At 71.4% G+C, this 55,587-nt stretch carries 55 protein-coding genes; 29 read left to right on the top strand and 26 right to left on the bottom strand.

What is annotated here, in order from left to right; translation table 11 throughout:
- Positions 1–72 precede the first annotated feature (72 nt).
- The 8 genes from Q8A52_RS35770 (at position 73) to Q8A52_RS35735 (ending at position 7,887) form a co-directional block, all read left to right on the top strand.
- On the top strand, positions 73–357 hold the full coding sequence (locus tag Q8A52_RS35770; RefSeq protein WP_316759193.1) for a type II toxin-antitoxin system Phd/YefM family antitoxin: 285 nt from the start codon (positions 73–75) through the stop codon (positions 355–357).
- 917 nt (positions 358–1,274) lie between these two features.
- Positions 1,275–1,577, top strand: a complete 303-nt coding sequence (locus tag Q8A52_RS35765; protein ID WP_263206152.1) for an urease subunit gamma — start codon at positions 1,275–1,277, stop codon at positions 1,575–1,577.
- Between the two features lie 14 nt (positions 1,578–1,591).
- Entirely contained in the window at positions 1,592–1,903 is a 312-nt protein-coding gene (locus Q8A52_RS35760) for an urease subunit beta (RefSeq protein WP_316759191.1), read from the top strand.
- Positions 1,896–3,617 carry an urease subunit alpha gene (locus Q8A52_RS35755; RefSeq protein WP_316759189.1) on the top strand — a complete coding sequence of 574 codons (1,722 nt, stop codon included), beginning with the start codon at positions 1,896–1,898 and terminating at the stop codon, positions 3,615–3,617. The genes Q8A52_RS35760 and Q8A52_RS35755 overlap by 8 nt, the downstream gene beginning before the upstream one ends.
- A complete protein-coding gene (locus Q8A52_RS35750; protein ID WP_316759186.1) occupies positions 3,617–4,291 on the top strand; it encodes an urease accessory protein UreF in 675 nt (224 codons plus the stop codon). Before Q8A52_RS35755 ends, Q8A52_RS35750 begins: the two co-directional genes overlap by 1 nt.
- A gap of 431 nt (positions 4,292–4,722) precedes the next feature.
- Positions 4,723–5,403, top strand: a complete 681-nt coding sequence (gene ureG / locus Q8A52_RS35745) for an urease accessory protein UreG (RefSeq protein WP_316759183.1) — start codon at positions 4,723–4,725, stop codon at positions 5,401–5,403.
- Entirely contained in the window at positions 5,367–6,158 is a 792-nt protein-coding gene (locus tag Q8A52_RS35740) for an urease accessory protein UreD (protein WP_316759180.1), read from the top strand. Before ureG ends, Q8A52_RS35740 begins: the two co-directional genes overlap by 37 nt.
- 133 nt (positions 6,159–6,291) lie before the next feature.
- On the top strand, positions 6,292–7,887 hold the full coding sequence (locus Q8A52_RS35735; RefSeq protein WP_316759177.1) for an alpha/beta hydrolase: 1,596 nt from the start codon (positions 6,292–6,294) through the stop codon (positions 7,885–7,887).
- Positions 7,888–7,960: 73 nt separating this feature from the next.
- Here Q8A52_RS35735 and Q8A52_RS35730 read toward each other — a convergent pair whose 3' ends face one another.
- From Q8A52_RS35730 to Q8A52_RS35720, 3 genes are all read right to left on the bottom strand, one after another.
- Positions 7,961–8,974 (bottom strand): NAD-dependent epimerase/dehydratase family protein, encoded by a 1,014-nt coding sequence (locus Q8A52_RS35730; RefSeq protein ID WP_316759353.1) that lies wholly within the window; start codon positions 8,972–8,974, stop codon positions 7,961–7,963.
- Positions 8,975–9,044: 70 nt separating this feature from the next.
- Positions 9,045–9,770, bottom strand: coding sequence for a lysophospholipid acyltransferase family protein (locus tag Q8A52_RS35725; protein ID WP_316759175.1), 726 nt, complete (start codon positions 9,768–9,770; stop codon positions 9,045–9,047).
- A 237-nt stretch (positions 9,771–10,007) separates the two neighbouring features.
- Positions 10,008–13,802: a patatin-like protein gene (locus tag Q8A52_RS35720; RefSeq protein WP_316759172.1), complete on the bottom strand. Its 3,795-nt coding sequence runs from the start codon at positions 13,800–13,802 to the stop codon at positions 10,008–10,010.
- Positions 13,803–14,028: 226 nt separating this feature from the next.
- Here Q8A52_RS35720 and Q8A52_RS35715 point away from each other — a divergent pair, with 226 nt between their 5' ends.
- Both Q8A52_RS35715 and Q8A52_RS35710 read left to right on the top strand, forming a co-directional pair.
- Entirely contained in the window at positions 14,029–14,427 is a 399-nt protein-coding gene (locus tag Q8A52_RS35715) for a DUF6153 family protein (protein ID WP_316759169.1), read from the top strand.
- A gap of 82 nt (positions 14,428–14,509) precedes the next feature.
- Positions 14,510–15,130, top strand: a complete 621-nt coding sequence (locus Q8A52_RS35710; RefSeq protein WP_316759165.1) for a DUF305 domain-containing protein — start codon at positions 14,510–14,512, stop codon at positions 15,128–15,130.
- Between the two features lie 46 nt (positions 15,131–15,176).
- Here the strand turns inward: Q8A52_RS35710 and rocD are convergent, their stop codons facing one another.
- The 3 genes from rocD to Q8A52_RS35695 all read right to left on the bottom strand — a co-directional run bounded on the left by rocD (position 15,177) and on the right by Q8A52_RS35695 (position 17,865).
- The gene (gene rocD, locus Q8A52_RS35705) at positions 15,177–16,415 is read right to left on the bottom strand and encodes an ornithine--oxo-acid transaminase (RefSeq protein ID WP_316759162.1); all 1,239 of its coding nucleotides are present in this window, start codon (positions 16,413–16,415) and stop codon (positions 15,177–15,179) included.
- Positions 16,412–17,224 carry a dimethylargininase gene (gene ddaH, locus Q8A52_RS35700; RefSeq protein WP_316759159.1) on the bottom strand — a complete coding sequence of 271 codons (813 nt, stop codon included), beginning with the start codon at positions 17,222–17,224 and terminating at the stop codon, positions 16,412–16,414. Before ddaH ends, rocD begins: the two co-directional genes overlap by 4 nt.
- Before the next feature lie 155 nt (positions 17,225–17,379).
- Entirely contained in the window at positions 17,380–17,865 is a 486-nt protein-coding gene (locus tag Q8A52_RS35695; protein WP_316759156.1) for an Lrp/AsnC family transcriptional regulator, read from the bottom strand.
- Between the two features lie 77 nt (positions 17,866–17,942).
- Between Q8A52_RS35695 and Q8A52_RS35690 the strand changes: the two genes are divergently transcribed.
- Genes Q8A52_RS35690 through Q8A52_RS35675 form a run of 4 tightly spaced genes read left to right on the top strand, consistent with a single transcriptional unit; the run spans position 17,943 to position 22,010 of the window.
- Complete coding sequence (locus Q8A52_RS35690) at positions 17,943–18,698, top strand: LytR/AlgR family response regulator transcription factor (protein ID WP_316759155.1); 756 nt, start codon at positions 17,943–17,945, stop codon at positions 18,696–18,698.
- A gap of 11 nt (positions 18,699–18,709) precedes the next feature.
- On the top strand, positions 18,710–19,099 hold the full coding sequence (locus Q8A52_RS35685) for a hypothetical protein (RefSeq protein ID WP_316759152.1): 390 nt from the start codon (positions 18,710–18,712) through the stop codon (positions 19,097–19,099).
- Complete coding sequence (locus tag Q8A52_RS35680) at positions 19,096–20,808, top strand: sodium/solute symporter (RefSeq protein WP_316759149.1); 1,713 nt, start codon at positions 19,096–19,098, stop codon at positions 20,806–20,808. Before Q8A52_RS35685 ends, Q8A52_RS35680 begins: the two co-directional genes overlap by 4 nt.
- The gene (locus Q8A52_RS35675) at positions 20,805–22,010 is read left to right on the top strand and encodes a sensor histidine kinase (protein ID WP_316759146.1); all 1,206 of its coding nucleotides are present in this window, start codon (positions 20,805–20,807) and stop codon (positions 22,008–22,010) included. The genes Q8A52_RS35680 and Q8A52_RS35675 overlap by 4 nt, the downstream gene beginning before the upstream one ends.
- A 25-nt stretch (positions 22,011–22,035) precedes the next feature.
- Here Q8A52_RS35675 and Q8A52_RS35670 read toward each other — a convergent pair whose 3' ends face one another.
- From Q8A52_RS35670 to Q8A52_RS35640, 7 genes are all read right to left on the bottom strand, one after another.
- Positions 22,036–22,206 carry a hypothetical protein gene (locus Q8A52_RS35670; protein ID WP_263206127.1) on the bottom strand — a complete coding sequence of 57 codons (171 nt, stop codon included), beginning with the start codon at positions 22,204–22,206 and terminating at the stop codon, positions 22,036–22,038.
- A gap of 13 nt (positions 22,207–22,219) precedes the next feature.
- Positions 22,220–24,166: a serine/threonine-protein kinase gene (locus Q8A52_RS35665; protein WP_316759142.1), complete on the bottom strand. Its 1,947-nt coding sequence runs from the start codon at positions 24,164–24,166 to the stop codon at positions 22,220–22,222.
- 22 nt (positions 24,167–24,188) lie between these two features.
- Positions 24,189–25,520 carry a PASTA domain-containing protein gene (locus tag Q8A52_RS35660; RefSeq protein WP_316759140.1) on the bottom strand — a complete coding sequence of 444 codons (1,332 nt, stop codon included), beginning with the start codon at positions 25,518–25,520 and terminating at the stop codon, positions 24,189–24,191.
- Between the two features lie 69 nt (positions 25,521–25,589).
- Positions 25,590–26,540: a cytochrome c oxidase assembly protein gene (locus Q8A52_RS35655; protein WP_316759137.1), complete on the bottom strand. Its 951-nt coding sequence runs from the start codon at positions 26,538–26,540 to the stop codon at positions 25,590–25,592.
- A 126-nt stretch (positions 26,541–26,666) separates the two neighbouring features.
- Entirely contained in the window at positions 26,667–27,692 is a 1,026-nt protein-coding gene (locus Q8A52_RS35650) for a 6-phosphofructokinase (RefSeq protein WP_316759135.1), read from the bottom strand.
- 266 nt (positions 27,693–27,958) lie between these two features.
- Positions 27,959–28,687: a type 1 glutamine amidotransferase gene (locus Q8A52_RS35645; protein WP_316759133.1), complete on the bottom strand. Its 729-nt coding sequence runs from the start codon at positions 28,685–28,687 to the stop codon at positions 27,959–27,961.
- A gap of 20 nt (positions 28,688–28,707) precedes the next feature.
- Positions 28,708–29,946: a MurT ligase domain-containing protein gene (locus tag Q8A52_RS35640; protein WP_316759131.1), complete on the bottom strand. Its 1,239-nt coding sequence runs from the start codon at positions 29,944–29,946 to the stop codon at positions 28,708–28,710.
- Positions 29,947–30,096: 150 nt separating this feature from the next.
- On the opposite strand from Q8A52_RS35640, the gene def reads away from it, so the two are divergent.
- Positions 30,097–30,636, top strand: coding sequence for a peptide deformylase (def, locus tag Q8A52_RS35635; protein ID WP_316759128.1), 540 nt, complete (start codon positions 30,097–30,099; stop codon positions 30,634–30,636).
- Positions 30,637–30,639: 3 nt separating this feature from the next.
- On the opposite strand, the gene Q8A52_RS35630 is transcribed toward def, so the two are convergent.
- Positions 30,640–31,284 (bottom strand): TetR family transcriptional regulator, encoded by a 645-nt coding sequence (locus tag Q8A52_RS35630; protein ID WP_316759125.1) that lies wholly within the window; start codon positions 31,282–31,284, stop codon positions 30,640–30,642.
- 170 nt (positions 31,285–31,454) lie between these two features.
- Here Q8A52_RS35630 and Q8A52_RS35625 point away from each other — a divergent pair, with 170 nt between their 5' ends.
- Positions 31,455–32,681, top strand: a complete 1,227-nt coding sequence (locus tag Q8A52_RS35625; protein WP_316759123.1) for an acyl-CoA dehydrogenase family protein — start codon at positions 31,455–31,457, stop codon at positions 32,679–32,681.
- A gap of 24 nt (positions 32,682–32,705) precedes the next feature.
- Here Q8A52_RS35625 and Q8A52_RS35620 read toward each other — a convergent pair whose 3' ends face one another.
- The 8 genes from Q8A52_RS35620 to Q8A52_RS35585 all read right to left on the bottom strand — a co-directional run bounded on the left by Q8A52_RS35620 (position 32,706) and on the right by Q8A52_RS35585 (position 40,540).
- Positions 32,706–33,227, bottom strand: coding sequence for a cupin domain-containing protein (locus Q8A52_RS35620; protein ID WP_316759348.1), 522 nt, complete (start codon positions 33,225–33,227; stop codon positions 32,706–32,708).
- Between the two features lie 75 nt (positions 33,228–33,302).
- Positions 33,303–34,517, bottom strand: a complete 1,215-nt coding sequence (locus Q8A52_RS35615) for a cytochrome P450 (protein WP_316759120.1) — start codon at positions 34,515–34,517, stop codon at positions 33,303–33,305.
- A complete protein-coding gene (locus tag Q8A52_RS35610) occupies positions 34,514–35,578 on the bottom strand; it encodes a type III polyketide synthase (RefSeq protein WP_316759116.1) in 1,065 nt (354 codons plus the stop codon). Before Q8A52_RS35610 ends, Q8A52_RS35615 begins: the two co-directional genes overlap by 4 nt.
- Before the next feature lie 228 nt (positions 35,579–35,806).
- Complete coding sequence (locus Q8A52_RS35605) at positions 35,807–36,040, bottom strand: DUF6213 family protein (protein ID WP_316759114.1); 234 nt, start codon at positions 36,038–36,040, stop codon at positions 35,807–35,809.
- A gap of 25 nt (positions 36,041–36,065) precedes the next feature.
- Positions 36,066–37,451 (bottom strand): NADP-dependent succinic semialdehyde dehydrogenase, encoded by a 1,386-nt coding sequence (locus Q8A52_RS35600; protein WP_316759112.1) that lies wholly within the window; start codon positions 37,449–37,451, stop codon positions 36,066–36,068.
- A 72-nt stretch (positions 37,452–37,523) separates the two neighbouring features.
- Complete coding sequence (locus Q8A52_RS35595) at positions 37,524–37,991, bottom strand: NUDIX domain-containing protein (RefSeq protein WP_316759110.1); 468 nt, start codon at positions 37,989–37,991, stop codon at positions 37,524–37,526.
- Between the two features lie 21 nt (positions 37,992–38,012).
- Positions 38,013–39,551 carry an ATP-dependent DNA ligase gene (locus Q8A52_RS35590; RefSeq protein ID WP_316759107.1) on the bottom strand — a complete coding sequence of 513 codons (1,539 nt, stop codon included), beginning with the start codon at positions 39,549–39,551 and terminating at the stop codon, positions 38,013–38,015.
- Between the two features lie 29 nt (positions 39,552–39,580).
- Positions 39,581–40,540 carry an NAD(P)/FAD-dependent oxidoreductase gene (locus Q8A52_RS35585; protein ID WP_316759105.1) on the bottom strand — a complete coding sequence of 320 codons (960 nt, stop codon included), beginning with the start codon at positions 40,538–40,540 and terminating at the stop codon, positions 39,581–39,583.
- A 77-nt stretch (positions 40,541–40,617) separates the two neighbouring features.
- Between Q8A52_RS35585 and Q8A52_RS35580 the strand changes: the two genes are divergently transcribed.
- From Q8A52_RS35580 to Q8A52_RS35555, 6 genes are all read left to right on the top strand, one after another.
- Complete coding sequence (locus Q8A52_RS35580; RefSeq protein WP_316759103.1) at positions 40,618–41,205, top strand: helix-turn-helix domain-containing protein; 588 nt, start codon at positions 40,618–40,620, stop codon at positions 41,203–41,205.
- 86 nt (positions 41,206–41,291) lie between these two features.
- Positions 41,292–42,269 (top strand): NADPH:quinone oxidoreductase family protein, encoded by a 978-nt coding sequence (locus Q8A52_RS35575; RefSeq protein ID WP_316759098.1) that lies wholly within the window; start codon positions 41,292–41,294, stop codon positions 42,267–42,269.
- Positions 42,266–43,483 (top strand): acyl-CoA dehydrogenase family protein, encoded by a 1,218-nt coding sequence (locus Q8A52_RS35570; RefSeq protein WP_316759096.1) that lies wholly within the window; start codon positions 42,266–42,268, stop codon positions 43,481–43,483. The genes Q8A52_RS35575 and Q8A52_RS35570 overlap by 4 nt, the downstream gene beginning before the upstream one ends.
- Positions 43,480–44,601, top strand: a complete 1,122-nt coding sequence (locus tag Q8A52_RS35565; RefSeq protein WP_316759094.1) for an acyl-CoA dehydrogenase family protein — start codon at positions 43,480–43,482, stop codon at positions 44,599–44,601. Before Q8A52_RS35570 ends, Q8A52_RS35565 begins: the two co-directional genes overlap by 4 nt.
- 160 nt (positions 44,602–44,761) lie before the next feature.
- Entirely contained in the window at positions 44,762–45,625 is an 864-nt protein-coding gene (locus Q8A52_RS35560) for a phosphatidylinositol-specific phospholipase C/glycerophosphodiester phosphodiesterase family protein (RefSeq protein ID WP_316759092.1), read from the top strand.
- Between the two features lie 134 nt (positions 45,626–45,759).
- Positions 45,760–45,954: a hypothetical protein gene (locus tag Q8A52_RS35555; protein ID WP_316759088.1), complete on the top strand. Its 195-nt coding sequence runs from the start codon at positions 45,760–45,762 to the stop codon at positions 45,952–45,954.
- Position 45,955: 1 nt separating this feature from the next.
- On the opposite strand, the gene Q8A52_RS35550 is transcribed toward Q8A52_RS35555, so the two are convergent.
- The 3 genes from Q8A52_RS35550 to Q8A52_RS35540 all read right to left on the bottom strand — a co-directional run bounded on the left by Q8A52_RS35550 (position 45,956) and on the right by Q8A52_RS35540 (position 48,054).
- The gene (locus Q8A52_RS35550) at positions 45,956–47,128 is read right to left on the bottom strand and encodes a phosphodiester glycosidase family protein (protein ID WP_408649308.1); all 1,173 of its coding nucleotides are present in this window, start codon (positions 47,126–47,128) and stop codon (positions 45,956–45,958) included.
- 141 nt (positions 47,129–47,269) lie between these two features.
- A complete protein-coding gene (locus Q8A52_RS35545; RefSeq protein WP_316759084.1) occupies positions 47,270–47,629 on the bottom strand; it encodes a DUF779 domain-containing protein in 360 nt (119 codons plus the stop codon).
- A 74-nt stretch (positions 47,630–47,703) separates the two neighbouring features.
- Positions 47,704–48,054, bottom strand: coding sequence for a VOC family protein (locus tag Q8A52_RS35540; RefSeq protein WP_316759081.1), 351 nt, complete (start codon positions 48,052–48,054; stop codon positions 47,704–47,706).
- A 165-nt stretch (positions 48,055–48,219) separates the two neighbouring features.
- Here Q8A52_RS35540 and Q8A52_RS35535 point away from each other — a divergent pair, with 165 nt between their 5' ends.
- The gene (locus tag Q8A52_RS35535; RefSeq protein WP_316759079.1) at positions 48,220–49,128 is read left to right on the top strand and encodes an S-4TM family putative pore-forming effector; all 909 of its coding nucleotides are present in this window, start codon (positions 48,220–48,222) and stop codon (positions 49,126–49,128) included.
- Positions 49,129–49,393: 265 nt separating this feature from the next.
- Entirely contained in the window at positions 49,394–49,648 is a 255-nt protein-coding gene (locus tag Q8A52_RS35530; protein ID WP_316759077.1) for a hypothetical protein, read from the top strand.
- A gap of 18 nt (positions 49,649–49,666) precedes the next feature.
- Here the strand turns inward: Q8A52_RS35530 and Q8A52_RS35525 are convergent, their stop codons facing one another.
- The gene (locus tag Q8A52_RS35525) at positions 49,667–50,143 is read right to left on the bottom strand and encodes a carboxymuconolactone decarboxylase family protein (protein ID WP_316759074.1); all 477 of its coding nucleotides are present in this window, start codon (positions 50,141–50,143) and stop codon (positions 49,667–49,669) included.
- A gap of 78 nt (positions 50,144–50,221) precedes the next feature.
- On the opposite strand from Q8A52_RS35525, the gene Q8A52_RS35520 reads away from it, so the two are divergent.
- From Q8A52_RS35520 to Q8A52_RS35500, 5 genes are all read left to right on the top strand, one after another.
- Positions 50,222–51,247, top strand: a complete 1,026-nt coding sequence (locus Q8A52_RS35520; protein ID WP_316759070.1) for a pirin family protein — start codon at positions 50,222–50,224, stop codon at positions 51,245–51,247.
- Between the two features lie 28 nt (positions 51,248–51,275).
- Complete coding sequence (locus tag Q8A52_RS35515) at positions 51,276–51,614, top strand: GNAT family N-acetyltransferase (protein WP_316759067.1); 339 nt, start codon at positions 51,276–51,278, stop codon at positions 51,612–51,614.
- A gap of 71 nt (positions 51,615–51,685) precedes the next feature.
- Positions 51,686–51,943 (top strand): hypothetical protein, encoded by a 258-nt coding sequence (locus Q8A52_RS35510; protein ID WP_316759064.1) that lies wholly within the window; start codon positions 51,686–51,688, stop codon positions 51,941–51,943.
- Positions 51,944–52,160: 217 nt separating this feature from the next.
- Positions 52,161–52,730 carry a PadR family transcriptional regulator gene (locus Q8A52_RS35505; protein WP_316759062.1) on the top strand — a complete coding sequence of 190 codons (570 nt, stop codon included), beginning with the start codon at positions 52,161–52,163 and terminating at the stop codon, positions 52,728–52,730.
- 50 nt (positions 52,731–52,780) lie between these two features.
- Complete coding sequence (locus tag Q8A52_RS35500) at positions 52,781–54,505, top strand: acyl-CoA dehydrogenase family protein (RefSeq protein ID WP_316759060.1); 1,725 nt, start codon at positions 52,781–52,783, stop codon at positions 54,503–54,505.
- Positions 54,506–55,587: the final 1,082 nt, after the last annotated feature.

The raw sequence follows: 55,587 nt of genomic DNA, 5'->3' as shown, positions 1-55,587 counted from the left end.
AGCGCCGGTGCAAGTGTCTGCTCGCGACGCAGAACCTGCGGAGCGCCGGAGGGGTCCCCGTAAGCTGGGGGTATGGCCTACGAGATTCCGGTGACGCAAGCCAGGGCTGAGCTCGCCGACCTGATCAACCGGGTGGTGTACGGCGGTGAGCGCGTCGTCGTGACGCGGCACGGAAAGCCTCTCGTCGCCCTCGTCTCCGCCGCCGACCTCGAACGGCTGGAGGAGCTCCACGAGTCCGCGGAGGACCCGGTGATCACCTCGGTCGCCGGCGTCCACGAGTCCGCGGCCGCAGCGGCGAACCATGACCGTCGGCGATTCGGCATCGCGGCGGAGCACAGGGGGGCGGGCGGCGCGTAGGACCTCCGGTCGATCTTCGCCGGGATCGGCCGGACGGGCCCCGGCCGTGCGGTGATTGGGGGCCGGGCCGGGCGGGGCCGTCGCCGGTGTGACGGCAAGGTCGAAGATCCCAATGAGCAGACCGAAATGACCGTGCGCCCCCCGTCCGCTACCGCGTCGGCGGGGATGTACGGTCGCTTGTGCGAGTGCCGGTCGGCCGATGGGTGCGAGCTCCGGCTCGGGCGCCGGTTCGCCGTTGTGGGTACGCGGCTTGAGCGCGCTGCCGAGCAGCACCGCGCCCAGGTCCAGCGCGGCCCACCGGCCCAGGGTGAGGGCGGGGACGGTCGCCGCCGTGCCGTCGAAGAACACTGCTCACGGCCGGCGTCGACAATCCGGACGCCGCCGCCTCCGTCCACCAGCCGCCCGTGATCACCCCAAGCCGGCTGCCCGCGATCCCGGCGGCGGCCACGCCCACCAGAGCGGCAGCACGCTCGCGGTCAGGGCCGCGTCGCGAGGGTCCTCGGTGGGGCGGCGCGGCTGCCGAGGGCTGCCCTGTCGCCCCAAAAGAATGATCGTTTGTTTTTTGGGCGGCGCCGCCCTCTGCTTCGCCCGCAACGGTTTGCGGTAAGGACGAGCTGATCGGGGCGATCGTCGGCGAGGTCCTCGACGCGCTCGTTAGACCCAGGAAGGGGCGTGTCTGGACGAGGGGCGCGGAGAACTACAAGTCCGCGGGACTGATCTCGGCGGACGCCGACGGAAGGAGTGCGGGCGTCGATGAACATGCGGGGCCCGCGCTCGGTCGTGTGACGATCACAGTTTGCTTAACGTGCCCGAAATCCGGTCCAACTAGCCTGCCCCTCCACGCCACCAGGCACTTTGCCCCGTGGCCGCGGCAACCGGACCCCGCACGGTCCGGAGCGAGGACTGTGAGGTGGGACGTGCAACTGACCCCGCACGAGCAAGAGAGGCTGCTGATCCATGTGGCGGCCGACGTCGCCGAGAAGCGCCGGGCCCGTGGGCTGAGGCTCAACCACCCCGAGACGGTCGCGCTCATCACGTCGCACATCCTCGAAGGCGCGCGTGACGGCCGTACCGTCGCCGAACTGATGGCCTCCGGGCGCAAGTTGCTCACCCGGGACGACGTCATGGAGGGCGTGCCCGAGATGATCCACGACGTCCAGGTGGAGGCGACCTTCCCGGACGGCACCAAACTCGTCACCGTCCACGACCCGATCGTCTGACGGGGGAGGCCGCCGTGATTCCCGGAGAGATCCTCTTCGCCGAGGACCCGATCGTCTACAACGAAGGCCGCGAGGTCACCCGCCTCACCGTCCTCAACGCCGCCGACCGGCCCGTCCAGGTCGGCTCCCACTATCACTTCGCCGAGGCCAACCCGGGCCTGGAGTTCGACCGCGCCGCCGCGCGCGGCAAGCGGTTGAACGTCGCCGCCGGCACCGCCGTCCGCTTCGAGCCCGGGATCCCCGTCGGCGTCGAACTCGTTCCGCTCGCCGGTGCCCGGGTCGTGCCCGGACTGCGCGGGGAGACCGGAGGCGCCCTCGATGCGTGAGATTTCCCGCGCCGCCTATGCGGACCTGTTCGGCCCGACCACCGGTGACCGGATCCGGCTCGCCGACACCGACCTGCTGATCGAGATCGAGGAGGACCGCTCCGGCGGCCCAGGACTCGCCGGTGACGAGGCGGTCTTCGGCGGTGGCAAGGTCATCCGTGAGTCCATGGGCCAGTCGCGTGCCACGCGTGCGGAGGGCACCCCCGACACCGTCATCACCGGTGTCGTCATCGTCGACCACTGGGGGATCGTCAAGGCCGACGTCGGTATCCGCGACGGCCGGATCACCGGGATCGGCAAGGCGGGCAACCCGGACACGATGGACGGGGTGCACCGCGATCTGGTCATCGGTCCGGAGACCGAGGTGATCGCGGGCAACGGGCGGATCCTGACGGCCGGTGCGATCGACGCGCACGTGCACTTCATCTGCCCGCAGATCGCCGACGAGGCGCTCTCCGCGGGAATCACCACCCTGGTCGGCGGCGGTACCGGGCCGGCCGAGGGCTCGAAGGCGACGACGGTGACCCCCGGGCCCTGGCACCTCGCCCGCATGCTGGAGTCGATGGAGGCCTACCCGCTCAACATCGGTCTGCTCGGCAAGGGCAACACCGTCTCGCACGAGGCGATGCTGTCGCAGATCCGTGGGGGAGCGCTCGGACTCAAGCTGCACGAGGACTGGGGGTCGACGCCCGCCGTCATCGACGCCTCCCTCACCGTCGCCGAACGGACCGGGATCCAGGTCGCCATTCACACGGACACGCTGAACGAGGCCGGGTTCGTGGGCGACACGCTCGCCGCGATCGGCGGGCGCGGCATCCACGCGTACCACACGGAGGGTGCGGGCGGCGGGCATGCGCCGGACATCATGACCGTCGTGTCCGAGCCGCACGTGCTGCCGAGTTCGACCAATCCGACGCGTCCGTTCACGGTCAACACCGCCGAGGAACACCTCGACATGCTGATGGTGTGCCACCACCTGAACCCGGCGGTGCCGGAGGATCTGGCGTTCGCCGAGTCCCGGATCCGGCCGTCGACGATCGGGGCGGAGGACATACTCCACGATCTGGGCGCGATTTCGATCATTTCCTCCGACTCGCAGGCGATGGGGCGGGTCGGCGAGGTCATCATGCGGACCTGGCAGACGGCCCATGTGATGAAGCGGCGGCGGGGTGCGCTGCCCGGTGACGGGCGGGCGGACAACCTGCGGGTACGGCGCTACGTCGCCAAGTACACGATCAACCCGGCACTCGCGCAGGGCCTCGCCCGGGAGGTCGGCTCCGTGGAGAGCGGCAAGCTGGCCGACCTCGTGCTGTGGGAGCCCGCGTTCTTCGGGGTCAAGCCGTATCTCGTCGTCAAGGGCGGGCAGATCGCATATGCGCAGATGGGCGACGCGAACGCCTCGATTCCGACACCGCAGCCGATCCTTCCGCGTCCGATGTACGGGGCGATCGGGCGGGCGCCGGCCGGCAACTCGTTCAACTTCGTGGCGCCGCTCGCCGTCGAGGACGGACTGCCGGAGCGGCTGCAGCTGGGGAAGCGGTTCGTCGCCATCGACTCGACGCGTGGGGTGACCAAGGCGGACATGCGGGAGAACGACGCGCGGCCCCGGGTGCAGGTCGATCCCGACAGCTTTGCCGTGCACATCGACGGGGAGCTGGTCGAGGCGACTCCGGCCGCCGAACTGCCCATGGCCCAGCGTTACTTCCTGTTCTGATGTCCAGGGCAACGCTACTCGTACTGGCCGACGGCCGGTTTCCCGCCGGGGGGCACGCGCACTCCGGCGGGGCGGAGGCGGCCGTCAGGGCCGGGCGGATCACCGGGGCGGCGAGCCTGGAGGAATTCTGCCGGGGGCGGTTGCACACCGTGGGGCTGGTGGCCGGTGCGCTGGCCGCGGCGGCGGTGCTCGGTGTGGATCCCCGGGAGTTGGACGCGGCGGCCGATGCGCGGACGCCTTCGGTCGCGTTGCGGGTCGCTGCGCGGCGGCTCGGGCGGCAGCTGATGCGGGCGGGGCGGGCGACGTGGCCCTCCGGGGAGCTCGATGCGCTCGCGCGGGAGTTTCCCAAGGGGGCGCATCAGCCGGTGGTGCTTGGTGTCGTGGCGCGGGCGGCCGGGCTGGGGGCGGACGATGCGGCGTACTGCGCGGCGTACGAGAGCGTGAGCGGGGCGGCTACGGCCACCGTGCGGTTGCTGAGTCTGGATCCGTTCGATGCCACGGGGGTGTTGGCCCGGCTGGCGCCGGAGCTGGACCGGGTTGTGGATGCGGCTGTTGAGGCGGGGCGGGGAGTGGTCGAGGGCGGGGTTGATGCGTTGCCTGCGGGGGCTGCGCCGTTGTTGGAGGTCGGGGCGGAGGCGCATGCCGCTTGGGCTGTGCGGTTGTTTGCGTCGTGAGCCCTGCCCACCCGCGCACCCGGCTCGGTGGGCCGAGAAGCGACCGTCCCCGGGGCTCCGCCCCGGCCCGTTCCGCCCACCTGCCCACCCGGCTCGGTGGGTCGGAAAGTGCCCCTCACCCTGGGGCTCTGCCCCAGGCCCCGGCGGGGGCTACGTCCCCTTCACCCCTTGCGGGGCTTCGCCCCGCACCCGGCCGGAGGCCTGGCCCTCTGCACACCTCGCGGAGATCCGCCCCCGCATCCCGCCCAGGGGCCCTGCCCCGGCCGCCCCCCCGCAGAGCCCTGCCCCCGGCCCCCGCAGGGCCCTGCCCATGTACCCCGGAGGCCCCCGTCCCGTACCCCCGTCAATCACCCCCCCGGCCCGAAGGGCCCCGTCCTCGAATGTCAGGCCGGCTGAACGGTGTTCGGACCGGCTGGAGTGGAGCCGCTGTCATGCATCTCGATCACACCCACCACCACGGGTCCGCCGCCGTAAGTGCCGATGCCCGACGGGCGGACGGGAGGCGGCGGGCGCTTCGGATTGGGCTCGGTGGGCCCGTTGGATCCGGGAAGACCGCTACCGTTGCCGCGCTGTGTCGGGTGTTGCGGGACGAGCTGTCGATCGCCGTCGTCACCAATGACATCTACACGCGCGAGGATGCCGAATTTCTGCTTCGTGAGGCTGTGTTGCCGCCCGAGCGGATTGCGGCCGTGGAGACGGGCGCCTGTCCGCACACGGCGATCCGGGACGACATCTCCGCCAATCTCGAAGCGGTGGAGGATCTGGAGGACGAGGTCGGGCCGTTGGACCTGATCCTTGTCGAGTCCGGTGGGGACAACCTCACCGCCACCTTCTCCAGGGGGCTCGTCGACGCGCAGATCTTTGTGATCGATGTGGCGGGTGGGGACGACATCCCTCGTAAGGGCGGGCCCGGTGTCACCACCGCCGACCTGCTCGTCGTGAACAAGACCGACCTCGCGCCCCATGTTGGTTCCGATCTCGGTCGGATGGCCGCCGACGCGAAGGTTCAGCGGGCCGAACTTCCCGTTGTGTTCCAGTCGTTGAGGAGCGAGGCGGGGGTTGCCGACGTGGCTGCATGGGTGCGCGAGCGGGTTGTGGCGTGGGCCGCGTGACCGGGAGCGGGGTGCGGGCGGTCGCGCGGATCGTCGCCCGGGAGGACGGTCGGGGTGGTACGTCCCTGCCCGTGCTGGAGGGTGAAGGGCCGCTCGCCGTGCGCCGCACTCGGGCGAGTGGGGACGAGGCGAGGGTCATGCTCGTGGGGGCGATGAGCGGGCCGCTCGGCGGTGACCGGTTCGCCGTGGAGGCCGAAGTGGAGGAAGGGGCGCGGCTGGATGTGCGCTCGGCCGCCGCCACCATCGCGCTGCCCGGGCAGGGGAAGGGCCAGGCGACGTACGACGTGCGGCTGCGCGTCGGCGACCGGGGTGAACTGTGCTGGTTGCCCGAGCCGTTGATCTGTGCCGGTGGGAGCGATCTGTGTGTCACCACCCGGGTCGAGCTCGGGGGCGAGGCGCGGCTGCTGCTGCGGGAGGAGCAGATACTCGGACGGGTCGGCGAGGAACCCGGACGGCTTGCCAGCCGTCTGACAGTGCGGGTGGCGGGGCGGACCCTGCTCGACCAGGAGTTGGCGTGCGGGCCCGGTGCGCCGGGAGGCTGGGACGGGCCCGCCGTGCTGGCGGGACATCGTGCCGTGGGTCAACTCGTCATCGTGCGGCCCGAGTTCCGGCGGGAACGGCCTGCGGCCCGGGTGCTGGGGGAGTGTGCGGCGCTGACTCCGCTCGCCGGTCCCGCCGTACTGGTGACCGCCGTGGCCGCCGATGGCCTGCGGCTACGGCAGGTGCTGGACGAGGCTCGTGGCCTCCTCGGGTAGCCCTCCGCTCAGCGGGACATGATCGTCCGGTTATCGGATTGGTAAAGAAGGTCTACGACCCCTGTTCTCAGACTTCTCACAGCGGCGAGGATCCCCCGTGTCCATTCGCAGACATGCACGGGGAGGAGCCCACTTGAGGGACATCAGACCGAAGAACCGCGCCCTGGCGCTCGGTTCGGCCGGAGCGCTCGTCACGGCGACCCTGATAACCGGCGCCCTCGCGGCGCCCGCGGCCGGTGCCGAGAACCGCCACGGCCAGGACCGCGAGGCCCGCGGCGCCGCGATCGCCGCGGAGCGGGCCGCGAAGGCGGGCATCGACTGGCAGGACTGCTCCGCCGACTGGGGGCTCGAGAAGCCGATCCAGTGCGGCTGGGTCAGCGTGCCGCTCAACTACGCCAAGCCGTACGGCAAGCAGATCAAGCTCGCCGTCGACCGCATCGGCAACACGGGGACGAAGAAGGACCGCCAGGGCGCCCTCGTCTACAACCCCGGCGGTCCGGGCGGCTCCGGCATGCGCTTCCCACGCCGGGTCACCACCAAGAACCCGCTGTGGGCCAACACCGCCAAGGCGTACGACTTCGTGGGCTTCGACCCGCGTGGCGTCGGCCACTCCGCGCCCATCTCCTGCATCGACCCGCAGGAGTTCGTCAAGGCGCCCAAGGCCGACCCGGTGCCGGACACCGAGGCCGACAAGACCGCGCAGCGGAAGCTGGCCCGCGAGTACGCGGACGGCTGCTACAAGCGCAGCGGCGAGATGCTGCCGTACATGACCACGGCGAACACCGCCCGCGACCTCGACGTCATCCGGGCCGCCCTCGGTGAGAAGAAGCTCAACTACCTCGGTGTCTCCTACGGCACCTACCTCGGCGCCGTCTACGGCACGCTGTTCCCGGGCCACCTGCGCCGGATGGTCGTCGACAGCGTTGTCGACCCCTCGCGCAAGAACATCTGGTACCAGGCCAACCTGGAGCAGGACATCGCCTTCGAGGGCCGCTGGAAGGACTGGGAGGACTGGGTCGCCGCCAACGACGCCACCTTCCACCTGGGGACGACCCGCGACGCCGTCCAGGCCAAGTGGCTCCAGCTGCGCGCCACCGCCAAGAAGAACCCGATCGGCGGGGTCGTCGGCCCGGCCGAGCTGATCTCCTTCTTCCAGAGCGCCCCGTACTACGACTCCTCGTGGGTTCCGGTCGCCACGGTCTTCAGCAAGTACGTCGCCGGTGACACCCAGGCGCTCGTCGACGCGGCCGCCCCGGACCTGTCCGACACCGCGGGCAACATCTCCGCGGAGAACGGCAACGCCGTCTACACGGCCGTCGAGTGCACTGACGCCAAGTGGCCCACCAGCTGGCAGAAGTGGGACCGGGACAACACCCGGCTCAACAAGGACTACCCGTTCATGACCTGGGCCAACGCATGGATGAACCTGCCGTGCGCCACCTGGCCGGTCAAGCAGCAGACCCCGGTGAACGTCAAGACCCACAAGGGTCTGCCGCCGGTGCTGATCGTGCAGTCCACGCGTGACGCCGCCACCCCCTACCCGGGCGCGGTCGAACTGCACCAGCGCTTCAAGGGCTCCCGTCTGATCACCGAGAAGGACGCGGGCTCGCACGGTGTGACCGGCCTGGTCAACCCGTGCATCAACCAGCGGGTGGACGACTATCTGCTCACCGGCAAGCTGGACGCCGCGGATGTGACCTGCACGCCGCACGCGACGCCCAAGCCGTAACCGCGGAGCGGGAATTCGATACGAGGGCGGGGCGGCCGGAGTTGATCCGGCCGCCCCTTCCCCCTTTCCCGTCTCACCGTGATCGCAGCCAGGCGTCCTCCGCCGCGTAGTCGAAGAGGTCGGGGTACGCCCGTGCCAGTAGCGGGAAGCGGGCCCGCCAGTCCTGGGTCGCCTCGCCGCACAGCCATTCCACCGTCTCCGGCAGGCTGCGCGCGTACGACACCGCCGGTCGGTAGCCCAACTCCCGTTCGGCGGCGGCCATGTCGCACACGAGCGGGCTGGGCACCGACCAGGGCGATCCGCCCACGGCCGGGGCAGGAGGCGGGCCGTCCACCAGTATCGTCTCCGTCCTCGCCCCCATCACCTCGTCGACCGCCGCACCGATCTCCGCCGCCGTCGGCGCCTGTGGATCACACGCGTTGAGCACACGGGATGCGGGTCGAGCCGCCGCCAGACGGATCAACTCCGCGATGTTGCGGGCGCTCGAGGTGTGGAAGCGGCTCTCGCCGCGGTGGGCCAGCACCCGGACGCCCCGGCCGTCGAGGTTGCGCTTGACAAAGTACAACTCGCGGGGCAGCGGGCTGTGTGGTCCGTGTACGGCGCTCGGCCGCAGCACGGTCGTCGGCAACCGGTCGCCCATCGCGAGAAGTTCACGCTCAAGCGCCACCTTGCGGGTGCTGTACGACGCCTCGCCGGGCGCCACCGTCGGCCGGGTCTCCGGGAGCGGCAGCGGATACTCGGGGAACCCGTCCGGCTCGCTCTGGGTGTCGAAACCCCGCCCCCTGTCGTCCACGTACACCGACACACTGGAGACGACCACGGCCGCGCCGACACGGCCGGCCAGCGCCGTCAACTGCCGTGCGTGCTGGGCTCCGTAGGCGACCACGTCGACCACCAGGTCACAGCGCTCGCCGACGACGGCGGCGAGCGCCGCGCCGTCCTCCCGGTCCAGCCGCACCGTCCGGACGTCGTCCGGCCACGCCCCGTCCCGGCCGCCGCCCCGTGAGGCGGCAGTGACCTCCCAGCCGTCCCGCACCAGCGCATCCACCGCGGGACGGCCGATCTGGCCCGTCGCCCCGATCACCACCGCACGTCTCATGGGGCGACCGTACGGGCCCGGGCACTCCCGGCCCGGGCCGCTCTGCCGACAGCAGAGGTCAACCGAGCGGTGCCCGTGGGAACTTGCGCTCCCGTTCGCCCTTCGCCGCGGCCTCGTCCGCCTTGACGACGGCCGCGTACTGGTCGACGTACTCCTGCTCGGACAGCGACAGGATGGCGTACATGATCTCGTCGGTCACGGCGCGCAGGATGGCCTTCTCGTCCTCCATACCCGCATAGCGGGAGAAGTCGAGGGGCTTGCCGAAGCGGATGACGACCGGGTGGATGTTCGGGATGACCTTGCCCGGCGGCTGTGCCTCGAAGGTGCCGATCATCGCGCACGGGACGACCGGCACGCCCGCCTTCAGCGCCATCACGGCGACCCCGACCTTGCCCTTGTAGAGGCGGCCGTCGTGGGAGCGCGTGCCCTCCGGGTAGATGCCGAGCAACTCGCCCTTGCGCAGCACGCCGAGCCCCTCGCGGATCGCGGCCTGGCCCGCGTCCTTGCCGGAGCGGTCCACCGGGATCTGGCCCGCGCTGCGGAAGAAGGCCGCGGTCAGCCGGCCCTTGATGCCCGGACCCGTGAAGTACTCGGCCTTGGCCAGGAATGTGATGCGGCGCTTCAGTATCGCGGGCATCAGGAAGTGGTCGGAGAAGGACAGGTGATTGCCGGCGACGATGGCCGGGCCCGACGCCGGTACGTTCTCCAGCCCCTCTATTCGGGGTCGGAAGACCAGTCTCAGCAAAGGCCCCAACAGTACATATTTCAGCAGGTAGTAGAACAAAGGGGGTAGCTCCTCACTCCGGCGGATCGCCTGGGTCACCGAGTTCTCGCAGGTCAACCGGCATGTGATGGGGTGCCAGTGTATGTGCAGGCGCAGTGAGCCGGAACAGTCGCGGACGCCCGCCGCCGGACCACACTGCTGGCTCGGGCGGTGGTGCGGCAACCCGATGCCGCAGCCTGGCGTGATCATTGCGGGGACTGGCAGACGCGCCGGTCTTGCCGCCGTGGCGTCCGGTGCTCATCGTGTCTCCGCCGGGGGCACCGGGCGGGCATTCGTCCTGTCCGCACGGCCCCTGATGCTCCGCCAGGCGGCTTGGACCAGGCCGCTGATCAGGACGGCCAGGACCGCGATCGCGCCCAGGGCGACGAGCGGGTGCCACCACGGTGCGCGCAGCCAGGGCAGTACGTCCCGGCCGACCACGCCGATGTCCTGGCCCCCGGTGCCGAACAGCACTCGGCGGCCGACCGGGCAGCCGAGGAGGAACACCGCCACGACGACGGTGATGGCTCCCGTGGCGACCAGCACCTTGCGCCAGTGGGAGTAGGTACCGAGGGCGACGAGATAGCCGCCGATGAGGGCGACGACCGTGCCGGTGAGGCCGAGCCAGGTGGCCCGCTGGATCATCGAGAGGACACCCACCGCCAGCGCCGCGAGGCCGGTGAGGATCAGCGTGCGGGCGCGGCCGCGGGTGAGGGAGGAGGCGCGGTAGCCGGCGAGGGTGACGGTACGGGCCGAGGCGAGGAAGGGTTTCAGCGGCGCGGGGATCCGGGGGAAACCGGACACCGCCGAGGCGGCCACGGCGGCCGCCTTTCCGGCCGTACGGGTCAGCAACGGCTGCCCCAGCTCGCCGTCGAACGTCTCGTCGGGCACGGGGCAGGTCGCGAGCAGGGCGGCGAGGGCGTCCGGGGCGGCGGCGGTGACCGCACCGTCGACCGGCCGCGCCGATCCGCCGGTCGGCGGTTTGCGGCCGTCGGTTCGCTGCACCGATACACCGGCCAGGTGCGCTCGTACACCGGCGTGCCCCACGGGTCCGTCGGCTTGCTGCGCCGGTCCACCGGGTGGCTGCGCCGGTCCACCGGGTGGCTGCTCCGGTCCACCCGTCTCCCGTTCCGGTCCGGCGGTCCGCTGCGCAGCTCCCGCCGTCCGGCGTTCGGCTTCGGCGGCCGGCTGCGTCGGTTCGGCGGCGCGGTGATCGGCCTCCGCGGCCCGCCGCTCGCTTTCGATCAGCCGGCGCTGCTCGGCCGTCCAGTTGCCGTCCATGACCGCGGCCACGGCGGCCCGGGCCGCCGCCTGGGCCCTTGCGGGGCTGCCCGCCGCGTCGAGCACCTGGGCCGCCCACGGGTGCGCGCGGGTGGACGGCGTGCTGAGCATCTCCCGTGCGAGCACCGGCAGTTCGACCTCGGTGATGCACTTCTGCCAGCTCCGCGCCACCCACATCGAGGTCAGCGGCAGGCTCGTCGGGACGCGCGCCGTGATGTCGTCCAGGAAGCGCAGCTCGGTGAAGACCGCCTGCCGGGTCAGCCGGATGTCGCTGCCGTCGGCGGCCACCCCGATGACCTCGTCCGGGTCCGCACCGCCGCCGAACAGCTCGCGCAGCCGATCGTAGAACCACGCCCGTCGGCTGCCGCCGACCTCGGCGTCCTGCACGACGGTGAGGATGCGCCGCGGGTCCAGCAGCAGGTGCACCAGCCAGCCGGCGCCGTCCAGCCGCCCCCAGGTCCAGTCGTTGGCCCGCCAGGAGGACTTGTAGAAGGCGCCGAAGTGGTGCAGCTGCAGCCCGGTGAGCTTCGATGCGGCGGTCGTGCGGCGGGGCGCGAGCGCACACCGAGTGTCCGCGCTGACCAGGACCAGCTCGATGGGCTGCTCGACCTCCGTGCCCACGGGCAGCACGGAACGCGTCGCCACGTGCAGGTCGAACAGGCCGAGAGCGATGCCGTCGGGATCCTCGGGCAGGAAGCCGAAGTAGGCGCGGAGCTCCTCGGCCGCTCGCTGCCGTCGCCCCTCGGACGTGGTGGGCGGGGGCAGCGCACCGATGGACGGCGGCGCGAGGACCGGTGCCGGGATCAGCTCCCGCAGCCCGACCACGGCGGCCGCGAGCCGGGCCCAGCCGCCCTTGAGGGAGGGATCGTCCGTGCCGCCGGGCAGCGTGGCCGGAGCCGGTTCGTTGCGCCGGTTCCAGTACGCCGTCATAGCCCCGGCCGCCACCGTGCCGAGGGCGGCATGGGTGGCCTGCCCCTTGTCCAGCGTCTTCTCGACGAGGTCCTCCACGTCCGGCGGCTCGGCCGGTTCGAACGCCTGGTGCACCTGGCGTACGACCGCGGCGAGCGCCGGGCGCTGCTCCCGGCAGCAGACGTACGCCTCCCGGAGCATGCCGAGCACCGTCGCCTTGGCGCCGTTGAACGGGGCCACACCGAATCGGGCCAGCCGTTCGTACAGCGTGTCGCCCGCGTCACCCGGTTTCGGGAAGGTCCAGTCCGCCGTCACCGCGGCCACCGCGGCGTCCCGGCAGTCCTGTTCGGTGCCGCGTCCCGGCGCCAGCGCGCTCAGCCATTCGGGGGCGAGCGCCTCGGCCGGGCGGGTGGTCAGGGCGCGCATGAGAGCGGTGATCACCGGCCGGGCCAGAAAGGCGCCCTCACGGGTGCGGAAGTCGTCGCGCATCGGCCCGGTCAGCAACGCGAACACGGCGGAGTCCGGCGCACCGTCCTCGACGGCGGACCCACCCGCCGCGGCGAGCCGCTCCCGGCAGCCGGTCAGCGCCGCGACGGCCCTGCGGCCCTGGCCGCCCAGCTCGGCCATGCGGCGCCGGGTGTCGCGGAGGGCGTCCATACGGTCGTTGTGGTCGCGCAGTTCGGTCAGCTCGGCGCTGATGGACTGGCTGAGCGCGGCGCCGAGGTCCTTCATGAGGGCCGCGCCCAGGGGCCACGGCTGCGCGAAGGTCTCCGGGGCCGGCGTGGCACGGGGGTCGGGTGCGCCGCCCGAGGTGGGGACCACGTAGAGCATGACGCGCCGCACCTGACGTTCGGCCGGGCGGTCGAAGACGGCCCGCAGCAGCGGCCTGATCGGGCGGTTCGCCAGCAGCCCGCCGTCGGCGGCCCAGTGCGGGCGGGTGATGTTGGCGTACTTCTTCATCGAGGGACGCGCCGGGGCGCCCGGCTTCCCCGCGACCGGGTTCTCGTACGGCAGGTACGAGGGTTCGAACGCGCCGGGGTAGGAGGCGCTGCTGCGCGCCGCCAGCGCCACGGCCTGTGTGCCGTCCCAGCTGCGCAGGCTGTCCTCGTCGAAGACGAACAGGCCCCGGTGGTCCTCGTCCTGGACCTGGGTGCCGTAGGAGTCGGTGAACCGTCCGGTCTCCCCGGTGAGCAGTGTGGTGGTGATGAAGACCTGCGTCTCGCCGGTGACGTCGTGGGACACGGTGCCGGGCGGCGGCGGGCCGGAGCGGGCCGCGAGGTCCAACTCGTCGATGCCGTGGACGAGTTCCTGGAACAGGACGCCGTCGCCCTGCAGCAGCGACGGCGGCTGTTTCTCCGTGGGGTCGCGCAGCAATGTCTCGAACGCGCCGGACTTCAGCCAGAAGTCGCGCAGTGGTCCGAGGTCCCAGGATCTCGCGCGGGCCAGTCCCAGCAGCGCGGCGTTGATGCCGCCCGCGCTGGTGCCGGAGAGGATGTCGATGGAGACGGTGGTGTCCAGCAGGTCGAGGAGCCGCAGGTACAGGACCTTGGCCCGCTCGTCGGCCCCTGCCGTGGCCGTCGGTGCGGGAAGGCGGGCGCTCTCGGGGAGGGCGTTGCGCCACCACGCCGCCTGCTGCAGCAGGTTCAGCTCGCGGGCCACACCGCCCATCCAGACCGCCAGGCTCACGCCACCGGTCATGGCCGTGGCGATCCTCAGCTCCTGAGTGCCGGGTCCGAGCCTGGTTCCCGCGCCGCGGGCGGAACCTGCGCCGCGGGCGGACCCTGCGCCGGGCGACGGCCCCTCGCTGTGCGAAGACGTGGCCGTCCCACGGCGCTCCTCGTCCTGTACGGACCGCTCGGCCATGGCTCTCCCAGGAAGCGAGCTCCTCGGTCCCGACGACCGGGCGTGAGCGCCGTACCCGCTCGGGCGACGAGGATGGTCGGCAAAGTGCAAGCCACTCCAAGGTGTTCCCGTGCGGCGCGCGAGGGAAGGCGTCCGACGGCGCTTATCACCCGATCGTGGTCCTCCGCTTCCCGTGCGGATGCACCCCGCCGAACGCGACGGCGTGGCTCTGCTTAGGATGAGCCCGATGAACCGAGCCGAGCAGTCCTCCGTGCGATCGCCTCTGGGGCGATGGCGGGCGCTGCTCGTGCTGGGGCTGCTGGCCGGTCTCCTCGGCATGCACGCCCTGGCCCCCGGCGGTGCCACGGGCCACGCGGAGCGGGCTCACGCCGTGCACATGACGGCCGAGGCCACCGCGGCCGACGACTGCCCCGGCGACGGCCACTGCGGCGGACACCATCTCAAGCACGCCGACGCGACCTGCGCCTCCGGCGCCGTGAGCGGGGGACCGGAGCCGCCCGCGCTCGTTCCCGACCCGGTGACCGCGCCCGTGCGGGCCGACTCCGTGTGCTTCCGTGCCGCGAAGGCGCCGGACGGCGCCCGGGCGCCACCGTCCCTGGCGGAACTCCAACTCCTGCGGATCTAGAGGCCGCGAAGACCGCACCGGCGATCGGCCGGGAGCGGTCCACGACGTGCCCTCATCCCTTTTGCACAGCAGGAGTTCACGCATGACCACTCGTACCCTCGCGCGCCGTGCCGCCCTCGTCGCGGCCACCGCCACCGCCGCGTTCGTCCTCGCCGCCTGTGGCGGTGATGGCGGCGACAGCGCCGGCCACACCGGTCACGGCGCCTCGGCGACCCCGGGCGGGCAGGCCGGCGCCAGTGCCCACAACGCCCAGGACGTCTCCTTCACGCAGGGCATGATCCCGCACCACCAGCAGGCCCTGGAGATGGCCCGCCTCGCCTCCTCTCGCGCCTCGTCCGCCCGGGTCAAGGACCTCGCGGCCCGCATCGAGAAGGCGCAGGACCCGGAGATCAGCAGCATGACCGGCTGGCTGAAGGCCTGGGGCGAGGAGATGCCCATGTCCGGGATGGACCACTCCCGTCACTCCGGCATGGCCGGGATGATGAGCACCGAGGACATGACCGCGCTGAAGAAGGCCACCGGCAAGGACTTCGACACGATGTTCCTGACCATGATGGTCGACCACCACAAGGGCGCCGTCGAGATGGCCACCACCGAGAAGACCAAGGGCGAGTACGGCCCCGCCACCGGCATGGCCGACGACATCGTCACCGCGCAGAACGCGGAGATCAAGGAGATGAACCGGCTTCTCGGCAAGAGCTGAGCCGGACGGGCAGGGGCCGGCGCCACGCCGGCCCCTGCCCCGGGGTTCAGCGGCCCTGGGTCAGGACCTTCTCCAGCGCGTCCAGCGCGGACCGCAGCTCCTCGCCGGTGATGGTCAGCGGCGGGGCCAGCCGGATGGTGGAGCCATGGGTGTCCTTGACCAGGACGCCCTCCCGCATCAGGCCCTCGCTCACCTCACGACCGGTGCCGATGGCCGGGTCGACGTCGACGCCCGCCCACAGCCCGCGCGAGCGGAAGCCGACCACGCCCTTGCCGACCAGCGTCGACAGCCCGTCCCGCAGGATCACACCCAGCTCGGCGGCCCGGCGCTGGAACTCACCCGACTCCAGCAGCTCGACCACCGCCGTGCCTACCGCGGCCGCGAGCGGGTTGCCGCCGAACGTCGAGCCGTGCTCGCCCGGCCGCAGCACGCCCAGCACGTCACGCCGGGCCACCACCGCCGACACCGGCACGATGCCGCCGCCCAGCGCCTTGCCGAGCAGCAGCACGTCCGGCACGACCTGCTCGTGCTCGACGGCGAGGGTACGGCCGGTGCGGCCCAGGCCGGACTGGATCTCGTCCGCGATGAACAGACAGCCCTTGCGGCGGGTCAGCTCGCGCACACCGGCGAGGTAGCCCTCGTCCGGGATGATCACCCCGGCCTCGCCCTGGATCGGCTCGATCAGCACCGCGGCCGTCGTCTCGTCGACGGCCGCCTCCAGCGCGGCGAGGTCGTTGTAGGGCACGACCCGGAAGCCGGGCGTGAAGGGGCCGAAGCCCGCGCGGGCCGTCTCGTCGGTGGAGAAGCTGACGATCGTCGTGGTACGGCCGTGGAAGTTCTCCGCCGCGACCACGATCGTGGCCCGGTCGGCGGGGACGCCCTTGACCTCGTACGCCCACTTGCGGGCCACCTTGATACCGCTCTCCACCGCCTCGGCGCCGGTGTTCATCGGCAGCACCATGTCGAGACCGGTCAACTCGGACAGCCGCTCGGCGAATTCGGCGAGCTGGTCGTTGTGGAAGGCACGCGAGGTGAGGGTCAGCCGGTCGAGCTGGCGGTGGGCCGCCTCCACCAGGGCCGGATGGCGGTGGCCGAAGTTGAGGGCCGAGTAGCCGGCCAGCATGTCGAGGTAGCGGCGGCCCTCGACGTCTTCCACCCAGGTGCCCTCGGCACGGGCGACGACCACCGGCAGGGGGTGGTAGTTGTGCGCGAGAACCGGCTCCTCCGCGCGGATCAGGTCGGCGGAGGTACGGGTGCGGGCGGTCGTCCCGGTGGGGGCGGTCATGAGCGGATCTCCTGGGTGCAGCACTTGATGCCGCCGCCGGCCTTGTGGAACTCCGACAGGTCGACGGGGACGGGAACATAGCCGTGGTCGGCCAGCCGCGAGGCCAGATGCTCGGCCCGCGGCGCGATGAAGACGTGACGTCCGTCGGAGACGGAGTTCAGACCGAACGTCATCGCGTCCTCGCGGGTGGCCAGCACCGCGTCGGGGTACAGGCGCGCCAGTACCTCGCGGCTGCCCGGCGAGAAGGCCTCCGGGTAGTACGCGATGTTGTCGTCGTCGAGGGCGAACAGCGCCGTGTCCAGGTGGTAGAAGTACGGGTCCACCAGCGTCAGGCTGATCACCGGCACGCCGAAGAACTCCTGCACCTCGCGGTGCGCCTCGCGGGTCGTCCGGAACCCGGTGCCGGCCAGCACGTACCGGCCGGTCGGGACCAGATCGCCCTCGCCCTCGCACACCGCTTCGGGACGGTAGACGTCGAAACCGGCCGCCTTGAACCACGTGTCGTAGTGGCTCGACTCCGGACGGCGCTCGGCCGCGTGGAAGAGGGAGCCGAAGACGCGGCCGCCGACGACGACCGCGGAGTTCGCGGCGAAGACCATGTCGGGGAGACCGGCGACCGGCTCCACGGTGTCGACGCAGTGCCCGTGTGCACGGTAGGCGCTGATCAGTGCCTGCCACTGCTCCTGGGCCAGGTCCACGTCGACCTGGGAATCGGGCTGCATCCAAGGGTTGATCGCGTACTGCACGGCGAAGTGTCTGGGTTCGCAGACGAGGAAGCGCCGGGAGCGCGGCACACGGCTTTCGGGCACAGAGGTGTTCCTCCGCTTTCCTGCGGTGTCGACTGGGGGTTGACACCAAGGTAGGAAGTGACGGGGAAGGACGACAAGAAACGACAGCTGCTTATGTGCGCAGGAATGCTGCGTTGTGTCGGGGCAGGACGCACGACTGCTGCGTGCCGTGAGGTTTATTCCGGAACCGCGTGGGTGGCGCCCGCCTCCGGGCTCTCGGGCAGCAGGTGGGAGAGGACCATCACGCTGATCGTCTTCCGGATGAACGGCTCCACCCGGATCCGTTCCAGCACCTCCTCGAAGTGCTCCACGTCCCGCGCCCGCACATGCAGCAGAGCGTCCGCGCCGCCGGTCACCGTCATCGCGGCCGTGATCTCCGGATAATTGCGGACCACCTCCGCGAGGCGCCGGGGCGGGGCCGCGCCCTCGCAGTACACCTCGACGTACGCCTCCGTGCGCCAGCCGAGCGCCGACGGCTTCACCGTCGCCGTGAACCCGGTGATCACACCCGTCTCGCGGAGCCGGTCGACCCGCCGCTTGACGGCGGTCGCCGACAGACCGACGGCCGCCCCGATCTCGGCGAAGCTCGTCCTGGCGTTCGCCATCAGCGCTGTGATGATCTTCCGGTCGAGCTCGTCGAACGCGGCGGTCGTGCTGTTCATGTCGGCACTGTATCCAGCGCGAACGTCCACGCCCGGCACATGTCCTGCCGTGCGGATTGCTCCTACACTCCACGTTCATGCTGCGCGCCCTCGCCGTCGACGACGAACGCCCCTCACTGGAGGAACTCCTCTACCTGCTGCGCGCCGACCCGCGGATCAGCAGCGTCGAGGGCGCCGGCGACGCGACCGAGGCGCTGCGCCGCATCACCCGCGCCCTGGAGTCCGGACCGCACGGCCCCGAGGCCATCGACGTCGTCTTCCTCGACATCCAGATGCCCGGCCTCGACGGCCTGGAGATGGCTCGGCTGCTCACCGGCTTCGCCCGCCCGCCGCTGGTCGTCTTCGTCACCGCGCACGAGGACTTCGCCGTACGCGCCTTCGACCTCAAGGCCGTCGACTACGTCCTCAAACCCGTACGCAAGGAACGGCTCGCGGAGGCCGTACGCCGGGCCGCCGAGCTGCGCGGTGCCGCCGCGCGGATCACCGTCCACGAACCCGACCCCGACCACATACCCGTGGAACTCGGCGGCGTGACCCGCTTCGTCGCCGTCGACGACATCACCCATGTCGAGGCCCAGGGCGACTACGCCCGTCTGCACACCGGCCGCGGCAGCCACCTCGTCCGCATCCCGCTGTCCACCCTGGAGGACCGCTGGCACTCACGCGGCTTCGTCCGCATCCACCGCCGCCATCTCGTCGCCCTGCGCCACATCGGCGAACTCCGCCTGGACGCGGGCACGGTGAGCGTGCTGGTCGGCACCGAGGAGCTCCAGGTCAGCCGTCGGCACGCGCGCGAACTGCGGGACCTGCTGATGCGCCGGACCGCGGGATAGAGGAGGCCGACGTGGAGCCCACCGAGCGCCGAGTCGTCGTCACCGGACCGCCCCGCCGCACCCTCGCCCACGCTCGGCCACGCTCGCGCGGGCGGTACCCCCATGCCTCCGGCTACTACCGGCCGCGCACCGAGATCGACGAGCAGACCACCCTCGGCCACACCTACGTCCGCTCGCTGATGCGCACTCAACTGCGCGCCGCCCTCGCGGTGTTCGCGGTCCTCGTGCTGCTCATCGGCCCGCTCCCGCTGGTCTTCGCGGCCGCCCCCGACCGGCGCCGCCTCGAATGGCTGGTGCTCGGCTTCTGCCTGTACGCCCCGCTGATCCTGCTCGCCCGCTGGTACGTGCGCCGCGCCGAACGCAACGAACGGGACCTCGTCCGCCTCGTCGAGGACCGATGAACTCGAGCTATGCGGTGCCCGCCGTCGCCCTGGTCGTCGTGGCCACCGTCCTCGTCGGCGCCTTCGGCCTGCGGGTCTCGCGCACCACCTCAGACTTCTACGTCGCCTCGCGCACCGTCGGCCCCCGCCTCAACGCGGCCGCGATCAGCGGCGAGTACCTGTCCGCCGCCTCCTTCCTGGGCATCGCGGGACTCGTCCTGGTCCAAGGCCCGGACATGCTCTGGTATCCGGTCGGCTACACCGCCGGTTATCTGGTGCTGCTTCTGTTCGTCGCCGCCCCGCTGCGCCGCTCCGGCGCCTACACCCTGCCCGACTTCGCGGAGGCCCGGCTCGCCTCGCAGGCGGTGCGGCGGCTCGCGGGAGCCTTCGTCGTCGGGGTCGGCTGGCTCTATCTGCTGCCCCAGCTCCAGGGCGCCGGGCTCACCTTGGCGGTGCTCACCGGCGCGCCCGACCCGCTCGGCGGACTCATCGTGGCCGTGGTCGTCGTGGCGACCGTCGCCGCGGGCGGCATGCGCAGCATCACCTTCGTCCAGGCCTTCCAGTACTGGCTCAAGCTCACCGCCCTCCTCGTCCCCGCACTCTTCCTGGTCCTCGCCTGGCAGAGCGACGGCGCACCCCACCACACCTTCGACGAACCCGCGGCCTTCCGCGAACAGCGCACCGTCCGCGTCCAGGACAGCCTCGAACTCGAACTCCACCGCCCGCTCACGGCCACGGTCACCGGCACGGTCGACGGCCGGCCGCAGGACGGCACCCGGCTCACCCTCCCCGAGGGCACCCACCGCATCGCCGCCGGCACCCGACTGACCTTCGCCCGGGGCACCCCGGTCCCCGTGGCCGGCCGCGGCACCAACGGCGGCATGTCCACCTCGCTCGCCGAGAGCCGCCAGGAACGCCCGCTCTACGCCACCTACGGACTCATCCTCGCCACCTTCCTCGGCACCATGGGCCTGCCCCACGTCGTCGTCCGCTTCTACACCAGCCCGCACGGCGTCGCCGCCCGCCGCACCACGGTGGCCGTGCTGGCGCTGATCGGCGGCTTCTACCTGCTCCCGCCCCTGTACGGCGCCCTGGGCAGGATCTACGCCCCCGAACTCACGATCACCGGTGACGCGGACGCCGCCGTGCTCCTGCTGCCCGACCGGATGATCGGGGGACTCGGCGGTGACCTGCTCGGCGCACTGGTGGCCGGCGGTGCCTTCGCCGCGTTCCTGTCCACCGCCTCCGGGCTGACCATGGCGGTCGCCGGAGTGCTCACCCAGGACGTCCTCCCGTCGCGCGGGGTGCGGCACTTCCGGCTCGGCACCGTGCTCGCCATGGCCGTACCGCTGGCCGCGAGCGTGCTGGTCGGCGGTCTGCCGGTCGCGGACGCGGTCGGGCTGGCCTTCGCCGTCTCGGCCTCCTCCTTCTGCCCGCTGCTCGTCCTCGGCATCTGGTGGCGGCGGCTGACCCCGCCCGGCGCGGCCGCGGGCATGCTGGCGGGCGGCGGCTCCGCGTTCCTCGCCGTGGCCGTCACCATGGCGGGCGTCCCCGGCACCGGCGCGCTGCACGCCCTGCTCGCCTGGCCCGCGCTGTGGTCGGTCCCGCTGGGCTTCCTCACCATGGTGCTGGTGTCCCTGGCCACCGCGGCACGGGTGCCGGCCGGGACGGCGGCGATCCTGGCGCGCTTCCACCTGCCCGAGGAACTGTGGGCGGAGGCAAAGGCGTGAGCGGCTTCCTCGCGGGTCTGTGTGTCGCCGTGCTCCCGCTGCTGGCCGCCGGCTTCTGGCTCGGGCGGCGCACGGCACGGCCGGAGAGCCTCGGCGGCCTCGGCACGCCCGTCGAGCACGCCACCTTCCAGACCCTGCACACCGCCTCGCTCGCCGCGCCCCCGCTGCGGGCGGGCCTCACGGAGGAGACCGCGCGCAGATCGGCCCGCAGACTGCGCTCGCTGCTCGGCACGGACGCGCTGTGCCTCACCGACCGGGAGCGGGTGCTGGTCTGGGACGGGGTGGGCGGCCATCACCGCACCGAAATCATGGAACGGCTGGCCGGACCGCTGGAGAGCGGCCGCGGCGAGGCCTTCCGGCTGACCTGCGAGACCCCCGACTGCCCGGCCCGCTGGGCCGTGGTCGCCCCGCTCACCGTCGACGACCGGGTACACGGCGCGCTCGTGGCCTGCGCGCCGCGCGAGTCCGCCGTGCTGGTACGGGCGGCCGGCGAGGTGGCCCGCTGGGTGAGCGTCCAGCTGGAGCTCGCCGACCTCGACCAGTCCCGGACCAAGCTCATCGAGGCCGAGATCAAGGCCCTGCGTGCCCAGATATCACCGCACTTCGTGTTCAACTCGCTCGCGGTGATCGCTTCGTTCGTCCGCACCGACCCCGAGCGGGCCCGCGAACTCCTGCTGGAGTTCGCCGACTTCACCCGCTACTCGTTCCGCAGGCACGGCGACTTCACCACTCTCGCCGACGAACTCCACGCCATCGACCACTACTTGGCGCTCGTGCGGGCCCGCTTCGGCGACCGACTCTCCGTCACCCTGCAGATCGCGCCGGAGGTACTGCCGGTCACGCTGCCGTTCCTGTGTCTGCAGCCGCTCGTCGAGAACGCCGTCAAGCACGGCCTGGAGGGCAAGGCCGACGCCTGCCACATCCAGATCACCGCGCAGGACGCCGGCGCCGAGGCACTCGTCGTCATCGAGGACGACGGCGTCGGCATGGACCCCGAGCTGCTGCGCCGCATCCTCGCCGGCGAGATCAGCCCCTCCGGCGGCATCGGCCTGTCCAACGTCGACGACCGGCTCCGCCAGGTGTACGGCGACGACCACGGCCTCGTCATCGAGACCGCGGCCGGAGCGGGCATGAAGATCACCGCCCGGCTGCCGAAGTACCAGCCGGGAGTGCACTCGGCGGGCCGCCTCGCCGCCGAGTGAGTCTCAGGTGCTCCGCGAGTGGGTCTCAGGTGCTCTGGGTGGCGATCATCGCGAGCGTGAGCAGCCCCAGCACCACCCATCCGAACCACAGCCAGCCATTGCTCCCCAGCGCCACCGTGTACGCCGTCACCACGACGAGTCCGCCGACGGTGAGCACCCCCATCGCCTTCGTGGAACCGTTCGTAGAACCGGGCATCGCGACACCCTCCTCATGGTTCGGCTCCCTCCATGGTGCCCCCGTTCTGCTTCCGCACGGTGCAGACGACGAAATGCGTGCCCGACTTCCAGGGACCCTCGCTCGTCCAGGAAGCGGCCCGGTACACGGAGGGATCGAATCCGTAGTCGCCCGGGGGTACGTCCCGTGCGCAGGCCGGGTCCGAGGCGGTACGCGCCCGGGCGAGCGTGACACCGGCCCCGAGCCGGGTGAACCCGAGCACTTCCTGGTCGTGCGGGCCCGAGCAGGGGACCAGCCGGGCGTCTCGTGGTGAGGGCGCCCGCAGACAGTCCCGTCTCTGCATGGTGGCGGTGTCCGTGAAGGCCTCACCCTGCCTGCGACGACCGCCGAGCGGCCCGTACACCGGCCCGTGCGCGCCGAGCAGCAGGCACGCGGTGCGCCGCCCGGACGCCTCGAACCCCGCCTCGGTCGGTACGACGGCCAGCTCACGCACATCGGCGAGCTTCCCGCGCAGTTCCCGGGTCCGTTCCGCGCACCCGGCGGGACCCGCGCCGCGCGCCTCGGCCGCGGACGAGGCCGGCACGAACCCCATCACCTGCCCGTCGGGCGCCTTGTCGTGGCACGTCGGATCGACGGTCAGGTGCGGAGTGCCCTGGAAGCGCGCCGCGCCGGGCCAGTCGGCGAGGACGCAGTCCCCGTCCTTGAGTGGATGCGCAAGCCCGACGGCCGTGCCGTACGGGGGCCCCGTCCTGTCGGCCGCCCGCTGGGCCACGGCCCACCAGACACCGGCCAGGGCGAGCACCAGCCCGAGCCCGGAGGCGATCGCGGCACGCACGGGGCGGGGGAGCCCGTGGGGGCGGGGGCCGGGCGGGGGAGCGGAGGCGGGCCGGAGATCCGGTGCGAGTACGGGTGGTGCGGGTGCGGGTGCGGGTGCGGGTGCGGGCCGGGGCTCGGGGCTGGGCCAGGGGTTCGGGGGTGGCACCGGTCCCGCGTCGGGTCGGCCGGGGGCGTGTCCGGGCGCGAGGGCGGCCGGGTCCTCGTGCCGGCCCGGAGCCCCGCCCCACGGCGGTACCGAGCCAGGATCGGTCCGTGTCCGGGCGTACGGCTCCGACTGCGGGGCCACGATCAGGGACAGCGCGGCCTCCGCCTCCGCCGCCGGGATCCGCACCGCCGGATCCTTCGTGAGCATCTTCAGCAGCACCGGCCCCAGCGCGCCCGCCCGCACCGGCGCCGGCGGTTCCTCCATCACCACCGCGGTGATCTCCGCGAGGTGCGAGGCCCGCTCGAACGGCCTCCGCCCCTCCACCGCGTGGTAGAGCGTGCAGCCCAGCGAGAACAGATCGGCGGCCGGTGCCGGAGGCCCGCCCGTCGCGCGCTCGGGGGCCAGATAGCCCGCCGTGCCCACCAGCACCGACGCCAGCGTGTACCGCGTCTCACCGGCGTCCGGCTGCACCGATATCCCGTAGTCCGTGAGCAGCACCCGGGCGTGCGGCGCTCCCGTGCGGTCCGGGGCGAGCAGGATGTTCGCCGGCTTCACGTCCCGGTGCATGACGCCCCGCTCGTGCCCCGCGGTCAGCGCGTCGAGCACGGCCAGCCCGACGCGCGCGCACTCGGCCGGCGGCAGCGGGCCGCGTCGGCCCACCAGCTCACGCAGGTCGACCGCGCACGCCACATACTCCATGACGATCCACGGCAGCCCCTCGTGCTCCAGCACGTCGTGCACGGTCACCACATGCGGGTGGCCGCGCAGCCCGGCCGCGTGCCGGGCCTCCGCACGGGCCCGTGCGACCCGGGCCGTCCGCTCCCGCTCGGGCTCTCCCGGCTCCCGGAACACGATCTCCTTGAGGGCGATCTCGCAGTCCAGTCTCCGGTCGTGGGCGAGCCACACATGTCCCATGCCGCCGCTGCCGAGCCGGTTCAGCAGCAGATACCGGCCGGCGACGACCCGGCCCACTCCCGACGTCGGTGATCCTTGTGGCATCCGGTGACTCCCGGGTTCGGCGTTACGTCGCGCTCGCGGTGGGCCCGCCGGTGGCCGGGCCGCTCGTGGCGGGCCCGGCGCTGGTGACCGAGTCGCCCGGCGGCGGAGCGCTGCCGCTCGTCGGGCCGGTGGCGGGCGATGTTCTCGACGCGGGCGAGGAGACCGATGGAGGCGACGACGGCGACAGCGGTGACGACGGTGACAGCGGTGAGGACGATGGGGCCGGCGGCGACGACGATGGGGCCGGCGACGACGGGGGCGAGGAAGGCGCGGAGGGCGACGGTCCCGGACCACCGCTCGACGAGCCCGAGGACGCCGGAGGCGAGCCCCCCGACGACGACGGCGACGGCGGTGTCCCGTTGGGCTCCGAGCCCGGCCCGCCCGCCGGAGTGACCGGCACGGTCCGGCCGTCGCTCGTCCCTCCGGCCACCTGCACCGTCACGTACTGGCCGAACCGCAGCTCGGTCCCGGCCGGTGGATCCGATGCCGTGACCCGGGCGTCGTCCGGCGGCAGCCCCTGCCCGTCGTACGCGGCCGCCAGTTCGGCGTCGGACAGCAGCCGGCTCGCCTTTGCGAAGTCCGCCCCGACGAGGTCCGGGACCGTGTGCCGCTCGCGTGTGTCGAACGCGGTGTCGTCCGTGCCCGCCGTGCCGACCGGCCGCCGGATGCCCCGGTCGGGATCGTCGACGTCGACGAGGGCGAGCCGCTCCAGCCTGCGGGGCGCGGCCCGTACGGCGGTCACCTCGGACGGGTCGTACCCCCGCCACTTCCTGTTGCCGTGCTCGAAGTCGACCCTGATCCGCCCCGCGTCCCCCGCGAAGGGGCGCAGTGGGTTTCCGCATGAGCACTTCACCGCGGGTTGCCCCTGCGCGTCCACGAGAATCGCGATTCCCGCCTGGAGAAGGGAGTTGAAGGGGGCTGCATTCCCCTTCTTGTAATCGTGGTTCCGCACGAGGGTGTCGTGACGCAGCAGAACGGGTGTGAGCCGGTCCAGATAATCCGGAATCTCTTCCGTGCGGATTCCCAGGACACCGCCCCACGCCTGTGCCTTCCGGTGATTACCGGGAGCCGTGAGGAATTTCTTCAGCTTCTCCACGTCACAGACCGTCGGCTGCCGCGAACCCCCGTACAGACCGGGCGTGTCCCCCTGCTGCAGCGTGCCGTGCACCGGCAGCGAGCGCACTTCGGCGTCATGGCCGAGGCCCTGGCCCTCGGTGAAGAACGGCGCCAGTGCCGGAACCCCGGTGGCGACGGCCTTCACCACGGAAAGCTGTGCGCCCCGGCCGCACCCGCTGAGGACCAGCAGGAAAACCAGCAGCGCGCAGCCCTTGTGCAAAAAAGCGCGAATTGTCATTACCGCTCCCCCCGGGGCGGTTCCCCCATCGCACTTTATGCTACTGAAGGAAAACCCCTTCGGGTCGCGTCAGCTCTCACGTGCGTTCAATGAGGCCAAATAGGCGTTGTACGCCTCGAGTTCCTTGTCCCCGTCCCGGTCGGCCGCGCGGTCCTTGCGCTTGGCCTGCCGCTGCTCGGAGCTGTACCACTGGAAGAGCAGCGCGATCAGCACCAGGACGGACGGGATCTCGCTGAAGGCCCAGGCGATGCCGCCGGCCGCGCTCTGGTCGGAGAGGGCCTCGATGCCGAGCGAGGCGGGCGGGTTCTTGAACGTCTCGACCATCGGGGTCGACGCCATCATCAGCGCGATTCCGAAGAAGGCGTGGAACGGCATGCCCGCGAACAGCTCCAGCATCCGCATCAGATGGCCGGGCCGGTGCGGGCCCGGGTCCACGCCGATGATCGGCCAGAAGAACGCCACGCCCACGGCCAGGAAGTGCACCATCATCGCGATGTGCCCCGCCTTCGACCCCATCAGGAAGTCGAAGAGCGGTGTGAAGTACAGCGCGTACAGGCTCGCGATGAACATCGGGATCGTGAACCCCGGGTGCGTGACGACCCGCATGTAGCGGCTGTGCAGCAGCGCCAGCAGCAGTTCGCGGGGGCCCTTGCGGCCCCTGCCCGCGACCGGCAGCGCGCGCAGCGCCAGTGTGACCGGGGCGCCCAGCAGGATCAGGATCGGCGACAGCATGCTGATCACCATGTGCTGCACCATGTGCACGCTGAACATCACCATGCCGTAGTCGTTCAGCCCGGTGCACATCACCAGCATGATGGTCAGCACACCGAGGGCATAGGACACGGTCCGCCCCACCGGCCACGCGTCACCGCGCCGCCGCAGCCGCACCACACCCCAGCCGTACAGCCCGAGGCCCAGCAGGCAGGCGATGAGGAAGAACGGGTCCGCCGACCACTCGAGACCCCGTCCCAGCGTGAACGGCGGCAGATCCATCGTCATGCCGTGCCCGCCGTGATCCATCCGCCGGCTCCTGATTCGTGGGGTTGTGCGCTGTCTGTCCACAGCTGTCTGTCCGCACCCACACTAGAACCGCCCCCGGTCACTGCAGTGACCGGGGGCGGTTTTGCGCACAGGCGGCCTACCGGCCTACAGAACGCACTCGGCCTCTTCGTAGCGCTCCTGAGGAACCGTCTTCAGCGTCTCCACGGCCTCCGCCAGCGGCACCATCACGATGTCGGTACCCCGCAGCGCGGTCATGTGGCCGAACTCGCCCCGGTGCACGGCCTCCACCGCGTGCCAGCCGAAGCGCGTCGCCAGTACGCGGTCGTACGCCGTCGGCGTCCCGCCGCGCTGCACGTGGCCGAGGATCACCGGCCGCGCCTCCTTGCCCAGCCGCTCCTCCAGCTCGACGGAGAGCTGGCGGGCGATCCCGGCGAAGCGCTCGTGGCCGTAGATGTCCTTGCCGCCCTCATCGAACTCCATGCTGCCGGCCTTCGGCTTGGCCCCCTCCGCGGCGACGACGATGGCGAACCGCTTGCCCGCCTCGAACCGCTCGCCGACCCGCTTCGCCAATTCCTCGATGTCGAAGGGGCGTTCCGGCACGACGATGGCGTGGGCGCCGGCCGCCATGCCGGAGTGCAGCGCGATCCAGCCGGTGTGGCGGCCCATGACCTCCACGATCAGCACGCGCTGGTGGGACTCGGCGGTGGTCTTGAGCCGGTCCAGGGCCTCGGTGGCGACGCCCACGGCCGTGTCGAAGCCGAAGGTGACGTCCGTGACCGCGATGTCGTTGTCGATGGTCTTCGGCACGCCCACGATGGGCAGGCCGTTGTCCGACAGGAGGCGGGCCGCCTTCAGCGTGCCCTCGCCGCCGATCGGGATGATCGCGTCCAGGCCCAGGTCCCGGAGATGGCCCTTGGCCCGGGCCACGCCGTCCCGCAGGTGCTCGGGGCGGACCCGGGAGGAACCGAGGATGGTGCCGCCGCGGGCCAGGATGCCGCCCACGGCGTCCAGGTCCAGCTTGAGGTAGTCGCACTCCAGGAGGCCTTTCCAGCCGTCCCTGAAACCGATGACCTCGTCGCCGTGGTCGGCGACGGCACGGTGCACGACGGACCGGATGACGGCGTTCAGGCCGGGGCAGTCGCCGCCGGACGTGAGGACACCAATGCGCATAGCCCGAAATACCTTCTCAACGTGGGCCGGGGACCGGACCGCGCTGTCCGGCTGGAACCCGGTCACCCTACCGGCGTCTGGGGGTGGCTCCGTAGCGGGCGTCCGCCTGCTGGACGCGCCCGCACATGTGAGCGGACGGCCTGTCAGGCGGGCCCTGTGACGACCATGCCGGAGGACGCTAAAAGGCGCCTTCAGTACCTCTGGAACGCAACGGTGAGGCAGGCTGCTGCGCAGCTGTACCTACGCAGGCTGCTGCGCAGCTGTACCTACGCAGGCTGCTGCGCAGCCGCGATGCGCTCATTGCGGAGCGCCTCGTACCAGCGGTCGTCGATCGGCGGCAGCGCGTTGACGTCGAGTGCCAGCTTCAGCATCAGGTCCGCGATCTGCGGATTGCGGGCGAGGACCGGCCCGTGCATGTAGGTGCCGAAGACCGTCCCGTTGTACGCGCCCTCCGTGCCGTCCCCGGTGCCGTTGCCCCGGCCCTTGCGGACCTGGGCGAAGGGGCGGGCCGAGGGGCCGATGTGGGTGACGCCCTGGTGGTTCTCGAAGCCGGTCAGCTGGGGCAGGCCGAGCTGCGGGTCGATGTCCGCGAGGACGTCGCCGACGCACCGCTCGCCCTCGCCGCGCACCGACACCACGTCGAGCAGGCCCAGGCCCGGCTCGCGCTGTCCGAGGTCGTTGATGAACTCGTGGCCGAGGATCTGGTAGCCGGCGCAGACGGAGAAGACGATCGCGCCGTTCTCCACCGCCCGGTGCAGATGGCCGTCGCGCCGCAGCCGCTCGGCCGCGAGCCGCTGGGGCCGGTCCTCGCCGCCGCCGATCAGATAGATGTCACCGGAGGTCGGGATCGGCTGGTCGCTGCGCACGTCGAGCCGCGCCACGTCCAGGCCGCGCTGCCGCGCCCGCCGCTCCACGACCAGCGCGTTGCCCTGGTCGCCGTAGGTGCTGAGCAGGTCCGGGTAGATCCACACCAGCCGAAGTTGGTTGTCGCTCATGAAGTGATCGTCCTCCCTGTTCAGTTGCCGACGATCCGGCGCAGGTCCTGGAACGCGGTGTAGTTCGCGATGACCTCGATCCGGCCCGGCGGCGCCTGCTGAACGGCCTGGTCGAGGTTCTCGCAGACCTGGAAGTGCTGGTTCGCGACTTCCAGACGCACCGCGAGGTCCAGCTTCCGGTCGCCGATCACGAAGATCGGGTGGCCGGTCAGGCGGGTGTAGTCGACGTCCCACAGCCAGGAAGTGTCGGTGCCGTCGGCGCCGCGTGCGTTCACGGACAGCACGACCGGCGCCGGCGGCTGGTCGATCAGGGAGAACGTCTCGAGCCAGCCGGCGGGGTTCTTCGCCAGCAGCAGACGCAGATCGCGGCCCTGGTACTGGACGACGTCATAGCGGCCGGCGACGGCCTGCACCTGGTACATGCGCTCCAGGGCCACCTGCGGCGGGACGCCGAAGACGGCGGCGACGGCCGCGGAGCTCGCGGCGTTGGCCTTGTTGGCGCGGCCGGGCAGCTGGAGGTGGATCGGCCAGGCCGAGCCGTGCGGGTCGAGGACATGGTCGCCGGACAGCGCCCAGCTCGGCGCCGGGCGGCGGAAGCCGCACTCGCCGCAGTACCAGTCGTCGCCGGGGCGCTGCATCACGCCGCCGCAGGACGGGCAGGACCAGGCGTCGTCCTTCCACATCTGGCCGGCTGCGACCCAGATCACGTTGGGCGAGGAGGACGCGGCCCACACCACCAGCGGGTCGTCGCAGTTGGCGACGATCACGGCCTTGGAGCCGGCCAGGCCCTCGCGCCAGTTCTCCGCGAGCATGCGGGTCTCGGCCGCGCGGTCAAGCTGGTCACGGGAGAGGTTGAGCAGCGCGATGCACTTCGGGGAGGTGTCCCGGGCGACGCCCGCGAGGTACTTCTCGTCGACCTCGATCACGCCGAACTTCGCGTCCGAGCCGCCGGCGAGCGCCGAGGTGATGCCGGCCGGCATGTTGGCGCCGAGCGCGTTGGAGACGACCGGGCCGGCGGCGCGCAGCGCCTCGGCGATGAGGCGGGTGGTCGTGGTCTTGCCGTTGGTCGCCGAGACGAGGACGCAGTCCAGGTTCTGGGCGAGTCGGCCGAGCAGGTCGGGGTCGAGTTTGAGTGCGACCCGGCCGCCGATCACCGATCCGCTGCCGCGACCCGCGGCGCGAGACGCCGCCGCGACCGCCTTGCCCGCGGTCACGGCGAGCTTGGCCCGCGGCGTGAGCGGGTCCGAGTTGCCTGCCATCAGTTCTCGATCCTCCTTGCGTACGCGCCGCGCCTCAGCCATTCGGCAACGTGGCGTGGGCCTCAGCCTATCGAGATCCATTCGCACACCCGAATCCCGGCCCACGCCTGCGCGGCGGACATGCGCCGAGGGAACCGTACCCTTGCCGCCATGCGACACGGCTCGATCCCGGGCGCCCGCGGGCGCGTCCGGCCTCTCACCCTGCTCGGCGACCCGGTGCTGCACGCACCCTGCGCGGAGGTCACCGACTTCGGTCCCGAACTCTCCCGGCTGGTGGAGGACTTGTTCGCCACGATGTACGCGGCCCAGGGCGTGGGCCTGGCCGCGAACCAGGTGGGGGAGTCCTTGCGGGTGTTCGTGTACGACTGCCCGGACGACGAGGATGTGCGACATCTCGGACATGTGGTGAATCCACGGCTGGTGGAGGCGGACGGTGTGGTGATCCGCGGGCCGGAGGGCTGTCTGTCCCTGCCGGGCCTGGAGGCGGGGACCGAGCGCTACGACCATGCGGTCGTCGAGGGCTTCACGGTGACCGGGGAGCCGGTCACCGTTCATGGCACGGGGTTCTTCGCCAGGTGCCTGCAGCACGAGTGCGACCACCTCGAGGGCCAGGTGTACGCGGAGCGCCTCACCGGCCGGCGCCACCGCCGGCTGATGAGGCAGGTGCGCCGGGCCTCCTGGCACCGGTGAGGGTCAGAACCCGGGGCCGCCCATCCTGTCCCCCGCCGCCGCCAGCCGTCCCCACAGCAGGTCGGCCAGGCTCTTCACCAATTCCGTGCGGGAGCAGGGCCGTTCGCCCAGCCACCAGTCGCCCGCCGCGTGCATCATGCCGACGATCCCGTGCCCCCACACCCGGGCCAGCTGCTGGCTTCCCGGTCCGAGGTCCAGCCGGTCCTCGATGACCTGGGCCAGCTCCTCGCCCATCCTGCGCAGCAGTGGCGCGGAGTGCTTGCCGACGTCGAAGCCCTGGTCGCCGCCCTGGCCGCCGTCCGCGGGGTGCATCAGGAAGCGGTAGACCTGGGGCCGTGCCTCGATCGCCGCGAGGTAGGTGTCCAGCGTGGCCTCGACCCGCTCGCGCCGCTCGGCGGGGGCGTCGAGCGCCGCCCGCAGCGAGTCCAGCAGCGCGTCGGTGTGCCGCGTGGCGAGAGCGGCGTAAAGTCCGCCCTTGTCGCCGAAGTGGCGGTAAAGGATGGGCTTGGTGATGCCGGCCTCGGCGGCGATGGCGTTCATCGAGGCCTGCGGGCCGTCGCGCAGCACCACCCGGTCGGCGGCCTCCAGCAGCTCGCGCCGTCGTCGGTCGGCGGACCTCTGCTGATCGGTCCGCTGTGTGGTGTCCATGAGCTCTCCCCACCCGTGCTGTTTCGGTGACGCCTGCGCAAACTAACACTGACCGAGCCCCTGACATCGAACGGGATGCCGACAGGCCATCGGGAGTTGACTTTTCCTACCCGTCAGTAACAGACTCAAGTTACCGCTAGTAACATGCAAGTACCGCCGCTGGAGGGGACATGGCCGAGTTCACCATGGAGCTCAACGACGAACAGAAGGAGGTCCGGGACTGGCTGCACGGCTTCGCCGCCGACGTCATCCGCCCCGCGGCCGCCGAATGGGACGAGCGTGAGGAGACTCCCTGGCCGGTCATCCAGGAGGCCGCCAAGGTCGGTATCTACTCTCTCGACTTCTATGCCCAGCAGTACTTCGACCCCACCGGCCTCGGGATCCCGATGGCCATGGAGGAGCTGTTCTGGGGGGACGCGGGCATCGCGCTCTCGATCGTCGGCACCGGTCTCGCCGCCGTGGGCGTCCTCGCCAACGGCACCGAGGAGCAGATCGGCACCTGGATCCCCCAGATGTACGGCGACCCCGACGAGGTCAAGGTCGCGGCCTTCTGCTCCTCCGAGCCCGACGCCGGCTCCGACGTGGGCTCCATGCGGACGCGTGCCGTGTACGACGAGGCCAAGGACGAGTGGGTGATCAACGGCACGAAGACCTGGGCGACCAACGGCGGCATCGCCAACGTCCATGTGGTCGTCGCCGTGGTCGACCCCCACCTCGGCTCCAAGGGCCACGCCTCCTTCATCGTCCCGCCGAACACGCCCGGCCTCTCCCAGGGCCAGAAGTTCAAGAAGCACGGCATCCGCGCCTCGCACACCGCCGAGGTCGTTCTGGAGAACGTCCGCGTCCCCGGCTCCTGCCTGCTCGGCGGCAAGGAGAAGCTGGACGAGCGGCTCGCGCGGGCCCGTGAGAAGGCCAAGGCGGGCGGCCAGAGGGTGAAGAACGCTGCGATGGCCACGTTCGAGGCTTCACGGCCGGCGGTCGGCGCGATGGCCGTCGGCACGGCCCGCGCCGCGTACGAGGTGGCCCTCGACTACGCCATGACCCGTGAGCAGTTCGGGCGGCCGGTCATCGACAACCAGGGTGTCGCCTTCCAGCTCGCGGACATGCGCACGCAGATCGACGCCGCGCGTCTTCTCGTGTGGCGTGCCTCCTGGATGGCGGTGAACGGCAAGCCGTTCACCGCGGCAGAGGGCTCGATGTCCAAGCTGTTCGCCAGCGAGACCGCGAAGAAGGTCACCGCCCAGGCGATCCAGATCCTGGGCGGCAACGGCTACACACGGGAGTATCCGGTCGAGCGGATGCACCGGGATGCCGCGATCTACACGATCTTCGAGGGGACGAGTGAGATCCAGCGGCTGGTGATCGCCCGTACGTTGTCGGGGATGCCGATCCGGTAGCGGCATCACCGGTGCTTCAGGCGGTCACCGGTGCTTCAGCGGCGTGAGCTGTTCGATGTCGTAGCGCCGGCGCAGGTCTTCGATCGCCTCGTGGTCGGGTGGCCCCCCGTTCCCCAGGATCTCCAGCAGCTCCTCGAAGTAGCGCTCGTGATCCGGGGGCGGGGACGCCTGGAAGAAGACCTTCGCGGGGGTGTCCGTCGGGTTGGCGAAGGCATGGGGACAGCCGGGAGGTACGACGATGACCGTGCCCGGGGTTGCCCGGACCACGCGGTTGCCCGAACTCGACTCCCACTTCTGCCAGTTGTCGGGTGTGCGGACACGCGGCTCGAAGGCGAGCACATCGAGCTCACCGTCCAGCACGTAGAACAGCTCCTCGCTGCGCGTGTGCACATGGGCGCCGACGTCGAAGCCCGGTGGGACCTCCACCTCGAAGGTGGAGGACGTCCGCGAGTGCGTGCCGGTCACCTTGAACGTCACGCGCTGGGCGGGCGTGTGCACGACGCGGCCGTGACCCGGAGGCACGAGCAGACCCTCGGACTGCGCCACCTGCTGGGGTGGCGCGTCCGTCCGGGTCGTGGGTCCTTCGGGTACCGCCAGTCCTTCGGTCGTCGTCATCGCCAATCACCACGTCACGGGAAGGGCCTCGGGCCCACGGATCAACGCGCCCTTCTTGAAGGGCACCTGGTCGGGCGGCACGGCCGGCCGCAGCCCGGGCACCCGGTTCAGCAGTGTGTCGACCAGCAGCTCGGACTCCAGCCGGGCGAGTTGGGCCCCGGGGCAGTAGTGCGGGCCGAAGCCGAACGACAGATGCGGGTTGGGGCTGCGGGCGAAGTCGATCGTCTCCGGGTCCGGGAAGACCTCCGGGTCGCGGTTGGCGGCCAGGTAGGAGACGTACACCGGGTCGCCGGCCCGGATCCGTGCGCCCCTGATCTCCACGTCCTGCGTGGCGATCCGGGACAGCCCGACCGCGTTGCGGTGCGGGATGTACCGCAGCAGCTCGTCGATGGCCTTCGGCCTGATCTCCGGCTGGGTGCGCAGCTGTTCCACCAGATCGGGCCGGATCATCAGCAGGTAGAACAGCTGCCCGCTGTTGTTGGTGACCGCCTCGCCGCCGATCTGCAGCAGCACCGCGAGCCCCGTGGCCTCCTCCGAGGTCACCTCGCCGCGGTCCACGGCGGCGCCGAGCAGTGAGGTGACGTCCTCGGCCGAACTGCCCATGCGCAGGTGGATGAGGTCGCGGAAGTAGCCGCTCATCTCGTTCCTGGCCCTCTCGCTGACCCGCTTGCCCCGCGAGGAGGACAGGATGAGCTGAGTCCAGGTGTGCATGCTGTGCCGGTCGGCCGCCGGCACGCCCATCAGCTCGCAGATCACCGCGATGGGGAAGGGGCTGAGCACGGCACTGGTGAGGTCGGCGGGCGGTCCGTCCTGGAGGAGCTCGTCGACCAGTTCCTCGAGCAGGACCCGGGACCTCGCGCGGAGCCGTTCCACACCCTTCGCGGTGAACGCGGGCGCGACCGCGCGGCGCAGCCGGGTGTGGTCCGGCGGATCCAGGAACCCGACCGCGCCACGGGTCGGGATGAAGTGCGGGGCGAGCCGGGTGACGGGGTGGTCCATGACCGCCTCGCGGCTGAACCGGGGATCGTTGGTCACCATGCGCACGTCGTCGTAGCGGGTGAGCAGCCAGGCCCAGCCCTCGCCGTTGGGCAGTTCGATCCGGCTGACCGGGCCCTCGTGCATCAGCTCGGTCAGCACCGGATCGAAATTCACCCCGGCCAGGTCGGCCGCCGGCCAGTGCCGGACCGGCGGCGGGACCTCGATGAGCGTCTCGTCGATCATCGCGTCGCTTCGTCCGTGCCGACCCAGCGGCCGACGGTCATCTCCGCGGTGATGCCGGGACCGAACCCGGCGAGCAGTCCGCGCGCCCGGTCGTCGGCGCCGCCCTCGTCGAACAGCCGGCGCAGTGCGTCCAGCACGACCGCGCTGGCGATGTTGCCGTACTCGGTGAGGGTGGCCCGGCTGAACCGGAACGCGTGCGGGTCGACCTGCAGGAACTTGCTGAGGTCGTCGAGTATTCGGGGCCCGCCCGCGTGGATGATGTAGAAGTCCAGGTCGGAGGCGTCCCAGCCGTGCTCGCCGGCCAGGTCCTGGAGCGCCGGGGCGAGCGGCTCCATGGTGGTGGGCACCCGCTTGTCCAGCAGGAAGTGGAAGCCGGTGGCCCGGACGTCGTACGCGATCCAGTCCTCGGTCTTGGGGATCAGGTACGAGCCGTTGCGTTCGAGCCGGACGCCGGTCCCGCCGTTGCCGCGCACCACGGCCGCGGCGACGCCGTCGCCGAACAGGCCGTTGGAGAGCAGCGAGCCGACGCCGAGGTCGGTGGGCTGGTAGCACAGCGAGCAGAACTCGCAGGCCACGATGAGTGCGTTGGCCCCGGGGTAGGCCGTGCAGAAGTCGTGCGCCCGGTTGATGGCGGCACCGCCGGCCGCGCAGCCCAGCTGGGCTATCGGCAGCTGCCGGGTGGTGCTCGGGAAGTCCATCTCGTTGATCAGCCACGCGGTCAGCGAGGGCATCATGAAGCCCGTGCACGACACGTAGATGATGACATCGATGTCAGAGGTCAGGAGCTCGGCGTCGTCGAGCGCTCGCTGGATGACCGCGGGGACCCGGGCCTTCGCCTCGCTCTCGTAGAGCTTGTTGCGCTCCTGGAAGCCGGGGTGCTTCAGGGTCTCCTCGATGGGCTGGACGATGTGCCGGGTGCGGACGCCAGTGTTCTCGATCAGCCGGAGGGCCAGCGGGAGCTGGGGGTGGTCCGCATGGCGCTCGCGCGCCAGCTCCAGCGTGTCCTCCATCGTGATCACGTGTTCTGGTACGGACACCGAGGGTCTGCACAAAGTAGCCATGAGCCGTCCCTGCTTTCGCCTTCCGGCAGGCCTTCGCCCGCCGGTCAGAAGGTGGTCCACCCAGGTTCACCCGACGGGGCGACGATCTCTCGCCGGATTACTCCGAATCGGGGACGACGGGTAAGGGGCGGTTGAGCACTCCCGGCCCCGGAACCGCAGGTCAACGGGCTCGTCCGGCTGATCGTCCGCGGCGCGACAAGCCACCGGCTCACGCACTGGACCGAGTCCCTACGGCGCCCCGCTGCTGTGTGCGATGCACGCCACGTCGATGCGATCGGCGAGCTTCGCCAGCTCGATGGTCAGCGCGGCAACGGTGTTCTCGTCCAGCCCCTCCTGCCCGGCCTCGACAAGGTGCAGCCACCTTCCGCCCACCGTGCGGAGCAGCTTGCTCACGTCGGCCGCGGCCACCTGCAAGGTACCGCGGTCGTCGACGATCAGAGGCAGAGTCACTTCGCGGTTCACAGACGGGATCGTAGCCGCGGAAACGTCACGCACCCTGCCAAACAGTGGTGATGTTGCAGAACTCGCGGATCCCGTGCCCGGACAGCTCACGCCCGTACCCGGACCGCTTGACCCCGCCGAACGGAAACGCCGGATGGGACGCGGTCATCCCGTTGACATACACGGCACCCGCCTCCAGATCCCGTGCGAACCGCTCCGTCTCGGCCTCGTCGCGCGTCCACACATTCGAACTCAGGCCGAACGGCGAGTCGTTGGCGATCAGCACGGCCTCGTCCAGGTCGCCCGCCCGGTACAGCGTGGCGACCGGCCCGAACGCCTCTTCGCGATGGATCCGCATCTCGCGGGTGATCCCGGCGAGGACGGTCGGCGGGTAGTACCAGCCGGGCCAGTCCGGGCGTCGCCCACCGCACAGCACGGCCGCCCCGCTGCGTTTCGCGTCGTCGACCAGTTCCTCCAGGTCGGCCCGCCCCTGCTCACTGGCGAGCGGTCCGACCTCGGTGTCCTCCTGCAGCGGGTCGCCGACCTTGAGCGCCTTCATGCCCGCGACGAACCGCTCCGCGAAGGCGTCGTAGACGTCCGTGTGGACGATGAACCGCTTGGCGGCGATGCAGGACTGACCGTTGTTCTGCACCCGGGCGGTGACCGCGACCTGGGCCGCCCGGTCGAGGTCGGCGGACGGCATGACGACGAACGGGTCGCTGCCGCCCAGCTCCAGCACCGTCTTCTTGACCATGTCCCCGGCAGTGGAGGCGACCGCCCGCCCGGCGGGTTCGCTGCCGGTGAGGGTGGCGGCCTTGACGCGCTCGTCGCGCAGGATGCCGTCGACCGCCCCGGAGCCGATCAGCAGGGTCTGGAAGCATCCCTCGGTGAAGCCGGCCCGGTGGAAGAGGTCCTCCAGATACAGGGCGGTCTGCGGGACGTTGGAGGCGTGCTTGAGCAGGCCCACGTTGCCGGCCATCAGGGCCGGCGCCGCGAAGCGGATCACCTGCCACAGCGGGAAGTTCCACGGCATCACGGCGAGCACCGGCCCGAGCGGCCGGTAGCGCACCCGGACCCGGGACGCCCCGGAGTCCGTCACATCGGACTCCGCGGGCTCCTCGTCGGCGAGCAGCGCCTCGGCGTGCTCCGCGTACCAGCGCATCGCCCTGGCGCACTTGGCGGCCTCCGCCCGGGCCTGTTTGACCGGCTTGCCCATCTCGGTGGTCATGATCCGGCCGATGTCCCGCTGGTCCTCGTCCAGGAGATTGGCGGCCTGGAGGAGAAGGCGCCCACGGTCCACGAAGCGGCTCATCCGGTACGTGCGGAACGTCGCCTCGGCGAGCTGGAGCCGACGCTCGAGCTCCTCCTCGCCCATGGCCTCGTACGTCTTGAGCGTCTCGCCGTTCGCCGGGTTGACCGTCGCGATGGGCATGGCTGACCTCCCTGGGAGCGGGCTTGCTTCGACCTTCCCGCGCGTCGCCGACGACCGCAACGCGTGCATCGTCTACTCGGCCGAGTGCTCCGCCAGCCGGTCGAGGAACGCGGCCTGCGCCGTGACCATCACCCCCCGGGCAAGGTCCAGACCGAACCACTCCACCCGGTCCAGTTCGGGGAACTCCTGGACCCGCCCCGACCTCGGCGGCCACTCCATGGTGAAGGTGCCGGGCTCGATCGACTCCGGGTCCAGGTCGGCCTCGACCGCCCACGCCGTGACGATCTTGCCGTTGGTCTGTCTGACCTCGCCCAGCGGCACGGCCTCCCCGTCGGGCGGAGGCACGCCGAGTTCCTCCTGGAACTCACGGCGAGCCGCGTCCCAGGCGGGCTCGTCCGGTTCGTACTCGCCCTTGGGGACGGTCCACGCCCCGGCGTCCTTCTTGGCGAAGTAGGGGCCGCCCATGTGGCCGAGCAACACCTCGAGGCCGTTGCCGGTGTGCCGGAACAGGAGCAGACCGGCGCTTCTCTTCTCTTTCAAGCCCTCACCTCCGGTTCTCCTTCAAGCCCTCACCTCCGGGTGCGCGGCCAGCAGCGTTTCGACCGTGTCCGCCTCCTCCGCTCGCTTGTCCTCGCGGTAGCGGACGACCCGGGCGAAGCGGAGGGTGACACCGGCCGGGTAGCGGGAGGAGCGCTGGAGACCGTCGTACGCGATCTCGACGACGAGTTCGGGGCGTACGGTCACCACCCAGCCGTCGTCCTGGACGGCCAGCTCCTGGAGACGTTCGGTCTGCCAGGTGAGCATGGCGTCCGTCATGCCCTTGAAGGTCTTGCCGAGCATGGCAAAGGTGCCGTCCGGGTTGCGGGCGCCCAGGTGGAGGTTGGACAGCTTGCCCGTGCGGCGGCCGTGACCCCACTCGGCGGCCAGGACGACCAGGTCGAGGGTGTGCACCGGCTTGACCTTCAGCCAGGAGGCCCCGCGCCGGCCCGCGCTGTAGGGGGCGTCCAGAGCCTTGACCACGACTCCCTCGTGGCCGCGCCCGAGCGTCTCGGCCAGGAACTCCTCCGCCCCCGTCACCTCCTGTGGTCCGGACACCACAGTCCGCCGCACCCGCATCGGCTCGGGCACCAGCCGGGCCAGCTCCGCGTGCCGCTGTGTGAACGGCAGGTCGAGCAGATCGCGGCCGTCGACCGCCAGGACGTCGAAGAACACGGGGGAGACGGGGACCTCCTCGGCGGCCTTCGCGACGTCCACGCGGGAGCCGACCCGCCCCGCGGTCTCCTGGAAGGAGCGGGGCCGCCCGTCCGCGTCGAAGGAGATCACCTCGCCGTCCAGGATGAACCGGTCGCCGGTCAGCTCCAGGGCCGCGGAGGTCACCTCGGGCAGCCGGTCGGTGATGTCGTCGAGGGTGCGGGTGTGGACCCGAACCGTGTCGCCGTCCCGGTGGACCTGGACACGGATACCGTCCAGCTTCTCCTCCACCGCGCACGCGCCCAGCTTCCCGACCGCCTCCGCCACCGAGGAGGCGGTCTGCGCCAGCATCGGCAGCACCGGGCGGCCGACCGTGAGCCGGAACCGGTCCAGGGCCGCCGGGCCCTCGGCCAGCAGGGCCCGGGCCACCGTCTGGAGCGAACCGGCGAGCATCACCGCCCGGCGTACGTCCGCCGCGTCCGCGCCCGTCGCCGCGGCCAATCCCTCCACGGCCACGGCGTCCAGGGCGCCCTGGCGCACCTCGCCGGTGATCAGTCCGAACAGGAAACGCTGCTCGTCCTCGGTGGCCGCACCCATCAACTCGCCGACCAGCCGGGCCCGTTCCGCCTGGGAGCCGGGCCCGGAGACCTTGCCGAGCTCGGTGAGCCGGGCGTCGGCCTCGCGCACCGTGAGCGAGGGCTCCGCGGCAGGCGGGACCTTCCGGCTCAGCACCTTCCAGCCGATGCCGAGCCGCCCCTGCGGCAGCCGTCCCGCCAGATACGGGATGACGATCGGCACGTCGTCCGCCTCCGCGTCCCGGAACAGCTCCGCGAGCAGGGCGGTCTTCCGGGACCGTGCCGCGGTGGCGGCGACCTCCCGGGACACTTGGGCGAGCCGGGTCAGCAGCATGCAGCCATGGTGCAACGAAGGCGCCGGGACTACACCCGTACGGACGCCTCGAGGTCGGCGAAGAGCAGCTCCCCGTTGATCGCCGCCCCGGCCCGGTGGCCCCGGCTGGCCGCGTTCACCACCTGCTCGGCGAAGCCGCTCGCGTTGCCCGCCGCCCACAGGCCGGGAACGGTCGTCAGGCCGCGCTCGTCGATCACCGGGTACGTGCCGAACGGCGTCTCGCGCAGCTCGGCGCCCAGCCGGGCCAGGAGGTCCGTCCGTGGTACGGCACGCGGCGCCACGAACAGCACCTCGCGGTCGTACACCGTGCCGTCCGTGAGCCGGACCCCGGTGAGCCGGTCCTCGCCGGCCATCACCTCCGCCACCTCGCCCGGCACCACGGCGACCCCGGCCGCCGCCAGCCTGCGCAGGTCGTCCTCGGCGAGCTCCGACCCGGCGACCCGGTGCAGGAAGAGGGTCACGTCCTTGGACCACTGGGTCACCATCAGCGCCTGGTGCACGCTCATCGGGGTCGTGGCGAGCACCCCGAACGCGCGGTCGCGCACCTCCCAGCCGTGGCAGTACGGGCAGTGCACCACATCCCGTCCGAATCGCTCGGCCAGGCCCTTGACCGGTGGCAGCTCGTCCTTGAGCCCCGTCGCGACGACCAGCTGCCGGGCCCGGACACCGCGGCCGCTCGCCAGGGCCACCGTGAAGTCCCCGTCCCGTCGGACGTCCACAGCCCGGTCCCGGACCAGCTCCACGCCGTACCGCGCGATCTCCTCCCGCCCGACGGCGAGGAACTCGGCCGGTGACATGCCGTCCCGCGAGAGATATCCCTGCATGTGCGCGGCGGGCGCGTTGCGCGGCTCGCCCGCGTCGACGACCAGTGTGCGGCGCCGGGCGCGGCCCAGGACGAGCGCGGCGGACAGGCCGGCCGCGCCGCCTCCGACGACGACGACTTCGTAGTGATCGGTGTTCTCTACGCAGTGATCGGTGTTCTCGGTCATGGTGACCACCTCCACCGAGACGGTCGCTCCGCCGCTGCCGCATTGACAAATATGTTTGCCGAAACTGCAATGAATCCATGACCACCGACGACGTTCTCGCCGACGTGGGCCCCAGACTGCGGCGGCTCCGCAAGGAGCGGGAGGTGACCCTCGCCGGGCTGTCCGAGGCGACCGGCATCTCCGTCAGCACCCTCTCGCGGCTGGAGTCCGGCCTGCGCAAACCCAGCCTGGAGCTGCTGCTGCCGATCGCGCAGGCCCATCAGGTGCCGCTGGACGAACTGGTGGGCGCCCCGCCGGTCGGCGATCCCCGGGTGCGGGCCAAGCCGATCGTGCGGTGCGGGCGCACCCACTGGCCGCTCACCCGGCAGCCGGGCGGGCTCCAGGCGTTCAAGGTGCTGGAGCCGCAGCGGGTGCTGGAGCCCGATCCGCGGACCCATGAGGGGTACGAGTGGCTGTACGTCCTGTCCGGCAGACTGCGGCTGGTGCTCGGGGAGCACGATGTGGTGCTCACCGCGGGGGAGGCCGCCGAGTTCGACACGCGGGTGCCGCACTGGTTCGGCTCGACGGGGGAGGGACCCGTGGAATTCCTGAGCCTGTTCGGACCGCAGGGCGAGCGGATGCATGTCAGGGCGCGCCCCTCGCGCCCGCGACGCGAAAGCACGTGACGCGCGAGACTGTTCCCTGATGGGCAAGCGACCGCTTAGTATGCGGTCGACCCCGGTCAGACGAAGCAGTCCCGTGGAGGCACCGCATGCAGGCATGGCAAGTGCACGAGAACGGCGAGCCGAGCGAGGTGATGCGGCTCCAGGAGGTGGAGCGGCCCACGCCCGCCGACGGTCAGGTTCTGCTGAAGGTGCGTGCCGCCAACATCAACTTCCCGGACGTGCTGATGTGCCGCGGCCACTACCAGGTGCGGCCGCCGCTCCCGTTCACTCCCGGGGTGGAGATCTGCGGCGAGACCGAGGACGGCCGCCGGGTGATCGCCAACCCGGCGCTGCCGTACGGCGGTTTCGCCGAGTACACCGTCGCCGACGCCGCCGCGATGCTGCCGGCACCCGACTCCCTCGACGACGCGGAGGCCGCCGCGCTGCACATCGGCTACCAGACGGGCTGGTTCGGCCTGCACCGCCGGGCCGGTCTGGAGGCCGGCGAGACCCTGCTCGTGCACGCCGCCGCGGGAGGGGTCGGCAGCGCGGCCGTGCAGCTCGGCAAGGCGGCCGGCGCCAAGGTCATCGGTGTCGTGGGCGGCCCGGACAAGGCCGCCGTCGCCCGTGATCTGGGCTGCGACGTGGTGATCGACCGGCGCGCGGAGGACGTCGTCGCCGCGGTGAAGGAGGCCACCGGCGGCCGCGGCGCCGATGTGATCTACGACCCGGTCGGCGGAGAGGCGTACACGCAGTCCACCAAGGTCGTCGCCTTCGAGGGCAGGATCGTGGTCGTGGGCTTCGCCGGCGGCACCGTCCCCAGCCCGGGACTCAACCATGCCCTGGTGAAGAACTACTCGATCCTCGGCCTGCACTGGGGCCTCTACAACACCAAGAACCCGAAGCTGGTCCAGCACTGTCACGAGCAGCTCACCGAGCTGGCCGCCCGGGGCGCGATCAGGCCGCTGGTGAGCGAGCGCGTGCCGCTGGACGGGGCCGCGGCCGCCGTACAGCGGGTCGCCGACGGTGTCACCACCGGCCGGGTCGCCGTCGTACCGTCGCTGGAGAACGGAGCAGCCGCATGACCGACCCAGTCGAACTCGAACGCCGAACGGCGGAGTTGCTGGCCGCGCACCCGCCCGCGACGACCGGCCGCGTGGACTTCCTGAGGGCCCGCTTCGACGCGGGGCTCGCCTGGGTGCACTACCCCGAGGGCCTCGGCGGCCTCGGGGCCCCGCGCGCCCTCCAGGCCGTCGTGGACGCGAAGCTGGAGGCCGCGGGCGCCCCCGACAACGACCCGCGGCGCATCGGCATCGGCCTCGGCATGGCCGCGCCGACGATCCTGCGCTACGGCACCGAGGAGCAGAAGCGGCAGTACCTCAGGCCCCTGTGGACGGGCGAGGAGGTCTGGTGCCAGCTGTTCAGCGAGCCGGGCGCCGGCTCCGACCTGGCCGCGCTCGGCACCCGCGCGGTCCGCGAGGATGGGGGTCCCTCCCGCTCGAGCGAAGCCGAGAGTGGGGGAGACTGGGTGGTCAACGGGCAGAAGGTGTGGACCTCCAGCGCTCACATCGCCCGCTGGGCCATCCTCATCGCCCGCACCGACCCGGATGTGCCCAAGCACGCGGGCATCACCTACTTCATCTGCGACATGACCGACCCGGGCGTCGAGGTGCGGCCGCTGCGGCAGATCACCGGCGAGGCCGAGTTCAACGAGGTCTTCCTCACGGACGTCCGCATCCCCGACTCCCGCCGCCTCGGCGAGGTCGGCGACGGCTGGCGGGTCGCGCAGACCACGCTGAACAACGAACGCGTCGCGATCGGCGGCATGCGGCTGCCCCGCGAGGGCGGCATGATCGGCCCGGTCTCCAAGACCTGGCGCGAGCGCCCCGAGCTGCGCACCCATGACGTGCACCAGCGCCTGCTCAAGCTGTGGGTCGAGGCCGAGGTGGTCCGGCTCACCGGCGAACGGCTGCGCCAGCAGCTCACCGTCGGCCAGCCCGGCCCCGAGGGCGCCGGCATGAAGCTCGCTTTCGCCCGCCTCAACCAGGAGATCAGCGGCCTGGAGGTGGAACTGCGCGGCGAAGAGGGCCTGCTGTACGACGACTGGACCATGCGCCGCCCCGAACTGGTGGACTTCGTCGGCCGTGACGCCGGCTACCGCTACCTCCGCTCCAAGGGCAACAGCATCGAGGGCGGGACCAGCGAGGTCCTGCTGAACATCGTCGCCGAGCGCGTCCTGGGCCTGCCCGCCGAGCCGCGCACCGACAAGGACGTCGCCTGGAAGGACCTCGCCCGATGAGCACACAGCCGGATCTTCTCTACTCCGAGGAGGAAGAGGCGCTGCGCGCCGCCGTCCGCGACCTGCTCACGGACCACTGCGACGCGGCGGGTGTCATCGCCCGCACCGAGTCGGCCGCCCCGCACGACCTCGCCCTGTGGAAGGCGCTCGCCGAAGGCATGGGCCTGGCCGGACTCCTGGTTCCGGAGGAACAGGGCGGCCAGGGCGCCTCGCATCGCGAAGCCGCCGTGATCCTGGAGGAGTTGGGCCGCGCAGTGGCTCCCGTCCCGTATCTCACCAGCGCGGTCGTGGCCACCGAGGCGCTGCTGGCCTGCGGAGACGAGGATCTGCTCGGCCGGCTCGCCTCGGGCCGGACCATCGGCGCCCTTGCCGTCGCCCTGCACACCGCGCCGGGCGCCGCCATCAGGACCGTACGCGTCGAAGACGGCCGGCTGCACGGCGAGCTGACCGGGATCGCGGACGCGGACGCGGCCGACGTGCTGCTGGTGCCGGGTGCCGACGGCGGGCTGTACGCGGTCGGCACGGACGCCGTCACGGTCACCCCGCAGATCTCCCTGGACCTGACCCGGCCGGTCGCCACCGTCACCCTCGACGGGGTCGCCGGACGCCGCCTGGGCGACGCGGAACCCGCGGTACGACGAGCCCTGCGGGCGGGAGCCGGGCTGCTCGCCTCCGAGCAACTCGGCGTCGCGGACTGGGCGCTGACCGAGACGGTCCGGTATCTGAAGGAGCGCAAGCAGTTCAACCGGCAGGTCGGCGGCTTCCAGGCGCTCAAGCACCGGCTGGCCCAGCTGTGGCTGGAGGTGGTCAATCTCCGGGCCGCGGCCCGGAACGCGGCCGACGCACTGTCCCCCAAGCTCTCGGCTCCGCTCGAGCAGGCAGGTGCCTCCACCGGCGCGGACACCGACATCGCGGTGGCCGTCGCCCAGGCCTATGCGTCGGGCATCGCCGTGCACGCCGCCGAGGAGGCGCTCCAGCTGCACGCCGGTATCGGCATGACCTGGGAGCACCCGATCCACCTCTACCTCAAGCGGGCGAAGGCCGACTCGATCGCCTACGGCACCGCGGGCGCCCACCGCGAGGCCTTGGCCGAACTGGTCGACCTCCAGGCACCCTGACCGCACCACCGAAAGGCCCGCCCACCTGGGGCGGGCCTCTTCGCGCACAAGTGAACAGAGGGCGGCGGTCCGGCCAACTCCCCGCAGGAGAGGGCTACTTGGGCGCGGATCGAACGCATACTCCCTTCGGTCCCATACGGCCCTACAAGGGAGGCAGAGCATGGCCCTCACCACCCGTCGCAGAGCCCTCACCACCCTCGGCGCCACCCTCGCGGGCACTCTCGCGCTGCCCGCCGCGCAGGCCTGGGCGGGCGGCGGCCACCGCGGCCCGCGTCCGCTGTGGCGCGCCCACGCCCACAACGACTACGAGCACCCGCGCCCCCTGTTCGACGCCCTCGACCACCGCTTCGGCAGCGTCGAGGCCGACATCTTCCTCGTCGGCGAGCAGCTCCTCGTTGCCCACGACGCCTCCGAGCTCGACCCGACCCGCACGCTCGAATCCCTCTACCTCGACCCGCTGGCCGCCCGGATCAAGGCCAACCACGGCTCCGTCTACCGGGGTTGGCGCAGGCCCCTGCAGCTCCTCATCGACATAAAGACCGAGGGCTCGTCGACCTACCTCGAGCTCGACCGCCACCTCCAGCGCTACAAGCACCTGTTCACGACGTTCGCGTACGGACGCGTGCGCCCCGGCCCGATCACCGCCGTGATCTCCGGCGACCGCGCCGCCCGTGTTCCGATGGAGGCCCAGTCCGTGCGCCGGGCCTTCTACGACGGCCGGCTCACCGACCTCGGCACCGCGGCGCCGGCCTCCTTCATCCCGCTGATCTCCGACAACTGGACCCTCAACTTCACCTGGCTGGGCGACGGTCCGTTCCCGGAAGCCGAGCGCCAGAAGCTGCGGAGCACCATCCGGGCCGCGCACGCACACGGGCAGCGGGTCCGGTTCTGGGCCACACCCGACGCGGCCGGTCCGGCGCGGGACGCGCTGTGGACGGAGCTCCTCGCCGCGGACGTCGACTACTTCAACACGGACGACCTCGCGGGCCTGGAGGCGTTCCTGGACGCCCGTCCCACCGCCTGACATCCACCGCCCGATCGCACACGGCCGGACGACACCACACGATCGGAGGACACGTCAGCCGCCCGGATGAACCCTCCGCTACGCCACACTTGCGGCCGAACGCCGCGAAACGGGCGTGGCGGAGGAGGTTCACGATGGCCGTTTCCATCTCTGTGGTACTGCTGCTCCTGATCCTGGCCGTGATCTTCATGCGCAACGGCGCACTGAAGATCTCCCACGCTCTGGTCTGCATGCTGCTCGGCTTCTACCTGGCGAGCACGAGCATGGCGCCCACCATCAGCAACGGGCTCACCGCGACCGCGGACCTCGTGAGCAGCCTGCGGCCCTGAGTCACGGCGCCGAGAAGACCCCGATGCCGTTCGGTACGGGGCGCTCGGCGCCGCCGCTGGGGTGGTTGCGTACCGACACGGCGCTCGCGCCCGGTGCGCGGGCGACCAGCGTCGTCGACCCGCCGCCGTCCAGGCTGAATGCGTCGGTCGATCCCAACTTCCGCATCTGGTGGGCGACTTCGGCGATCGTCAGGCCGCTGCGGTAGGCGGGCGCCCCGTCCAGCGCGAACAGCACCAGCTGTCGTCCGCCGGACGCGAAGCCCACGGCGGTGCGCACGGCCGCGGAGGCGTTGTCGAGACCGGCCAGCGGCTGCCCGTTGCGCAGGACCGGATAGCCACCGAGGGCGAAGCGGTAGGGGGTCCTGGACGCGGACGGCAACAGCCGGGTCCGCACGCGCACCTGCTCGCCGATGGACAGCTTGCGCAGCTGCTGGGCGCCCGCCTCCCGGCCCACCAGAACCGTGCTGCCCACCTCGATGGGCCCGCTGCCCGGGGTGCCGGAGGCCGACACGACCCGGCCGCCGCGCACCGTCACCTCGTAGGTGTCCGTACTGCACGCGGCGGCCCGGTCGGTGTCGGTGCCGCAGGTGGCGCGGATCCGGGAGACGCTGCCCCACCGCGCGGTGTACGCGCCGACGGAACCCACCGGCAGCGCGTACTGGTTGAGCCCGCCGAGCGGCAGCAGGCCCTCGGCCGTGGCGACGGTCCCGAGCAGGGTGAGCCGGTCCAGGCGGGCGCGCCGGTCGACGCCCACGCCGAAGACCTCCCTGGTGTTCGTGCCAGGCGGCAGCGAGGGCCCGAACCGCTGCCCGGTCGGCACCGCCGCCTTGAGCACGTGCCGGTTGGCGATCGCCGGTCCCACGCTCGCGCCCGTCGCCTCGACGCCCGGGTGCTGGGTCTCGGTGATGTTGAAGAAGTCGCCGTTGACGCCCCCGACCGCGCCCGCGGAGTTCGCGAGCTTCGAGACGGGGGCGCGGGCGGCCACCGCGCCCGGGTACAGCAGGTCGAGGTGTACATGCGTATCGCGCAGGTCGACGAGCAGCACATGGGCGTGGGTCACACCCTTGGCGGCCGCGATGTCGAACTGTTCGTAGGAGACGCCCTGCGCGATCGGGACGGTCTTCTGAACGGCGTCGGCCGGTGCTGCCCCCGTCAGGGCCGCACCGGCCAGCACACCGAATACCGTGAGGACCGTCAGTACCGTTCTTCCAGCGGCCAAATGCTTGTGACGACGTGTCACTTCGCCCCCTGAAGTCTCGTCAACTCTTCCAGGACTCAGGGGAAGTGCACCAGAACGCGGTTTCCGCCGGGGTGGCTAGACCTCTACGACACGAGAACGGGTGAGAAAACGTACCCCCTCGGGTGCTTCCAGCGAGAAACCGCTGCCTCGGCCGGGAACCACGTCCACGATCAGCCGCGTGTGGCTCCAGGCCTCGTACTGGCTCCGCGACATCCAGAACGTGACCGGCTCGTCGACGCCGTCGACCTCCAGCTCGGCCAGCAGCACATCGGAGCCACCGGTGCGGAACTCGCCGTCCGGGTAGCACATGGGCGCGCTGCCGTCGCAGCAGCCGCCCGACTGGTGGAACATCAGCGGCCCGTGGGAGGCGCGCAGCCGGCGCACCAGGTCGGCGGCCCGCTCGGTGAGTTCGACGCGTGGGATGTCCTGATCCATGGTCACCGTCCTGGGGCGTGGCGTCGGGTCCGTCCAGTCTCACGGTTCGCCGGGAGCCCGTCCAGCACAGGTCCTCATCGGCGATGGCCGAGCACATTGACCACGCGGCCGTCGGGGTCCCGCACGAAGAAGCGGCGTACGCCCCACTCCTCGTCGGTGAGCGGATGCACGATCTCCGCGCCGCGCTCGCGCATCGCCGCGTACGCCGCCTCGACGTCCTCGACCTCGATGCTCAGGTCGGGCGCGAGGGGAGCCGTCCGGTCCTCGCTCATCAGGCTCAGCTGCACCGTGGGGTTCTCGGCGGAGGCCAGCGTCACGATCCAGCCGTGGTTCATCACCTCCTCGAAGCCCAGCACTCCGTAGAACTCCGCGTTCTGCGGCAACGCGGTCGACTGGAGATTGGGTACGACGCGCCGCACGTACATGTCGTGGCTCCGATGGTCGGTCGGACGGGAAACGGGCTTGTTCCGGCTGTGAGTATGTTGCATCCGGCCGGAGCGGAACCTGCCCGTGGGCGGCCGAGGGCCCTATGGACACCCTTTGCCCGGGGCGGCACAGTGAGGGAACGGTGCCGGACGGCGGGGGGCGTCATGAGCAACGGGTCGGGGGACGGGTCCTCGATACTGACCGAGCAGAACACCACCGGGGCGATGCAGCGGCTGCGCGCCATGTCCGTCTCCCACGCCCAGGCCGTACGCCTGGCCAATGTGCGGATGGGCATCTCCGTCCTCCTGGCGGCCGCCGGTCTCGTCAGCACGGTCAGGCCGTCATGGGCGGTACCGGTGACCGTGCTCGGCGGGGTCTGGGCCGTCGCGTACTCCGTCGGCCTCACCTCCTGGGAGGACGGCGCGGCCCGGCGAGCGGCGCTGCTCCAGGAACTGTTCGACGTACGGCTCTACGACCTGCCGTGGAACGACGTCCTGGTCGGTGCGCCGCCCGGCGCGCAGCAGGTCAGCAGTCTCAGCCGGCGCTTCCGGGGCGACGAGCAGGAGCTGCGCGACTACTACGAGGTGCCCGATCTGCCGCGCCCGTATGACGTGCTGGCCTGTCAGCAGCAGAACCTCGGCTGGGGAGCCCGGGTCCGGCGCCGGTACGCCCGGGTCCTGCTGGCGTTCGTGCTGACCTGGCTTGCGGCGGGGCTGGTGGTCGGCGTGGTCGTGGGCCTGAGCGTGCTGGACCTGGCGCTGCAGTGGTACGTGCCCTCGCTGGCCGCGGTGATGATGGGGCTGGACACCTGCCGTACGCAGTGGAACGTGGCGGCGGAGCGCGAACGCGTGCTGGCCCTGCTGGACCGCGCGGTCGCGGAGCGCGGTGAGAGCGACCGTCTGCTGGGGCTGGCCCGGCAGGTGCAGGACGTGATCTTCCAGTCGCGGCAGCACAACACACGCGTTCCGAACTGGTACTTCCGGCGCTTCCGGAGCGCGGACCGGGCCGATTTCCAGGCCGCCATGGCCGAGTTGCAGAACGTGGTCCGGCGGACGACGACCCAGTGGGGCTGAGCCGGCGGGCTCCCGGCCGCTTCAGCAGCGGGCGCGGCTTCCCGTCGTGCGTACGGTGCGCCACTGGACGGCGCGCCGGAGCCCGTGCGTGCCGAGCGGCTGCTCGTCGCCACCGGACGGCACAGCGAACTCGCCGGCCTGGGCACGAGACGGTCGGACTCGACCCGACGGCCGGCGTGGTCCCCACCGACGGCCGGCTGCGCGCCGCGAACGGCCTGTGGGCGGTGGGCGATGTCACCGGCCGTGCGCCTTCGCCCATGTGTCGATGTACCAGGAGCAGCTCGCCGTCCGGGACATCCTCGGCAGGCCGGGCGGAGAGGGCTTCGCCAAGCCGGTCGAGGACGCCGACCGGGGCGTCCTGGTCGGCGCGACCGTGGCGGGGCCGCCCGGGGGCGAGCTGCTGTACGCGCTGGATGTCGCCGTGCAAGCGGAGGTGCCGGTCGAGCGGCTCCAGCACATGATCTTCATCTGTCCGACCTTCCACCGGGTCCTCGAACCGACCCTCGTGGCCCTTCGCTGAGCCGATGGGCGCGCCGCGTCATTGCACCGGGTGCTTGCTCATGATCGAGACCCGGTTGAACGCGTTGATCGTGACCGCCACCCAGATCACGGCGGATATCTGGTCGTCGGTGGGCACCTCCCGCGCGGCCGTGTACGCGGCCTCCTGGGCGACGGCGTCGGACGGTTCGGTGGTCGCCTCGGCCAGGGCGAGCGCGGCGCGCTCCAGCGGGGTGAACACCTCGGTGTCCCGCCAAGCCGCCAGCACCCCCAGGCGGCGCGTCGTCTCACCGGCGCGCAGGGCGGCCCGGGTGTGGACGTCCAGGCAGTAGGCGCAGCCGTTGATCTGTGACACGCGGAGGTTGATCAGCTCCACGACGATGCGGTCCAGGTCCGCCTCGGCCGCGGTGGTGCGGACCGCCTCGGACGTCTGCAGCAGGGCGTGGTACGGCTTGGGGCTCTGCTTGTCGACGAAGATCCGCCGGGCCGCCGGCCCGGGTGTGGGGCTGCTGCTCAATCTGGGGCTCCCTCGGGCATAATCTCTGAGTCCATATTGTTGAATTCGAAACTATCATGACTCTGGGAGGTGGTCCCGATGGGCGAGGCCGACGCGGCGATGATCGACGGGTCGAGGGGCGACGGGGCGAGGGTCGATGGTTCGCAGGTCGATGGGGCGAAGGTCGGTGAGTCGAAGGTCGGTGATGAGTGGAAGGTCGACGTACTCACCCCGCGTGACGTGCCCCTGGGCGGCCCCCGGGCGATGACCGTGCGCCGCACATTGCCACAGCGGGCCCGGCCCCTGATCGGCGCCTGGTGCTTCGCCGACCACTACGGCCCGGACGACGTCGCCCGGACCGGCGGCATGGAGGTCGCCCCGCATCCGCACACCGGGCTGCAGACCGTGAGCTGGCTGTTCAGCGGCGAGATCGAGCACCGGGACAGCCTCGGCAGCCATGCGTACGTACGGCCCGGCGAGCTGAACCTCATGACGGGCGGGTACGGCATCAGCCACTCCGAGGTCTCCACCCCGCGGACCGCCGTCCTGCACGGCGTGCAGCTCTGGGTGGCCCTGCCCGGCGAGCACCGCTACGCCGAGCGGGACTTCCAGCACTACGTGCCCGAGCCGGTGCGGATCGACGGCGCCGAGGTCAGGGTCTTCCTGGGCGCCCTCGCCGGAGCCGTCTCGCCAGTACGCACCTTCACGCCCCTCCTCGGAGCCGAGATCACCCTCGAACCGCATGCGGTGATCACGCTCGCGGTGGACCCCGGCTTCGAACACGGCCTCCTCGTCGACCACGGGGACGTCCGCGCGGCCGGTACCGCGCTGCGCCCCGCCGAGCTGGGCTACATCCACCCCGGAACCGAGACGCTAACCCTCGTCAACGAGTCGGACGAGCCCGCTCGCACGGTCCTGCTCGGCGGCACCCCGTTCGAGGAGCAGATCGTCATGTGGTGGAACTTCATCGGCCGCACTCACGAGGACATCGTCCGGGCCAGAGAGGAATGGGAGAACGCCTCCGACCGTTTCGGAGCCGTCGCGGGATACCCCGGTGACCGGCTGCCCGCCCCCGCCCTGCCGAACGCCACCCTCGCACCGCGCGGCAACCCGCCGCGCGGCTGACCATGATCCACATTCGAAGGGAATCGCGATGAACCAGCCTTCCACGGCACCGACCGTCGAGCGCGTGGACGCCCGGCACCGCTACGAGATCAAGGTCGACGGCGAACGCGCCGGCCTGACCGCCTACCGCGACCGCGGTGAGCAGCGCGTCTTCTTCCACACCGAAGTCGACGACGCCTACGCCGGGCAGGGCCTGGCCGGGCAGCTGGTCCAGCAGGCGCTCACCGACGTGCGCGCACTGGGCAAGCGCATCGTGCCGGTCTGCCCCTACGTGGCCAAGTTCCTGCTGAAGCACGAGGAGTTCGCCGACATCACCGACCCAGTCACGCCCGAGGTCCTGAAGTGGCTGGAGGCGGAACTGGGCTGACGTCCCGACGGCCGCGGGGCGGCATTCACAACTCCTGGTGACGCCGACCGTGACGAAGAGTCGGGGCAAGGGTGGGGGGACCGGAGTGCCTCGAAGCGCTGACCATGCTCCAAGAGCTCGGCGACCGCTACGGCCAGGCCACCACCTGGGACAGCATCGCCTACGCCTACCCCCACCTCGGCCGCCATGCGCACGCCCTGCTGGGCTCCCGCAACGCGCTCGCCATCCTGCGGGAGCTGGGCGTGCCCTGCCTGGAGGCCGTGGCCCTGATCCGGATCGGCGACACCCACCTCGCGACCGGCGACCACGATGCCGTCCGCGCCTCCTGACGCGAGGCCCTCGCCGACCTCACCCCGCTCGGGCCCTCCTGGCCGGCAGCGCCGACACGGATGTCACCGCGAGCAGCGACAGAGCCAGGACCGTCAAGGTCGGCGTCAGGACCGTCGTGGTGAGATCGGCCGGCAGCACCTGCCGCGCGGGTGAGCCGTGTCTCACGCGTGCGGCGGCTCTTGTCTATGCAACGAGTTGCATAGAAGGATCAAGGGTATGGCGCTCGAGCACGCGATCCTCGTCTCCCTGCTGGAGAAGCCGGGCTCCGGCTATGAGCTGGCCCGGCGGTTCGACCGGTCCATCGGCTACTTCTGGACCGCCACGCACCAGCAGATCTACCGCGTTCTCAAGCGCATGGAGAGCGACGGCCTGCTCGCCGTCCGCGAGGTGCCGCAGCAGGGCCGGCCGGACAAGAGGGAGTACTCCGTCGCCGGCCCCGGCCGCACGGCTCTCTCCCGGTGGCTGCACGAGCCGATCGAGCCCGAGAGCATCCGTCACGAACTCGCCGTGAAGATCCGCGGCGCGGCCTTCGACGACCCCGCCGCGCTCATCCACGAGGTCGAGCGGCACCACCAGGTGCACAGCGACCGGCTCGCGCACTACCTCGCCGGGGAACTGCGCGACTTCACCGGGCCGGACGCCCCCGCACCGCTCGACGCCGGTCAGGAACTGCAGCACGTCGTGCTGCGCGGCGGCATCGCCTACGAGCGTATGACGGTCGCCTGGCTCGACGACGTCCTCGCCACCCTCCACCGCCTCGGCGGCACGCCTCCGCCCTTCGCCTGAACCACGTTCGACCGACCCCTGCCCCCGACCCCTCAGAAGGTGGACCTCCCATGGCCGACCCCCTGCTCTTCAACCCGCACACCTACGACCCGGCGCACTTCGACCCCGAGACCCGCAGGCTGCTGCGCGCCACCGTCGACTGGTTCGAGGAGCGCGGCAAGCGGAAGCTGATCGAGGACTACCGCTCCCGCGCCTGGCTGGGCGACTTCCTCGCCTTCGCCGCGAAGGAGGGCCTGTTCGCCACCTTCCTCACCCCGGCCTCCGCCGCGTCCGCCGGCCGGCAGGACCAGCGCTGGGACACCGCCCGGATCGCCGCCCTCAACGAGATATTCGGGTTCTACGGCCTCGACTACTGGTACGCGTGGCAGGTGACGATCCTCGGGCTCGGCCCGGTCTGGCAGAGCGACAACGCCGCGGCTCGCGACCGTGCCGCGGAACTCCTGTCCCAGGGTGAGGTCTTCGCCTTCGGACTGTCCGAGAAGACCCACGGCGCCGACATCTACTCCACCGACATGCTGCTGGAGCCCGACGGCGACGGCGGCTTCCGGGCCACCGGCTCCAAGTACTACATCGGCAACGGCAACGCCGCCGGACTCGTCTCCGTCTTCGGCCGCCGCACCGACATCGAGGGTCCCGACGGGTACGTCTTCTTCGCCGCCGACAGCCGCCACCCGGCGTACCACCTGGTGAAGAACGTCGTCGACTCCTCCAAGTACGTCAGCGAGTTCCGGCTGGAGAACTACCCGGTCGCCCCCGAGGACGTCCTGCACACCGGCCGCGCCGCCTTCGACGCGGCCCTGAACACGGTCAACGTCGGCAAGTTCAACCTCTGCACCGCCTCGATCGGCATCTGCGAGCACGCGATGTACGAGGCCGTCACCCACGCGCACAACCGCATCCTCTACGGCCGCCCCGTCACTGCCTTCCCGCATGTGCGCCGGGAGCTGGCCGACGCGTACGTCCGTCTCGTCGGCATGAAGCTGTTCAGCGACCGCGCCGTCGACTACTTCCGCTCGGCCGGCCCCGACGACCGCCGCTACCTGCTCTTCAACCCGATGACGAAGATGAAGGTGACCACGGAGGGCGAGAAGGTCATCGACCTGATGTGGGACGTCATCGCCGCCAAGGGCTTCGAGAAGGACAACTACTTCGCCCAGGCCGCGGTCGAGATCCGGGGGCTGCCCAAGCTCGAGGGCACGGTGCACGTCAACCTCGCGCTGATCCTCAAGTTCATGCGCAACCATCTGCTCGAGCCGGTGGAGTACCCCGCCGTGCCGACCCGGCTCGACGCCGCCGACGACGACTTCCTGTTCCGGCAGGGACCGGCCCGCGGTCTGGGTTCCGTACGCTTCCACGACTGGCGCGCCGCCTACGACGCGTTCGCCGACGTGCCGAACGTCGCCCGCTTCCGCGAGCAGGCAGACGCCCTGTGCGAGTTCGTGGCCACCGTCGCCCCCGATGAGCAGCAGAGCCGCGACCTCGACTTCCTTCTCTCGGTGGGCCAGTTGTTCGCGCTGGTGGTGCACGGGCAGCTGATCCTGGAACAGGCCCGCCTGACCGGACTGGACGAGTCGGTGCTCGACGAGCTGTTCTCGGTGCTGGTCCGCGACTTCTCCGGGCACGCCGTCGAACTGCACGGCAAGGACTCCGCCACGGAGGCGCAGCAGCGCTGGGCACTCGGCGCGGTCCGGCGTCCCGTCATCGACGAGGCACGTTCGGCACGGGTCTGGGAGCGCGTCGAGGCACTGTCCGGCGCGTACGAGATGGCGCAGTAACAGCACGCCGCAGCCGCACGACCGCCGAGCCGGCCGGCCCGGGGCGAGATCCCGGGCCGGTCGGCTCTTTTCGTGCGGCCCACAGCGCTCGGTGGTTGCCGCGCGGAAGGAGTGGTGGTTGGCGCATCGTACGGACGCCTCGGCCGTGCGCTGTCCGTGAGTCATCATGCCTGCGGCGACGAAGGACGAAGCAGCGGAAACGACAGCTCTCCGTATGTGTATTCGTGCCGATCCGTAAGAGGGACTTGGAAAAGGGAAGAACGACCCGATAGGCGGCGAAGGAATTCACGCCCGCCTCCCACACCGAGGGGCTGTTCCGTCACCGGGACTGGCTTCCGGTCGCCCGCATCCACCCCACCGCGGGACGCACGGTCGTGTATCAGGGCCAGGAACTCTCCGCTCGTCCCGCCCTGCCGAATCCCTGGGTGGCCTTCAACGGCTACTGGCCGGAAAGCGGAGCCTTCCTGGAGTCCGCGACGTTCAAGGAACTCGAGGCGTACGCCGTCCTCGGGAGACTGCCCAGCCATCCGCCGGTCCTGGTCGTAGCGTCCGCCGCAAACACGGCAGCGGCATTCGCCGTGGTCGGTTCCCGGTACCGGCAGCCCTGTCTTCTCGTGGTGCCCCGGCGCGGACTGAACCGAATGAAGTTCCGTACGCCGCTGGATCCGGCCGTGAAACCGGTGGTGCCCGACAACACGGACTACTCCGATGCGATCGCCTCGCCGACTCGGTGGCCAAGCTGCCCGGCTTCCGGGCGGAGGGAGGCGCACGGAACGTCGGCCGACGCGACGGACTCGCCACGGTCCGGTACGCGACCGTGGAGGCCATGGGCGCCGCGTCCTGGAGCACCCGGACCCGGCGGATGGCCACGGGGTTCGCCGAGGACAACGCGCCGCGATCGAACAGGGTTAGCCCTGCCCAGGGACAAGTCATTATACATGGGGGCTTAATCAGCCATTCATGGGGACTGAATCAGGCCGGGGCGGATTTGAAGGATGACGGCGGAGGTCAGCGAAGGTATCCAGGGGCTCATCGCCAAGACCGGACTTGGCCTTCGACCGCGGTAGCCCCAACCGTTGGAA

This window comes from Streptomyces herbicida (assembly GCF_032656585.1).
GTDB lineage: Bacteria > Actinomycetota > Actinomycetes > Streptomycetales > Streptomycetaceae > Streptomyces > Streptomyces herbicida.
Note: the sequence above shows the minus strand (reverse complement) of the source record. Positions and strands in the feature narration are given on the sequence as shown.

What these genes read in the sequence shown, in the direction of transcription:
- Q8A52_RS35770 (WP_316759193.1), top strand. Translation starts at nt 73, where the DNA reads ATGGCCTACGAGATTCCGGTGACGCAAGCCAGGGCTGAGCTCGCCGAC.
- Q8A52_RS35755 (WP_316759189.1), top strand. Translation starts at nt 1,896, where the DNA reads ATGCGTGAGATTTCCCGCGCCGCCTATGCGGACCTGTTCGGCCCGACC.
- Q8A52_RS35750 (WP_316759186.1), top strand. Translation starts at nt 3,617, where the DNA reads ATGTCCAGGGCAACGCTACTCGTACTGGCCGACGGCCGGTTTCCCGCC.
- ureG (WP_316759183.1), top strand. Translation starts at nt 4,723, where the DNA reads ATGCATCTCGATCACACCCACCACCACGGGTCCGCCGCCGTAAGTGCC.
- Q8A52_RS35740 (WP_316759180.1), top strand. Translation starts at nt 5,367, where the DNA reads ATGGGTGCGCGAGCGGGTTGTGGCGTGGGCCGCGTGACCGGGAGCGGG.
- Q8A52_RS35720 (WP_316759172.1), bottom strand. Translation starts at nt 13,802, where the DNA reads ATGGCCGAGCGGTCCGTACAGGACGAGGAGCGCCGTGGGACGGCCACG.
- Q8A52_RS35715 (WP_316759169.1), top strand. Translation starts at nt 14,029, where the DNA reads ATGAACCGAGCCGAGCAGTCCTCCGTGCGATCGCCTCTGGGGCGATGG.
- Q8A52_RS35710 (WP_316759165.1), top strand. Translation starts at nt 14,510, where the DNA reads ATGACCACTCGTACCCTCGCGCGCCGTGCCGCCCTCGTCGCGGCCACC.
- rocD (WP_316759162.1), bottom strand. Translation starts at nt 16,415, where the DNA reads ATGACCGCCCCCACCGGGACGACCGCCCGCACCCGTACCTCCGCCGAC.
- Q8A52_RS35695 (WP_316759156.1), bottom strand. Translation starts at nt 17,865, where the DNA reads ATGAACAGCACGACCGCCGCGTTCGACGAGCTCGACCGGAAGATCATC.
- Q8A52_RS35690 (WP_316759155.1), top strand. Translation starts at nt 17,943, where the DNA reads ATGCTGCGCGCCCTCGCCGTCGACGACGAACGCCCCTCACTGGAGGAA.
- Q8A52_RS35680 (WP_316759149.1), top strand. Translation starts at nt 19,096, where the DNA reads ATGAACTCGAGCTATGCGGTGCCCGCCGTCGCCCTGGTCGTCGTGGCC.
- Q8A52_RS35670 (WP_263206127.1), bottom strand. Translation starts at nt 22,206, where the DNA reads ATGCCCGGTTCTACGAACGGTTCCACGAAGGCGATGGGGGTGCTCACC.
- Q8A52_RS35665 (WP_316759142.1), bottom strand. Translation starts at nt 24,166, where the DNA reads ATGCCACAAGGATCACCGACGTCGGGAGTGGGCCGGGTCGTCGCCGGC.
- Q8A52_RS35660 (WP_316759140.1), bottom strand. Translation starts at nt 25,520, where the DNA reads ATGACAATTCGCGCTTTTTTGCACAAGGGCTGCGCGCTGCTGGTTTTC.
- Q8A52_RS35655 (WP_316759137.1), bottom strand. Translation starts at nt 26,540, where the DNA reads ATGGATCACGGCGGGCACGGCATGACGATGGATCTGCCGCCGTTCACG.
- Q8A52_RS35650 (WP_316759135.1), bottom strand. Translation starts at nt 27,692, where the DNA reads ATGCGCATTGGTGTCCTCACGTCCGGCGGCGACTGCCCCGGCCTGAAC.
- Q8A52_RS35645 (WP_316759133.1), bottom strand. Translation starts at nt 28,687, where the DNA reads ATGAGCGACAACCAACTTCGGCTGGTGTGGATCTACCCGGACCTGCTC.
- Q8A52_RS35640 (WP_316759131.1), bottom strand. Translation starts at nt 29,946, where the DNA reads ATGGCAGGCAACTCGGACCCGCTCACGCCGCGGGCCAAGCTCGCCGTG.
- def (WP_316759128.1), top strand. Translation starts at nt 30,097, where the DNA reads ATGCGACACGGCTCGATCCCGGGCGCCCGCGGGCGCGTCCGGCCTCTC.
- Q8A52_RS35630 (WP_316759125.1), bottom strand. Translation starts at nt 31,284, where the DNA reads ATGGACACCACACAGCGGACCGATCAGCAGAGGTCCGCCGACCGACGA.
- Q8A52_RS35625 (WP_316759123.1), top strand. Translation starts at nt 31,455, where the DNA reads ATGGCCGAGTTCACCATGGAGCTCAACGACGAACAGAAGGAGGTCCGG.
- Q8A52_RS35615 (WP_316759120.1), bottom strand. Translation starts at nt 34,517, where the DNA reads ATGATCGACGAGACGCTCATCGAGGTCCCGCCGCCGGTCCGGCACTGG.
- Q8A52_RS35610 (WP_316759116.1), bottom strand. Translation starts at nt 35,578, where the DNA reads ATGGCTACTTTGTGCAGACCCTCGGTGTCCGTACCAGAACACGTGATC.
- Q8A52_RS35600 (WP_316759112.1), bottom strand. Translation starts at nt 37,451, where the DNA reads ATGCCCATCGCGACGGTCAACCCGGCGAACGGCGAGACGCTCAAGACG.
- Q8A52_RS35590 (WP_316759107.1), bottom strand. Translation starts at nt 39,551, where the DNA reads ATGCTGCTGACCCGGCTCGCCCAAGTGTCCCGGGAGGTCGCCGCCACC.
- Q8A52_RS35585 (WP_316759105.1), bottom strand. Translation starts at nt 40,540, where the DNA reads ATGACCGAGAACACCGATCACTGCGTAGAGAACACCGATCACTACGAA.
- Q8A52_RS35580 (WP_316759103.1), top strand. Translation starts at nt 40,618, where the DNA reads ATGACCACCGACGACGTTCTCGCCGACGTGGGCCCCAGACTGCGGCGG.
- Q8A52_RS35575 (WP_316759098.1), top strand. Translation starts at nt 41,292, where the DNA reads ATGCAGGCATGGCAAGTGCACGAGAACGGCGAGCCGAGCGAGGTGATG.
- Q8A52_RS35570 (WP_316759096.1), top strand. Translation starts at nt 42,266, where the DNA reads ATGACCGACCCAGTCGAACTCGAACGCCGAACGGCGGAGTTGCTGGCC.
- Q8A52_RS35565 (WP_316759094.1), top strand. Translation starts at nt 43,480, where the DNA reads ATGAGCACACAGCCGGATCTTCTCTACTCCGAGGAGGAAGAGGCGCTG.
- Q8A52_RS35560 (WP_316759092.1), top strand. Translation starts at nt 44,762, where the DNA reads ATGGCCCTCACCACCCGTCGCAGAGCCCTCACCACCCTCGGCGCCACC.
- Q8A52_RS35555 (WP_316759088.1), top strand. Translation starts at nt 45,760, where the DNA reads ATGGCCGTTTCCATCTCTGTGGTACTGCTGCTCCTGATCCTGGCCGTG.
- Q8A52_RS35545 (WP_316759084.1), bottom strand. Translation starts at nt 47,629, where the DNA reads ATGGATCAGGACATCCCACGCGTCGAACTCACCGAGCGGGCCGCCGAC.
- Q8A52_RS35540 (WP_316759081.1), bottom strand. Translation starts at nt 48,054, where the DNA reads ATGTACGTGCGGCGCGTCGTACCCAATCTCCAGTCGACCGCGTTGCCG.
- Q8A52_RS35535 (WP_316759079.1), top strand. Translation starts at nt 48,220, where the DNA reads ATGAGCAACGGGTCGGGGGACGGGTCCTCGATACTGACCGAGCAGAAC.
- Q8A52_RS35530 (WP_316759077.1), top strand. Translation starts at nt 49,394, where the DNA reads ATGTACCAGGAGCAGCTCGCCGTCCGGGACATCCTCGGCAGGCCGGGC.
- Q8A52_RS35520 (WP_316759070.1), top strand. Translation starts at nt 50,222, where the DNA reads ATGGGCGAGGCCGACGCGGCGATGATCGACGGGTCGAGGGGCGACGGG.
- Q8A52_RS35515 (WP_316759067.1), top strand. Translation starts at nt 51,276, where the DNA reads ATGAACCAGCCTTCCACGGCACCGACCGTCGAGCGCGTGGACGCCCGG.
- Q8A52_RS35505 (WP_316759062.1), top strand. Translation starts at nt 52,161, where the DNA reads ATGGCGCTCGAGCACGCGATCCTCGTCTCCCTGCTGGAGAAGCCGGGC.
- Q8A52_RS35500 (WP_316759060.1), top strand. Translation starts at nt 52,781, where the DNA reads ATGGCCGACCCCCTGCTCTTCAACCCGCACACCTACGACCCGGCGCAC.